General features: G+C 71.3%; 35 protein-coding genes. 18 read left to right on the top strand and 17 right to left on the bottom strand.

From position 1 onward, the window contains the following. Positions 1–76: 76 nt before the first annotated feature. Entirely contained in the window at positions 77–550 is a 474-nt protein-coding gene (locus ABD269_RS30330) for a MarR family winged helix-turn-helix transcriptional regulator (protein ID WP_301892325.1), read from the bottom strand. A 206-nt stretch (positions 551–756) separates the two neighbouring features. Here ABD269_RS30330 and ABD269_RS30325 point away from each other — a divergent pair, with 206 nt between their 5' ends. Beyond that, positions 757–1,623, top strand: a complete 867-nt coding sequence (locus ABD269_RS30325; RefSeq protein WP_344123092.1) for a lysozyme — start codon at positions 757–759, stop codon at positions 1,621–1,623. 73 nt (positions 1,624–1,696) lie between these two features. Here ABD269_RS30325 and ABD269_RS30320 read toward each other — a convergent pair whose 3' ends face one another. The 5 genes from ABD269_RS30320 to ABD269_RS30300 form a co-directional block, all read right to left on the bottom strand. Beyond that, positions 1,697–4,453, bottom strand: a complete 2,757-nt coding sequence (locus ABD269_RS30320) for a M4 family metallopeptidase (protein ID WP_344123090.1) — start codon at positions 4,451–4,453, stop codon at positions 1,697–1,699. 201 nt (positions 4,454–4,654) lie between these two features. Then, a complete protein-coding gene (locus ABD269_RS30315) occupies positions 4,655–5,113 on the bottom strand; it encodes a (2Fe-2S)-binding protein (RefSeq protein WP_301892328.1) in 459 nt (152 codons plus the stop codon). An 18-nt stretch (positions 5,114–5,131) separates the two neighbouring features. Beyond that, positions 5,132–7,318, bottom strand: coding sequence for a xanthine dehydrogenase family protein molybdopterin-binding subunit (locus tag ABD269_RS30310; protein ID WP_344123087.1), 2,187 nt, complete (start codon positions 7,316–7,318; stop codon positions 5,132–5,134). Between the two features lie 698 nt (positions 7,319–8,016). Next, the gene (locus ABD269_RS30305) at positions 8,017–8,217 is read right to left on the bottom strand and encodes a hypothetical protein (protein WP_344123085.1); all 201 of its coding nucleotides are present in this window, start codon (positions 8,215–8,217) and stop codon (positions 8,017–8,019) included. A gap of 41 nt (positions 8,218–8,258) precedes the next feature. After that, the gene (locus tag ABD269_RS30300; RefSeq protein WP_344123083.1) at positions 8,259–8,516 is read right to left on the bottom strand and encodes a hypothetical protein; all 258 of its coding nucleotides are present in this window, start codon (positions 8,514–8,516) and stop codon (positions 8,259–8,261) included. A gap of 239 nt (positions 8,517–8,755) precedes the next feature. On the opposite strand from ABD269_RS30300, the gene ABD269_RS30295 reads away from it, so the two are divergent. The 9 genes from ABD269_RS30295 (at position 8,756) to ABD269_RS30255 (ending at position 19,642) form a co-directional block, all read left to right on the top strand. Beyond that, positions 8,756–9,607 (top strand): helix-turn-helix domain-containing protein, encoded by an 852-nt coding sequence (locus tag ABD269_RS30295; RefSeq protein ID WP_344123081.1) that lies wholly within the window; start codon positions 8,756–8,758, stop codon positions 9,605–9,607. A 28-nt stretch (positions 9,608–9,635) separates the two neighbouring features. After that, on the top strand, positions 9,636–9,968 hold the full coding sequence (locus ABD269_RS30290; protein ID WP_344123079.1) for a DUF397 domain-containing protein: 333 nt from the start codon (positions 9,636–9,638) through the stop codon (positions 9,966–9,968). A gap of 28 nt (positions 9,969–9,996) precedes the next feature. Next, positions 9,997–10,527: a DUF6879 family protein gene (locus ABD269_RS30285; protein WP_344123077.1), complete on the top strand. Its 531-nt coding sequence runs from the start codon at positions 9,997–9,999 to the stop codon at positions 10,525–10,527. Positions 10,528–11,043: 516 nt separating this feature from the next. Next, positions 11,044–11,691 carry a lipoprotein gene (locus tag ABD269_RS30280; RefSeq protein ID WP_344123075.1) on the top strand — a complete coding sequence of 216 codons (648 nt, stop codon included), beginning with the start codon at positions 11,044–11,046 and terminating at the stop codon, positions 11,689–11,691. 669 nt (positions 11,692–12,360) lie between these two features. Continuing rightward, the gene (locus tag ABD269_RS30275) at positions 12,361–15,801 is read left to right on the top strand and encodes a hypothetical protein (protein ID WP_344123073.1); all 3,441 of its coding nucleotides are present in this window, start codon (positions 12,361–12,363) and stop codon (positions 15,799–15,801) included. Continuing rightward, positions 15,798–16,157 carry a DUF6086 family protein gene (locus ABD269_RS30270; protein ID WP_344123071.1) on the top strand — a complete coding sequence of 120 codons (360 nt, stop codon included), beginning with the start codon at positions 15,798–15,800 and terminating at the stop codon, positions 16,155–16,157. The genes ABD269_RS30275 and ABD269_RS30270 overlap by 4 nt, the downstream gene beginning before the upstream one ends. Before the next feature lie 930 nt (positions 16,158–17,087). Next, positions 17,088–18,737, top strand: coding sequence for a DUF6923 family protein (locus tag ABD269_RS30265; RefSeq protein ID WP_344123069.1), 1,650 nt, complete (start codon positions 17,088–17,090; stop codon positions 18,735–18,737). Between the two features lie 317 nt (positions 18,738–19,054). Beyond that, complete coding sequence (locus tag ABD269_RS30260; protein WP_344123067.1) at positions 19,055–19,435, top strand: VOC family protein; 381 nt, start codon at positions 19,055–19,057, stop codon at positions 19,433–19,435. Positions 19,436–19,453: 18 nt separating this feature from the next. Next, positions 19,454–19,642 (top strand): VOC family protein, encoded by a 189-nt coding sequence (locus ABD269_RS30255; RefSeq protein ID WP_344123065.1) that lies wholly within the window; start codon positions 19,454–19,456, stop codon positions 19,640–19,642. Positions 19,643–20,123: 481 nt separating this feature from the next. Here the strand turns inward: ABD269_RS30255 and ABD269_RS30245 are convergent, their stop codons facing one another. Next, complete coding sequence (locus ABD269_RS30245; RefSeq protein WP_344123063.1) at positions 20,124–20,984, bottom strand: helix-turn-helix transcriptional regulator; 861 nt, start codon at positions 20,982–20,984, stop codon at positions 20,124–20,126. 171 nt (positions 20,985–21,155) lie between these two features. Here ABD269_RS30245 and ABD269_RS30240 point away from each other — a divergent pair, with 171 nt between their 5' ends. After that, positions 21,156–21,746, top strand: a complete 591-nt coding sequence (locus tag ABD269_RS30240; RefSeq protein ID WP_344123061.1) for a peptidase inhibitor family I36 protein — start codon at positions 21,156–21,158, stop codon at positions 21,744–21,746. 63 nt (positions 21,747–21,809) lie between these two features. Here ABD269_RS30240 and lon read toward each other — a convergent pair whose 3' ends face one another. Both lon and ABD269_RS30230 read right to left on the bottom strand, forming a co-directional pair. Next, a complete protein-coding gene (gene lon / locus ABD269_RS30235) occupies positions 21,810–24,203 on the bottom strand; it encodes an endopeptidase La (protein ID WP_344123059.1) in 2,394 nt (797 codons plus the stop codon). Positions 24,204–24,409: 206 nt separating this feature from the next. Then, positions 24,410–25,168 carry a rhomboid-like protein gene (locus tag ABD269_RS30230; protein WP_344123057.1) on the bottom strand — a complete coding sequence of 253 codons (759 nt, stop codon included), beginning with the start codon at positions 25,166–25,168 and terminating at the stop codon, positions 24,410–24,412. A 198-nt stretch (positions 25,169–25,366) separates the two neighbouring features. Here ABD269_RS30230 and ABD269_RS30225 point away from each other — a divergent pair, with 198 nt between their 5' ends. The 4 genes from ABD269_RS30225 (at position 25,367) to ABD269_RS30210 (ending at position 32,116) form a co-directional block, all read left to right on the top strand. Beyond that, complete coding sequence (locus tag ABD269_RS30225) at positions 25,367–26,056, top strand: spermidine synthase family protein (protein ID WP_344123055.1); 690 nt, start codon at positions 25,367–25,369, stop codon at positions 26,054–26,056. A 91-nt stretch (positions 26,057–26,147) separates the two neighbouring features. Continuing rightward, positions 26,148–26,885 (top strand): response regulator transcription factor, encoded by a 738-nt coding sequence (locus ABD269_RS30220; RefSeq protein ID WP_116213862.1) that lies wholly within the window; start codon positions 26,148–26,150, stop codon positions 26,883–26,885. Continuing rightward, entirely contained in the window at positions 26,882–28,084 is a 1,203-nt protein-coding gene (locus ABD269_RS30215) for a HAMP domain-containing sensor histidine kinase (protein WP_301892359.1), read from the top strand. Before ABD269_RS30220 ends, ABD269_RS30215 begins: the two co-directional genes overlap by 4 nt. A gap of 240 nt (positions 28,085–28,324) precedes the next feature. Further along, a complete protein-coding gene (locus ABD269_RS30210; protein WP_344123052.1) occupies positions 28,325–32,116 on the top strand; it encodes a multifunctional oxoglutarate decarboxylase/oxoglutarate dehydrogenase thiamine pyrophosphate-binding subunit/dihydrolipoyllysine-residue succinyltransferase subunit in 3,792 nt (1,263 codons plus the stop codon). An 88-nt stretch (positions 32,117–32,204) separates the two neighbouring features. On the opposite strand, the gene fxsT is transcribed toward ABD269_RS30210, so the two are convergent. The 7 genes from fxsT to ABD269_RS30175 all read right to left on the bottom strand — a co-directional run bounded on the left by fxsT (position 32,205) and on the right by ABD269_RS30175 (position 43,720). Further along, entirely contained in the window at positions 32,205–35,231 is a 3,027-nt protein-coding gene (gene fxsT / locus ABD269_RS30205) for an FxSxx-COOH system tetratricopeptide repeat protein (RefSeq protein ID WP_344123050.1), read from the bottom strand. A gap of 60 nt (positions 35,232–35,291) precedes the next feature. Further along, positions 35,292–36,623, bottom strand: a complete 1,332-nt coding sequence (locus ABD269_RS30200; protein ID WP_344123048.1) for an aKG-HExxH-type peptide beta-hydroxylase — start codon at positions 36,621–36,623, stop codon at positions 35,292–35,294. Positions 36,624–36,667: 44 nt separating this feature from the next. Next, on the bottom strand, positions 36,668–36,895 hold the full coding sequence (locus ABD269_RS30195; protein ID WP_344123046.1) for a hypothetical protein: 228 nt from the start codon (positions 36,893–36,895) through the stop codon (positions 36,668–36,670). Between the two features lie 102 nt (positions 36,896–36,997). Beyond that, positions 36,998–40,042: an SAV_2336 N-terminal domain-related protein gene (locus ABD269_RS30190; RefSeq protein ID WP_344123044.1), complete on the bottom strand. Its 3,045-nt coding sequence runs from the start codon at positions 40,040–40,042 to the stop codon at positions 36,998–37,000. 6 nt (positions 40,043–40,048) lie between these two features. Then, entirely contained in the window at positions 40,049–41,056 is a 1,008-nt protein-coding gene (locus ABD269_RS30185) for an AAA family ATPase (RefSeq protein ID WP_344123042.1), read from the bottom strand. A 148-nt stretch (positions 41,057–41,204) separates the two neighbouring features. Continuing rightward, positions 41,205–43,289: a VMAP-C domain-containing protein gene (locus ABD269_RS30180; protein WP_344123040.1), complete on the bottom strand. Its 2,085-nt coding sequence runs from the start codon at positions 43,287–43,289 to the stop codon at positions 41,205–41,207. Positions 43,290–43,321: 32 nt separating this feature from the next. Then, positions 43,322–43,720: a CU044_2847 family protein gene (locus ABD269_RS30175; RefSeq protein WP_344123038.1), complete on the bottom strand. Its 399-nt coding sequence runs from the start codon at positions 43,718–43,720 to the stop codon at positions 43,322–43,324. 181 nt (positions 43,721–43,901) lie between these two features. Between ABD269_RS30175 and ABD269_RS30170 the strand changes: the two genes are divergently transcribed. After that, positions 43,902–44,087 (top strand): DUF6104 family protein, encoded by a 186-nt coding sequence (locus ABD269_RS30170; RefSeq protein WP_301892376.1) that lies wholly within the window; start codon positions 43,902–43,904, stop codon positions 44,085–44,087. Positions 44,088–44,140: 53 nt separating this feature from the next. Here ABD269_RS30170 and ABD269_RS30165 read toward each other — a convergent pair whose 3' ends face one another. After that, on the bottom strand, positions 44,141–44,953 hold the full coding sequence (locus ABD269_RS30165) for a hypothetical protein (protein ID WP_344123035.1): 813 nt from the start codon (positions 44,951–44,953) through the stop codon (positions 44,141–44,143). 141 nt (positions 44,954–45,094) lie between these two features. On the opposite strand from ABD269_RS30165, the gene ABD269_RS30160 reads away from it, so the two are divergent. Beyond that, the gene (locus ABD269_RS30160; RefSeq protein WP_344123033.1) at positions 45,095–45,967 is read left to right on the top strand and encodes a DUF4097 family beta strand repeat-containing protein; all 873 of its coding nucleotides are present in this window, start codon (positions 45,095–45,097) and stop codon (positions 45,965–45,967) included. Next, positions 45,967–46,908: a PadR family transcriptional regulator gene (locus tag ABD269_RS30155; RefSeq protein WP_344123031.1), complete on the top strand. Its 942-nt coding sequence runs from the start codon at positions 45,967–45,969 to the stop codon at positions 46,906–46,908. Before ABD269_RS30160 ends, ABD269_RS30155 begins: the two co-directional genes overlap by 1 nt. Positions 46,909–47,024 lie beyond the last annotated feature (116 nt).

The following is a 47,024-nucleotide window of genomic DNA, read 5'->3' as shown; positions in this document are numbered from 1 at the left end:
TTTCCAGCCCGTCCGGCGTTTGAGGACAGCGCGCGAAGCGTGCTTCGGGGTCCGGGGCGGAGCCCCGGAGCAGGGGCTAACCTTCCGCGCTCACATTCAGCTGTCGAAGCAAGCGCGCCAGTTCCGCGATCTCCAGCGGATCCCAGTCCGCGAGCTTGCGTACGTACTGCGCCCGCCGAGCATCCCGCACCCGCGTGAAGCGCGCGCGGCCCTCCTCGGTGATGCGGACCAGGGACGCGCGGCCGTCCGCCGGGTCGGGGGTGCGGGTGACGAGGCCGAGGTCGCCGAGGGCGCGCAGCTGCCGGCTCATGGTCGCCTTGCCGACGCCGAAGTACGCGGCGAGGTCCGTCGCGCGCTGCTCCCCCGCGTCCTCCAGCCGGACGAGGAGGCCGTAGGCGGCCGCCTCCAGTTCGGGGTGGACGGCGCGGGCCATCTCGCCGGAAGAGGCGCGGGCGCGGCGGAGGAAGACGGCCAGCTCCCGCTCCAGCGCGAGGTACGCCTGGTCCACACCGCTGCTGTCCTCGGGACGCGGGGGAGTCGTCTGGTGCACGTCAGGGCCCTCTCCGGCTTTTCCGGCTGCTGAAAATCAACGTCGGCCACGGCACATAGCCGCAGCTCCACCAGTATTTCGCAGGATCGGACCAACAACAGCACCGCGTCCCCCCATACCCGACGCGTCCGTGCTCGATATTTTGGGTATGACATGGTCACACCAATGTCGCGTCTCCCCCCACCCTGTCTCCCCCGGAGTCCGCCATGCCCGCGCTCAGACCAGCTGCGGCCCGCCGCGAGCCCCCCACGGCCGTCGGCGCCCGCGTGCCCCTCCTGTCCTTACTTGTCGCCTTGTTGGCCCTGATCGTCGCCCTGCCCGGCACCGCGCACGCCTCCCCCACGGCGAGCGGCAAGCGGCCCACCCACCCCGAGCGGGACTGGCTCGGCTCCACCGTCCGCGGCCACGAGCACCCCACGGGCGTCATGCCGCCCCCCTCGCTCACCGCCTCCGTCGAGGGCGTCGACGTCAGCAGCCACAACGGCAACGTCTCCTGGTCCACCCTCTGGAACAGCGGCAACCGCTTCGCGTACGTCAAGGCCACCGAGGGCACGAGCTACACCAACCCGTACTTCGCCCAGCAGTACAACGGCTCCTACGGCGCCGGAATGATCCGCGGCGCGTACCACTTCGCCCTGCCCGACAACTCCAGCGGCGCCGACCAGGCGACATACTTCGCCACGCACGGCGGCGGCTGGTCCGGTGACGGCAGGACGCTGCCGGGGGTGCTCGACATCGAGTACAACCCCTACGGCTCGGTCTGTTACGGCATGGGCGCGGGCGCGCTGACCGACTGGATCGCGGACTTCCTCCGTACGTACCGGGCGCGCACCGGCCGGGACGCGGTGATCTACACCGCGACGGGCTGGTGGAAGCAGTGCACCGGCAACTACGGCGGCTTCGGCTCCGCCAACCCGCTCTGGGCACCGCGCTACGGCTCCTCCGTCGGCGAGCTCCCGGCGGGGTGGGGCTTCCACACCTTCTGGCAGTACACCGACACGGGCCCGACCGTCGGTGACCACAACCGCTTCAACGGCGCCTACAGCCGCCTCCAGGCGCTCGCCGACGGCTGAGGCACACCGGAAAAGACGCCGGGCCCCCCGCACATCGGCGCCGGGGGCCCGGTTCATTGCCTCAACTCACAGGTCAGCCGCAGGAGCCCGCCGGGCGGGTGCGGGTGACCAGGTCGGCGTAGCCGGTGGTGCCGTCGAGCCACACCACCTGCCTGCCCCCGGCCGCCGCGGCCGACGACTGCTCACCGCGGTTGCAGGAGACCCGGGCCCGCGTGGGGTCGGTCGAACCGTCCGTCGCGAACTGGAAGAGCTTCGGCAGCGCCTCGTTCTTCACGGCGCTCTCCGGCGGCAGGGAGGTGACCGTCACGGCGCTCTCCGAGGCCGTCAGGTCGAGGGGGAAGTACGTCTGGTCCCCCTTCGACTTGTTGATGTCGGTCACGCCCGTCCCGTCGAAGTTCGCGCGGCGCACCGCGGACGAGCCCTTGCCCTGGGCGTCGAAGTCGTACGCCAGCCAGAAGACGTTCTTGCCGTTGATGCCGGTCTGCCCGATGGCCGACGGCGTGTCGACCTGGCCCATCACCGTCTTCCTGCCGGTCTTCAGGTCAAGCACCTCGGTGGTGGAGCGGAAGCCGCCGCCTTCGGGAGCGATCCTCGCGTAGGCGATCCGGCCGCCGCTGATCGACGCCGTGGCCGTGTCGGTCCCGGCGCGCCGGTCGTCCACCCAGGTCGGGGTCTTGTCACCGGTCCGCAGATAGCCGACGTGGCGGTCACCGAGGGCGATCTGCTCCTCGACGACCACGGTGTCGCCCTCGACGCGCACCGCGTTGATCCCGGCGCTGGTGTAGAGCTTCTTGACCGGGCCGCCCGCGAGCGGCCGGGACAGCACGTCCATGCCGTTCTTGCCGACCGCCACCCAGGCCACCGTTTTGCCGTCCGTGGCCGGGTAGGCGTGGTAGCGCCCGTCGTTGGGGCTGATCAGCTTCTTCTCGCCGGTGCCGTCGGTGCGGCCCGCCCAGACCGAGTACGGCTCGGAGCCGTCGTCGTTGGAGCGCGACGCGGCCCACCAGCCGCCGCCCGCGCCCACCCCGGTGCCCGCGGTGTTGACCTTGCCGGAGAGCAGGTCGGTGTCGACGCCGAGGGCCTGCTCCCAGTTGGGGACGATGCCGTGGGCGTTGAACGAGCGCGTGACGGTGCCCAGTTCCTTCGCTGAGACGCCGAGCGCCTTCGCGGCGGCGATCACCGCGTCGCGGCCCTCGGTGAAGCCGTCGAGCGGGGTCATGTACTCGGTGAGCGCCTTGTAGGCGATCTTGTCGGCCAGGGTGCGGCCGAGGTCCTGGCGGATGTTCCACAGCGCGCCCGAGAAGATGGTGGAGTTCAGGTGCACTCCGCCGTTGTCGGTGCCGAAGCCGACGCCCAGGAAGTTCTTGGAGGTCGTCTTGCCGTCGTTGAGGTCGCGGAACGCGCACTCGCGCGGCGACTTCTTGCGACAGAGGTTCCCGCCGAGCAGGCCCGCGTCGGGGTCGTCCATGGAGATGCCGGCGGCGTCCACGGCGATGGCGTTGCCGAAGTAGTCGGCGAGCGCCTCGTTGAGGGCGCCGGACTGGCCCGCGTAGACGAGGTTGGCGGAGTTCTCGACGACGCCGTGCGTCATCTCGTGGCCGACCACGTCGAGGTCGGCGGAGAGGGTCTTGTACTCGTCGTCGCCCCCGCCGTACACCATCTTGGTGCCGTCCCAGAAGGCGTTGATGTACGCCTTGCCCCTGTCGGTGACGCCGACCAGGGAGTTGATGGCCATGCCGCGGCCGTCCAGGCTGTTCCGGCCGTGGACCTTCTTGTAGTAGTCGTAGACCTTGCCCGCCGCCCAGTGGGCGTCGACGGCGCCGGCCTCGGTGGCGTCCTTGCCGAAGTTCGGGCCGGGCGAGCCGAACTCCTTGATGCCGGAGGGCCAGCCGCCGGACGTCTCGCTGACGTCCTTGCCGCGCGCGTCCCAGGTGGAGATCAGGTTCTGGGTGGAGTCCCACATCCGGGAGTAGTCGGTCATGACGTACTCGTTGCGGGCGGTGTCCTTGAACAGGCCGAGTTCGACGGTGGTGCCGTCGTACTTCACGCCGGAGCCCGCGATGCCGGGGCTGACGCCGTCGGCCTTGCCGGGGCTCCTGCCCACGGCGGACTTCGCGGAGGCCTCGGCGAGGGCCTTGCCCTTGATGTCGGCTCCGAACGTCTTGATGCCGCTGTACTGCAGCACCGGGAAGCCGGACTTGGCGTCGATGTAGACCTCGCGCAGCACGGGCTTGCCGTCGGCCGGGTCGGTGCCGCGCACGGTGATGTGGTGCGTGAGGACGCCGGGGCCCTTGGGCACGACCACCAGGCCGTGCGCGGCGCCGGTCAGCGAGGGCGCCGCCCCGGGCTTGCCGACCCGCTTGCCGCCGAGGTCGCGCAGGGTCGCCTCGACGGCCCTGCGCACCGCGAGCTCCTCGCCGACCTCGGCCTTGGTGTCGGCCTTCAGGCCGGTGAAGTACTTCCCGGAGGTGCCGGTGACGACGCGCTTGCCGTCCTTCTTCTCCATCCGTACGACGTACTGCCCGCCGAGGACGTCCACCCCTTGGTACTTCTGCTGGAGCCGGACGATCTCGTCCCGCCCCGATCCCACGGTCTGCACGGGCCGCAGATCGCGCCCCGGGGCGGCGATGTGATAGCGGTCCTGCTTGTCGGCGAGGTGCTCGCGCGCGGCGTCGGCCGCGCTGCCGCTCGCCCGCACGCCTTCGCGGATGCCGTCGACCAGGGAGGGGGTGGAGGTTCCCTTCCCCGGAATCACCTCGGCGGCCGCCGCGCCACCCGCGGCGACGGCCTGCCCCGGCACCACGGACACGACAAGGGCGGCAGCACCCATCAGCGCCGCCGCCCCAGCTATGCCGCTCTTCGCGGCAGGTCTTCCTGAACGCGCTCTGGATTTGGGCAAGGTTGTTCCCCCTCATACCTTCCGGAACATGTGCGGTCGTGGCACATGCAACCGGTGGGGTGGGGGTTGATCAATGATGCGCGAAATTTGACGGTCGGCTTTCGGCCTTGCCCCGTTACGACCGGATCGCGGTCACCCCATCTTCTCCGCCGCGCTCCGGATCGCCTCGCGGATGCGGAAGTACGTGCCGCAGCGGCAGACGTTGGCGATCTCGTCGAGGTCGGCGTCCGTGGGGTTCTTGGTGCGCTTCAGCAGGGCGACCGCCGCCATGATCTGGCCGGGCTGGCAGTAGCCGCACTGGGCGACGTCCTGCTCCAGCCACGCCTCCTGGACCGGGTGCAGGCGCTCGCCGTCGGCCAGGCCCTCGATGGTGGTGACCTCGCGGCCCTCGACGGTGGAGACGGGCACGACGCAGGGCCGTACGGCCTCGCCGTCCAGGTGGCTGGTGCACGCCTTGCAGACGTCGATGCCGCAGCCGTACTTGGGCCCGCGGATCCCCAGGTGATCGCGCAGCGCCCAGAGGAGGGGCAGGTCGTCGGGGGCGTCCACGGTGACGGCCTGGCCGTTGACGGTGAAACGGTGGGTGGGCATGGGGGCTCCTGTGGGGGCTCAGCGGGGGAAGGGGGTGAAGTCCACGTCGAAGTTGACCGGAAAGCGCCGCGGGCGCGTACCCGTGGCACGGGCGTACGCGTTCGCGATCGCCCCCACCGCCGCGGGCACCCCCAACTCCCCCGCCCCGCCCGGCTCTCCGGACGCCGGCATCACGAACACCCGCACATCCGTCGGCACGTCCCGCTGCCGCGCGTAGTGGAACTGCGAGTAGCTGCCCTCCAGCGGCAGCCCCTTGTCGAGGTGCAGCCCCGCCCGCAGGGTCGTCGAGATCGCGTCCGTCAGCCCGCCCAGCAGCTGCGCCTCCAGCCCCCGCGGGTTGACCGCCCTCCCGACGTCGGCCACGATCACCGCCTTGGTGACCCGGGGGCGCCGGGGGTCGGTCGCGTCGATCTCGACCAGGCAAGCCGTACGGGACTTGTACTCCTCGTGGAAGCCGATCCCCTGCGCGTGCCCGGCGGGCATCGGCCGCCCCCAGTCGCCCTCGCGCGCCGCCCTGTCGAGGACGGCCCGCTGGGCGGGGCTCTTGAGGGACGCGCGCCGGAAGGCGACCGGGTCCTGCCCGAGCCGCTCCGCGAGTTCGTCGACGACGATCTCCTCGGCGCCGCGGGTGTTCGCCGAGTACACGGACCGCCAGGAGGCGGTGGGCATCCGCAGCGGCACCTCCGTCAGGTGCTGGGTGGTGAGGCCGAAGCCGTACGGCGACTTCACCGTCGTATGGAAGAGCGTCTGCGCGAACGTCGCGTTGCCGATGCTCCCGGGCAGCCGCGCCGCGGTCGCGGTGAGGATCTCGCCGAGCCCGTGCCGGAAGTCGGTCTCCACCGCGGCCACCCGGTGCTCGAAGCTCAGCACCCTGCCGAGCGCGTACGTGGCCCGCAGCCGGTGGTGGGTGGCGGGCCGCATCCGGCCGTGCCGCATGTCGTCGATGCGGGACCACATCAGCCGTACGGGCCGCCCGGCCGCCTTCGACACCTGCGCCGCCTCCAGCGCCGCGTCGAAGAACAGCCGCCGCCCGAACGAGCCGCCCGCCTGCACCACATGGACGGTGACCTTGTCGACGGGCAGGCCGAGTTCCTTGGCGATGGTCTGCTGGGCGATGATCGGCGCCTTCAGTCCGGACCAGATCGTGGCCCGGTCCGGCCGGACGTCCGCGACCGCGGAGTTAGTCTCCATCGGCGCGTGGCTGACGAACGCGAAGTCGAACTCCGCGTCCAGGTGCGCGGTCAGCGGCGGCAGTTCGACCAGCGGGGCCGCCGCGTCGCGGAGCCGGGCGCGCACGTCGTCGTCGGAGAGGCCGTCGACGGTGCCCGGCCCCCAGCTCACGTCGAGCACGTTCTTCGCGTCGAGCGCCTGCCCGAACGTCTCGGCGACGACGGCCACGCCCGTGGGGATCACGTAGGTGCCGAGGACCCCGGGCATGGCCCGTACGGCGGCCTCGTTCCGTACGGCCTTCACCGTGCCGCCCACGGTCGGCGGACGGCGCACCATGCACGGCTTCGCGCCGGGGATGTCCAGGTCCAGGGTGTACTGCTGCTTGCCCGTGACCATCGCGCGGGCGTCGATGCGCGAGGCCGGCGTGCCGACGAGCGTGTGCGCGGACTCCGGCTTGGGCGTGGCGGTCAGCGCCCCGAGGTCGCGCGCGGCGGCCGCGACCGCGAGCGTGCCGTACGGCGCGGTACGGCCGTCCGGCGCGTGCACGGCCCCGTCCCGGGTCGTGAGCGCCCCCGCCGCGAGGCCCCACTGGCGGGCGGCGGCCCGTACGAGCCGCGAGCGTGCGGCGGCCGCGGTCTGCCGGACGGGGTCGTAGAGCGAGCGGACGGAGTTGGAACTGCCCGTGAACTGACTGAACATCAACTCAGGCCGCGCATCCTCCAGTTGGACCCGCACCCGCCCGAGCGGCATGTCCAGCTCCTCGGCCACCAGCATCGCAACCGCCGTCGTCAGCCCCTGCCCGACCTCTTCCCTCGGCAGCCGGAAGGTCACGCCCCCGTCCTCGCCGACGGTCAGCACGAGCATGTGCGCGGTGGGCGCCCCGGCCAGGATCAGGATGTCGCCGAGGTCGACGATGTCGGCAATGGCCGCCTGGGCAGGCGCCTGAGCAGTGGCCACGGCGAGCGTCGGGGCGGCGATGAGGTAGGTGAGGAAGCGGCGTCTGCTGGGCGCGGTGGGCGCAGCCGGCTCCGTCATGGGGACTCCTGTCGTGGGGGCGGCCGCTTGATCATTTACCGACGGGTAGCACGGGAGCAAGGGCGGGGTCCGCGCAGCGGCGGTTTTTCCCCGTTGGCCGAGGGGTGCCCTGACAGGAGGACGCACGTAGCCTCGCAGACATGGACGATTTACTGCCGCCCCTGGCAATCTTCGGCGGCCTGGCCGCGGTCCTGTGCGGCTTTGCGTGGCTGGCGCTCCACGTGCGGCGCCGGGGCACGGCGGGCACGGGCGTCACGGCGGCGCTGGCGGCTTGGGAGGAGGCGTATCGGGCGACCTCCCATGAGTCCTACTTGGAGATCCAGGCGCAGGCGGAGCGGCGGTCCCCCGTGGTGTCGCCGGATGGCCACTGGCGACCGGGCGTGCGCGATGCGAGTCGGAAGAGCGCTCCTACTGGGCGCGTGCGCGTGCGCCTTCGGCGCATGGGGCGGCGGCGGTGGTGGCGAGGCTGATCGGGGCGCGGCGCGTATGGCCACGCCCCGGAGGGTTCATCGATGGCAGGTCAGACTTCCGTCACGCATGCGCCTCCCAGATGTGGACGCCCATGGCCTCGGTCATTCTCGCCGCCGCCGGACGGTCGCCGTCCGCAAGCGCTTGCGCCCTCTTGCGCTTGATGTCCCGGCACTCCTGACACCGACGAGGGGGCGGGATCTCGGTTCGGGGTTCGACGCTCGCCTCGCTCATGCCATGCCCCGCTCTCGCCTGCTCCGGTCGTTGACCTCGGTCACCTTCGCCCGCAGCTCGTCACTGGCGATGGCCGGACGGACGTCGCAGGGGAACGCCTCCCACTCCCGCCCACCGGCGGGTGGCCGCAACGCCAACCGCCCACCGGTGGTGGCCATCACTTCACCGATGCGGTTCCGTCGGACGTCGACGACCAACGAGCCGATTTTCGGTGCGCGTTCGGTTCCCTCGGCGGCCGTCATCGACTCACGTCCGCGCGGCGCGGCTGCCGGGGGCGGAAGTCGATTCCGTGGGCAGTGATCCAGATGAAATGGGGGTTGTCGTCGATGCCGGTAGGTGTATCAGCGAGGGGCGGCTCGGGCGCGTTCGCCACATGGACGGCACGGCAGGCGCAGGTGCCGCGGCCAGGGGTGCGCGGCGCAAACCACACCCTCACCCGTTCGAGCAAGTAGGAGATAAAGTTCGCCATGTTGACCTGTCCCTTCAGGTTGGCCACGCCCCGGGGCCGGTCGCACGGCTGCCGGGGTCTCTTGCTCCTGCATACGGCAGGAATTTGGGCACAGGGGTGCCCAGTGGCAAGCCCGCCAAGATCACCGAAAGCGATCGAGCGGACCACTCTCCGTAGCATCTACCGCATGCAGCGCGTCGCGCAACCCAATCGCACGGAACATGTTCCAAGGTCTTTTGCCCCCTGTAGCCTGTCTGGACTTCCGTGCAGGTGAAGGGGGTTGAGACGTGTCCGAACCACGCCCGACTGTGCGTCGTCGCCGTCTGGCCACAGTGCTCGTCAAACTGAGAGAAGAGGCGGGCAAGTCACCGGAGGATGCCGCCGAGCGCATCGGGTGCCATCGTTCGAAGATCAGCCGGGTCGAGAACGCGCGACTCGGCATCTCCCTCGGCGAAGTGCGGGATCTGCTCCGCTTCTACGGCGTCGACGATCCGGAGTACGCGGAAGAAGTGGTCAATCTCGCCCGACGGAGCAACGAACGAGGCTGGACGAAGCAGCTCGGCCTCAGGCTCCCGTCATACGTGGACTACATCGACTACGAAGAGACCGCCGACTACATCCGCTCGTTCGAACCGATGGTTGTCTCCGGTCTCCTGCAGACCTCCGACTACGCGCGGGCTCTTCTCAAGGCAGCGCCAAGCATGCTCTCAAATGAACGCATCACTGAGCTGGTTCAAGTACGCATGCGCCGACAGAGAATCCTCGACCGTGACGCCCCACCGCGCGTGTGCGTGATCCAAGGGGAGGCGGCTCTACGAGCCCAGGTGGGTGGCCGGAGCATTATGGCGGCGCAGCTCCAGCACCTGGAAGAAGTCTCGGAGCGCCCCAACATCGACGTACAGGTGCTGCCGTTCAGCGCCGGCGCTCACGCCGGAGTCCTGGGCACCTTCGTGCTGTTCAGCTTCCCCACCCCGGCGTTCTCCGACATCGTGTGCCTGGAGCACAGGACGGGAACTCTCTACATGGAGACCCCGGAGGACACGAGCGCGTACACGCTCACATTCGACTCGTTGCGATCAACCGCCTTGAGTCCTGCCGACAGCCTCGACCTGATCAACCGGGTCAAGCAAGAGCTGTAACGCAAACAACACTTGAGAGGTAGCAAGAATGCTGGCCCACGACCTTCGCGACGCCCGCTGGCGGAAGAGTACGTACAGCGGCAACTCGGGCGAATGCATCGAGATAGCCGACGGTCACACCAGCCTCGTCCCTGTCCGCGACTCCAAGACACCGCACGGTCCCGCCCTACTGGTCCACGCCAGAGCATGGGCCGAGTTCATAGCAGGCATAAAGGCCGGAGCCTTCCGGCCGTACGCGGATCCCCGGCAGCACCACGTCAGCCCCGGCTCGGGCACCCGGCCGGGGCTGACGCTTGCCAGTCTCGCCGAGCCCATAGTCACGCAATCGAGCGCAAGCAGCTGGACGCCGGTCCCCTCCTGACCGCTAGAGATACTGAGGAAGGCGAGCAATGCCGCAGAACGTGCCGGACTTCCCGACGCTGCTCAGGAGCGCGCACAGGACGGCAGTCCATCTGGAGATGCGTGACAGCTACGGCGTCGCCGGCGAGGCCGAGGAGTTCGAGCAGTGGAAGCGCACCGGCGAGGTGGATCTCGACCCGGAGTCCGAGGGCTGGTCCGGCTGGGTACCGCTGGTACGCGAGACCATCGCCCGGGGTGTGGTCATGCGCCGGGCGCGCATCGTCTCGGAGCCGGTGAGCGAGTACATCAGGTACGAACACGCCACAACCTCGGTGAACCTCGCCGCAGGTGAGCAGGTCCGGTGGCTGCCCCGACGGAAGGCGCTCGACGTAGCGCTCCCCGGAGCCGACTTCTGGCTGTTCGACGACCGTCTCGTTCGGTTCAACATCTTCACTGGTGACGGGGACTGGGCCGATCCCCGGTTCGAGATCACCGACAACCCAGCTGTGGTTCAACTCTGTTCCTCGGCATTCGAGTCAGTGTGGGAACGTGGCGTCCCGCACGAGAAGTACGCCGTCTGAACGCACCGCGGCGGCCGCGACCACGTTCGCGAGCAACTCCCGTCTCCGGGCCGAATCCTGGCCGTCCTCCCGAGTCATATCCGTAGTGCTTACGACCTCGCGCGTGGCTGGGCGTTGCCCGCAGCATGCGCGGAGGACAGGCAACCGTCGGCATCTCCCATCTGGTACCGGCTCGGTCTCAGACCCGCTCTTTCTCGCCACCGAACGCTCCCAGGCGGACCCAAGGACGGCCGCAGCGCGCGGACCGCCCGCCAGAGATCGGTGACCCAGGTGAGCAACAAGTGCGCAAGGTGGCAGTTTTTGACACATCGATGGCCAGATTACTGCTGTGCAGATCGCGGTCACATGTGTGCAACTCGCAAAAGTGACGCCGGGAGACTGGCCAGCAAATAGTCCGCTGCAATGCCACATTCGGCCTTTTCCTTGATCAATTACTGTAGGTAAATACTTGACCATCACCAGCCTGTGACGTTAATTTTGCGCAGCTTGTTCGATCATCGGCTCTAGGGGTGGGGCATGAGGGCTCGGGGTGCAGCGTGGGCTGCGGTATGCGTTGCATTCGCATTCGGTGCACTGAGCGGATGCACATCCTCATCAGAGGCCTCGAAGCCGACCGCACCCTCCAAGGCCGGAGCATCCGGCGACCTCTGGGGCGACAGGTCAGGAACCGCCGACGGGCAAGAGGCTCTCGGCGGGAAGGGATCTCCGTGTCAACTCCCAGTGACGTTCCGTCTTGCTCAGTCCTGGAAGCCGAACTCGGTGGACTCCAGTCCAGCGTCAGGCGGACCGGTGCGGCAAGGGCCGGTCCAGCTCGTGTGTGAGATCGACGCAAAGCCGGCCGGGAGCGTCGGGTTCATGCGCGTATGGAGCGACACCTCTTCCGCGATGGACGCCCGTAAGGCCCTGGAATCCTTCGTGGCTGCAGAGCCACGAGCCAAGGAACCCGAGTACAGGGAAACCAAAGCCGGCACTCTCCCCGCCACCGAAGTTACCTACCTCAACGACGCTCCAGGCCTGACCGAAGCCAAGCGAGAACGAGCCCTTGCCGTGAAAACACCACAAGGAGTGGTCGTTCTGTATCTCGGGGGCCTTGATACCGCCGAGCACGAGCGCATGCTGCCCGCTTACCAACTCGCCAAGAAGAGCATGGCTCCGGCGAACTGAGCAGTCATGCAGATCGCAAAAAAGCTCAAGTGGTCAACGTTTCGCAACATTCCCCCCACAGAGACTTCCGGAATCCCCGGCGAACAGCCCTGCACCCAAGCGGCGCGTATCGCCGAAACACTGGAACAGGCCGCCACCTGACTCTAATTAGACCTTCAGGTGGGTCTGAAATCACTCCGCAAACGTCTTGGAGGGACACTCATGCGTGAACTACGGAAGAGACGAAAGAAACGCTCAGCCAGCATGGTGAGACCGAGGAGAGCCCTGTCTTCTTCCTTACAGTGGCTGACGCTCGCAACAGTAGCGTCACTGACGCTGACAGTCACTGCCCAAGCCGCCCCTGCTGCCCTGGTAAGCGCCCAAAGCCCCCGTCATGACGGAAACAATGACGATGCGTGGTTTGGAAGATCGCTCCTGGGAACCCAAGCGCGAGAGGACCGGTGCCTGCTCGGGATCGTTTCGAACGCCAGAGGCCCCGAAGCCAAGCTGGCGGCCCAAAAGGTTTGGGACGGTCCCGACGATGACCTGCACGATGCGGTGCATAAGAGTCATTTTGGCCTTGGCCCAGTAGGCGAGGCAGCTCAGCGGGATAGCGACTCTCAGGCTGCTCTGACGCGCAGTTGGCGCGACAGGCGTGACGCGTGGGAGCGGAGCATCCATCCCTTCGCAATGGATTATTGGGGAGAGGAGGATCTCTTCCACCCGCCGGAGTTTGGCGAGGCGATAGCCCGCTACCTCAACGACCCCATAGGCATTCAAGTTCCTGCGTACAATCCGACGCCGCAGCCGACTCGGGAGGCAAAGAAACTCGTCGGGGATATCATCAAGTCGTTCGATAGCGACGGGCAGCAGAAGGCGCAGTGGTTCGCTCCTGAGAGCGCAGACGACCACCGCCGGTTCATCGAATATGGCGGGTACCTCAAATCGCCGCCCGCGGAAGGGTCGGTGGAATTTCGCACCGAGGTTGAATCTCTCAAAGCCCGCTGGGCACAGTGTGACCACAAAAACCCGCTGGACCCGGACAAGACAACCTTCGATTCGGTGATCGAAAGAGCCCTGGGAGAATGGAAAGCCGAACTCTCAGCGCAGGCCCCATATCGGGCCAGTATCGTATCAGCAGAAGCCGAAGCAACCAAGAGCCTGCAAACCGCTACTGACGAGATGGTCACGCTAGTCGGCGACGCGTGGATGATGGACGCGCTTCTCACTTGGAAGAAATTCTGGCTAGAGAGAAAGAAGAGCGATCCCAGCACAGGGCCTAAGGATAAAAATCTTTGGGCCTCGGTCGATGCGCGGATGTCGGCCATGCAGGTCGCCGCTTCCATCCGTGTTGCGAACGCTGAGAAAGCCGCCGGAGCGGCAAAAGCAGCGGTCGGCAGGGTGAACGACGCGCAGGCGGAGGCCGGAAAGATAGCCGACGCCGCTGGTGCCCCGCAGGGGCGCGGCCTCGCCTACGCCCAGCAGTCTGCTCAGGTCGCCAAAGCGACCGCGGCTGCGACGGAAGCAGCTGCAAAAGCAGCCAAGACCGCCTCGAATGCCTTGAGCGCAACGGGCGGCGACACCAGGACGCTCGCCGCACTGGCCGAGACCCAGACTCACGCACTCCAAGCCGAGTATCACCGCGCGGCCGCCGTTGAAGCAGCCGCTCAAGCCAAGGCCGCCGCCAAGGGTGCTGCCAAGCAAGCCGAGGACGCGCACTCCCAGGCTGGTAGGGCCACGGCGGCCAAGGCCAGGGCAGAGGCTGCAGAGGAGACGGCGCGCAAGGCAGCCGATGACGCGCGGGAGAAGCGGGTCACCGCAGAGCAGGAACAGAAGAACGCTGCCAAGTACCGCTCGGAGGCGGACGCCCAGCGGGCGAAGGCCGCTGAGGCCGACAAGCGGGCACAGGAACAGAAGGAGCGTGCAGCGTCCGCACTCAACGGTGCCCAAGCCGCGGGAAAGACCGCGTCCGAGAAGTCCGACGCCGCCGAGGAGGCCGAGAACAGGGCTGCTCTGGCGCGTGACGCGGCGGTCGCGGCAGAACGGAGGAAGGACAGTACCGCGTCGCGGGCCAAGGCCTTGGAAGCCATCGCTGCAGCCGCTGACGGAACAGCAGATGCGAAGGATGCCAGAAGCGCTGCCGACGACGCCAAGTCCGAGGCTGCACAGGCCGCCGATGCATCCGCCAAGGCGCGTTCGGCGGCTGATGATGCCTCCGCGGCCGCGATCGGGGCACGCGAAGCCGCGACCAAGGCCGGAGGTTCGGCGAAGCGGGCCCGTGCGGCGGCTGACGGGGCGGCAGCGGATGCCGCTGTGACCGGCGCAGCCGTACTCACCGCCCACGCTGCGGCCGCCGAAGCCATCGAAGCTTCCGAACACGCGGCGGGCAACGTCCGAGAAGCTGAGAAGCTGGCCAAGAAAGCAGCGGAAGCCGCCGGCACCGCCCGTAAGGAAGCCACCGCCTCACGCGCCGAGGCAGGCAAAGCCCAGGCATCCAGCGCCGAAGCGACTGGCCATGCCTATGCGACCGCGTCAGCCGCAGCGGCCGCCCGCGACTCCGCCGCCGAAGTGATCAAGCCGGCCAACATAGCCATCGGTCTCGGCAGTCCGTACCGGGAATTCGACAGTTCGGCAGGTCTGGCCGTTCTCATCGGACAGACCTCCAAAACCCTCTCCCAGCAGCAAGCCGCAGCAGCCAAGGCCAAGGCGGACGAGGCGGCACGCGCCGCCAAGGAAGCGAGAGAGCTCGCCGCCAAGGCCGACAAAGACGCCAAGGTCGCGGCCGAGGCAATAGCGAACGCGGCTGAGGACGCCGGGAAGGCAGCACAGTCCCTCACAGATGCCCGGACCTACGCCGCCCAGGCCGCCGACGCCGCAACAGCGGCACAGAAAGCCGACACCAACACCCAGAACTACGACGTGCAGGCCAGAACAGACGCTCTGACCGCTGACGCAGCCGCAGGTGGCGCAGAAGCCGATGCCGCCGCAGCACGCCGCAGCGCCACCGACGCCGAGAAGGACGCCGGCAGCGCCAGGAAGGCTGCGGACAGCGCGGACAAGGACGCCATCTCAGCAGGTGAGGTGGCCGGCCGTGCGGACCGCAATGCCACGGCAGCGGAGACAGCAGCCGCGAACGCTCGTAACGATGCGAAGGAGGCTGATGAAGCGGCCTCCCGTGCAGAGGCAGAGGAGCGTGCCCGGGAAGAAGCTGCACGTAAAGCCGCGATGGATGCCGGGAACCGCGGCACCACTGGGGACTCGGGTGCGCCACCGACTGCTGACGACGAGGCAATTCTGCTCAAGGCCTGTGGCCAAACTTGCGTAGACGACTTCCGCGCAGCCCGCGCCGCCATGGATGCCGACATCATCGACTGGATCAAGGCCAACGGAGCCAACGTCCTGCTTGAGGTAGTTGGCGTAAATGATGTCAGGCGCTGTCTTGCGAAGGGCGACTTCGAGAGCTGCATCTGGGCCGTGATCAGCGTCGCCGGCTGGGCAGCCGTCATCATGAAGATTGGCCCCGTGAGCAAGGCTGTTGTGATAATCGGCAGCCGTATCGGGCAGTTCTTCCAGAAGGCCTCTTGGGGCAAACGGACCGTGGAACGGCTCCGTAAGGTCATCGACGCTGCGAAGAAGGAGCCGCAGCCCAAGCCAGACCCCAAGCCTGACACATGCCTGAGGCTGACGAAGTCTCGGTCAGTAACTGCATCTGCTCAATCAGGTGGATGCGACGTGACCTTCACCGACAAGAAGCGACCGTTTCTGGGGTCGGACGGCAAGTACCACTTGAAGGAAGGGGACGGCGAGGTCAATATCGACGTACCCACCGACGTCAGTCGCACCATCACGGACATCGACCGTATCCAGGACGGCGTCCTGTGGGAGGAGAAGACTGCGACCTTCCCCCGCATCGATGATGTCGACAAGTGGGTCGACAAGCAGGTGGAGAAGAAGCTCCGCAGCTACATCGAAGCACGCCAATACATCAAGGGATACGAGGACGCTCCGATCGGGCTCGCCTTCACCGAGTCAGGCGTGAACCCAGCCCTTCGTGGCCCCGTGGAGCAACGGGTACGCGAACTCCGGGCCGAATTCCCGAACATCGAAATCCGTCTAAGGTGGCCGTCATGAGCTACATGTTCGAACTCGGAGATGAAACCATCTGGAGCCCCACAAATCGGGTAGGGCAGCTCTACATTGGGATGCTTCGAGCCACAGCAGATGTACTGGAGCAGCCCACGGGGCTCGACGCGGTGAGCGAGGACCTCTACGACATCGACTTGTCCGCGTTCAGCAGCCTCGTTCGACGGATGCTGAGTGTCCGGACCGAGAGCGTTCACCCTTACATGTGGCGTCTCCTGGACGGCGTTCTTCCCATCTGTGTCGCCATGGTGGAACGGGCTGGAGGCACCGTCATCGCTACGACCGAGGAGGAAGCTGCCTACCTGGCAGAGGTTCACGCGATGGACCTGCCGATGGCGGCCTGATGTCGTAGCTCACCGTCGGGCCACCTCCCTCTGGAAAGTGCCCTCATCTGGCTAGGCTCGCGCACCATGGCTCGGCCCCCTCCGGGGTCGATGCCGTCCACCGGCGTGAGGGGTCGGGACGTGGAGGGATGACGCGGGTCGTAAAGCGAAGCAGCCCCGCGTTACCCCGGAGCGTTCCGGCCCGGCCCATCACATCCAAACAGGACAGGGACCCGGCGCGGTTGGCGTTACTCGTCGCCTCGGCCGCCGAGCAGCTGGGGCGGGGCGGTGACCTGTCCCACGGGTTCTACCTGGGGCAGCCGATATTCCTGTCGCTGGCCCTGGTGACGTGCTCCCCGAATCGAGCGGAGTCTGAGCTGAGCTGCCCTCTCGGTTAGGGCGTGCCCGATGAGACGTGCGGTCGTGAGTGGTCGAACGGCTCGACTGAGAACCGATGCAGCCGGAGCGTGTGGTCAGCAGTACGGCCAGGACGACGGCGGTGGTAGCGGGGTACTGAGGTTCGAAGGGGCATCACATGCCGGCGGTGCTCGTGGCATCTGGAGTGTCTGTACCCCGAACATCGTCTCCTGGCAACAGGCGCAGTTCCGCCAGGACTTGGCCGTCCGCCTCCAAATCGGGCCGATCGGCAGTGAGCAGGCATGCGGCGGGCAGGGCTCCCACGCTTCCGCAGTGCAGCGCTGGACCGACCGGACCGTCAACAGCTTCCCTCGGCGCCGGGCCCGGGTTCCCGACCGTGCGTATGTGCCCCCTATGGCGTCACTCGCGGCGCACTTACATGATCCTGCCTCCCTGATCGCGTGGCGAATTCCCCCTCTTGTGACCCGAAGACGGCTGAGGAGACTTGGGTGGGTTCGCACCGTTCGCGTATCGCGCGGAATTCCACCATTGCACCCGGATGGCATTCCGCCGCGCCCAAAAAGGGGGACCGACATGGCTCGAAAGTACGTATATCTCGCAGTGGGCAGGCAGCAAACACGGCTCTACCGGTTCGACCCGGTCGACTGGGATATCGCCCTGGTCGACAAGGTCCCGGCGTACAAGGGCTATTACGCCGCGATGGGCGAGCGGGACGGCAAGCTGTACGCGATGAGCGGCCAGGATCTCGTGACCGTCAATCCCGAGGGGGGCGCGCCCAGCGCACAGCACGTAGCCGGGTTGAGGGTGACGGGGACCTGGTTCTGCGGAGATGTGAAGCCCGACGGATCGACGCTCATCGTCTGCGCCGGCCCGGCCGACCCCGCGTACGAGATCAACCTGGGCAGCAAAGCGGCGACCGCCCTCAATCCGGCTGGTGCGGGACGCTGGGACGACTGGTCGTACCACCCCAACGACGGCCGCCTGTACGCGGTGGAGGGCGACAACGGCGACCTGCTCCACATGGACTTCTCCCGGTCCCCGGCCAAGGTCGTACTGAAGAGGGCGGTCTTCCCGCCCGCGGAACAGAGCTCCAGCGGTGGCCGGAAGTCGTATTCCGCCGTGTTCTTCGATGAGAGCGGCAATTTCTACGCCATCGACTCCAAGGGCAACGCGAACGTCCTGGACCTCACGGCATCGACCAAGAGCAAGCCGGCCACCAAAGAGTCCATCGGCACATCGCGCAGGCTGAGCGATACACCGCTGCCTGTGGGTGACTTGGAGGTGTTGAATGCGGCGGGAATGGTCGACAAGATCCCGGTTGTCGCCCCACCGGTGATCACGGAACCGCGGGACAAGGCGCCGGGCACGCCGCGTCAGGTCATCCGGGGGACGGTGGCCGAAGGGGTGGACAAGGTCGAGCTGTTCGAGGAGGTCAGCGGATCCCGGATTCCGCTCGGCTCCGCGGTATTGCAAGGAAGCAGCTGGACGTACACCCCGACCAAAAACTGGTCCGTGGGCAACCACACCATCCTCGCGGTGGCCCATAAGGGAAAGAGGGATTCCCTTCCCGCGACCGTGCGCTTCTCGCTCGCCGCGCTCGCACCTCCGGTGATCACGGCGCCGCTGGACGGTGCGACGGTCGACCTGCGGCAGGTCATCCGGGGCACGGTGGCCGAAGGGGTCGACGCAGTCACTCTCTCCGAGGGAGGCAGCGAGCTCGACACCCCCCGGTTGAGCGGGACCGCATGGACGTACACCCCGATCGAGGACTGGGCCGAACGCGCGCACACCGTTCAGGCCGTCGCCCGCCGGGGATCCGAAGTTTCCGCGCCTGCGACGGTGCGCTTCACCGCCACCGACCCGAACCTGAAGGTCGACCAGAAATTCGGGAGCCACTGGAAGAAGGTATGGGACAAGGATCCGCAGATCTATTCCTTCACTCTGACCGTGCGAGCCAAGCGAACCAGGATCACCACATGGACGGTCATGTTCCAGGTGCCGCCGAACACCACGGTGGATCCGGACTGGGCGCGGACATTCGCCTTTGAGGTGGTCGAGCGCGGGGACAAGGGCACGGTGAAACTCCGGAACTCCGACTCGAAAAAGACCATCGACCCGGGCTCACCCCTGCCCCTCGGCATCCAGGTTCTCTTCCCCGGCGAGGACAAGACTCACGAATTCCTGGAGAACCTCTCCGGCCGCGAAGGCACTGGCGGCAAGTAACCGGGCCCGCCCGGTCGGCGCCCCGTGATCGCCCGCCGGAACCGGCGCCGCCGAACAGCGGGCCGGTTCCGGTGGCGGGCCGTAACTCGCCCCATGCCCAGGCCACTTCGGGGAGACATCGCGGGCCGCTGCGCAGCCGGGCGGCCAGGGCGTGGCCGAGGAGGTCGCCGCGCCGAAGCCGAGCATCACCTTCACCGCGCCGTCGGGCACCAGCCTTGCCCTGCTGCCCGGACAGGGTCGCCCCTGAAATTATCTCGCCCGTTCCCGTCTCGTCCGGTACGGTCACGGCAGTTCCCAGGCTGAGAGCAGGTTTCGTCATGGCATATCGTATCAGTGAACTCGTACTCGGTTGTCGCGACCCCGAGGTGCTGGCGCGGTTCTGGTGCGAGGTTCTGGACTTCGTCGTGCTCGACCGCGAGGGCGCCGAGATGGTGGAGATCGGGCCGCGCGAAGGGTTCGGTGGTCCGCAGCCGACGATCATCCTCAGTCGCAGGGATGAGCCGGAGCCGGGGAAAACCCGGCTGCACATCGATGTCAACGCCACCGACCGCGATCAGGACGCCGAGCTCGAACGCCTTCTGGGGCTCGGTGCGCGCCCGGCCGACATCGGCCAGACGGGGGAAGAGCAGTGGCATGTCCTGGCCGACCCCGAAGGCAATGAGTTCTGCCTGCTCAAGGCCCGCCTCAACCCGCTCTGATGCGACTGGTCCCGGAGCGTGTCCGATTCGTTCAAGAAGCCGCGCACCGGCCCCGCCTACGTTTCCGGCATGGGTATTCGCATCGAAGTTTTCGAGCTGGTCGTCGCCGACATGGCGCGCTCACTGGCCTTCTACCGTGACCTCGGCCTCGGCATTCTCCTGGACCCCGACGGGAATCCGGTCGATCTGTTCAGCGCGCCGGTCTGAACTCGCTCAACGGCACGCCTGCCAGCGCCTTCACCTCCCTGCTGAGGTGGGCCTGGTCGGCGTAGCCCACCGCGAACGCGATCTCGGAGAAAGGCTTGCCACGGCGGGCCAGTTCGACGGCCGGTTCATCCGCAGCACGCGCGAGAGCGTCCTCAGCACGATCGGGTCGGGCTCGCCTGCCCTGCCCCTGGCCAGTCCGCTGAGGAACAGGCCGGGTGCCGCGGTCTCCTCGACGGATCGCCCGGCCGGGCTGGGGGTGGCGGGAGGGGGCGGGACGCGCAGGGGGAGTGCGGGACGTAAAGCGAAGCAGTCCCTCCCCCAGCTACCGCTGGGAGGTGCCCCCACCCCCGGAGCGGCACGGCCCCGCACCCGACAACGAAGGCCAGCCAAAACCAGCCCGGCCGGCGCTTGAGGACGCCCGCCGCAGGCGTCGACAAGCCGCACCCGGCAACGAACCCGCACCCAGCAGAAGGCACACCCCTCAGCGCGCCAGCAAAATGCTCGTGACCTGCTCCGGAAGAAAGTCCAGCGGATCATCCGGCGTCCCCGACGCGCGGCCGTCGTGAAAACGACCCGGCGTGCAGCCGATCATCGTGCCGAACGTATGCGAGAAGTGGGCCTGGTCATGGAAGCCCGCCCCCGTCGCCGCCCGCGTCCAGGACATGCCCGACCGCTTCAACCGCAGAGCCGCCTGGAGGCGCAGCACCTGTGCGGCGCCCTTGGGCGTGGGGCCGAGCTGTTCGCGGAAGCGGCGTTCGAGGTGGCGGCGGCTCCAGCCCGTACCGGCGGCGAGGTCGTCGATGCGGATCCGGCCGTCCGTGCGCCGTAACTCGCGCCAGGCCCAGGCCACTTCGGGGAGGCATTGCGGGCCGGTGCGCAGCCGGGTGGCCAGGGCGTGGTCGAGCAGGGCGAAGCGGGTGGGCCAGTCGGGGCATTCGGCGAGCCGTTCGGTGAGGTGTCCGAGGCCGTGACCGAGGAGGTCGCCGGGGTCGAGCGTGAGGTGGGCCCACTCGGCCATGGGGACGGCGAAGAGGCGGTAGGCCGCCGGAGGGGACAGCAGGACCGTGACGCCGTGCAGCAGTCCGCGGTGCACACCGATGGTCGCGGTGGTGCGCAGGCCGTTGACGAGGGAGGTGGCCGTGGTCACGGCGCGCGGTTCGACCGCGTCGACCATGTCGAGCGGGGCGCCGAAGCCGAGCATCACCTTCACCACGCCGTCGGGCACCACGAGCCGGCGGCGCGGGCCGCGGACCCCGAAGTGGAAGCCGCGGTAGCCCAGGACGGATCCGCGCAGCTCGGCGGCGGCCGGTGCGCTGCGGACCAGTTGCTGTATCGCGGCCACGGCTCCCCCACCCGGCGCGTGCCTATGACATCCGCTTCACCGTACGTCCGTACGGGCCGGAACCGAGGCGGGAAATCGGTCGCTTTCCTACAATCCACGCCGCCGCCCGGCCGCCAGACTCGGGCTCGCGGGCATGGACATGCCCGCGACTTACGAGGGGGAGGAAACACCGTGACCACCCACCACATCAGAACGAAAAGCCTGCTCGCCGTACCCGCGTGCATGGCGCTCGCGCTCACCGCGGGGCTCGGGGCGGCGCACGCCACCGCGGCCGAGGGCGGCCGCTACGCGGCGCAGGCGGAGCACGCCGGGCTGACCGGCGCGCAGTCCGTCGCGCTCCAGAAGGACGTGGACCGCTACGTCGCCCAGACGGGCGGCAAGCAGGTCTCGGCCAACAGGGTCGATGTGCGGGGCGGCTTCGTGCTCGTCGCCGTACCGGGCGAGAAATACGCCCGCGACCTGCGCACCACCACGCATCCGACGAGCGCGGCCGACTGCAATTACCTCAACTTCTGCGGCTGGCCGAAGGCGAACTACGAGGGCACGGTGTGGCAGCACTCCAGCTGCAACATCTACTGGGAGATCCCGAACGGCTGGAACAGCGGCGGCTCGTGGTGGAACAACCAGTCCGAGGGCACCGTGGCCAGGATGTACAACAAGAGCAAACACCTCGTCTACTCGACGCCACCGGCCCAGGTGGGCAACGGCTCGTACGACGCGCACGGCAACTGGCACCCGGTCTGGTACGTGAAGGTCTGCTGACCCCGGCATGAGGAGAGGCTCCCGCACGGGGGCAGGAGCCTCTCCTCGTGTTGCCGGTGGGCGCTACGCCGCCATCGCCACCTGTGACGACGCCGGCTGGAGGGCCAGTTCCAGGACCTGGCGGACGTCGGCCACCGGGTGGACTTCGAGCTTGGAGAGGATCTCCTGCGGGACGTCGTCCAGGTCGGGTTCGTTGCGCTTGGGGATGACGACCGTGGTGACCCCGGCGCGGTGGGCCGCCAGCAGTTTCTGCTTCACGCCGCCTACGGGGAGCACGCGGCCGGTCAGTGAGACCTCGCCGGTCATCGCCACGTCGGGGCGGACCTGGCGGCCGGACAGCAGGGAGGCCAGCGCGGTCGTCATCGTCACGCCCGCGCTCGGGCCGTCCTTGGGGACCGCGCCCGCGGGGACGTGGAGGTGGACGCCGCGCTCCTTGAAGTCGCCGACCGGGAGCTCCAGTTCGGCGCCGTGGGAGCGGAGGAAGGAGAGCGCGATCTGCGCGGACTCCTTCATCACGTCGCCCAGTTGGCCGGTCAGGGTCAGGCCCGCGCCGCCGGTCTCCGGGTCGGCCAGCGACGCCTCGACGAAGAGCACGTCGCCGCCCGCCCCGGTCACCGCGAGGCCGGTCGCCACGCCGGGCACGGCCGTGCGCCGCTCGGCCGGGTCCTGCGCGGACTCCGGCGTGTGGTGCGGGCGGCCGATCAGGGCGCGCAGGTCGTCCGCGCCGAGGGTCACCGGCAGCTCGCGCTCGCCGAGTTCGTGCTGGGCGGCCACCTTGCGCAGCAGCCGGGCGAGGGCGCGCTCCAGGGTGCGTACGCCCGCCTCGCGGGTGTACTCGCCGGCCAGCGTGCGCAGCGCCCCGTCCTCCAGGGTCACCTCGTCGGCCGCCAGGCCCGCGCGCTCCAGCTGCCGGGGCAGCAGGTGGTCGCGGGCGATGACGACCTTCTCGTCCTCGGTGTAGCCGTCGAGGCGGACGAGCTCCATGCGGTCCAGGAGGGCCTCCGGGATGGAGTCAAGGACATTGGCCGTGGCGAGGAAGACGACGTCCGAGAGGTCGAGTTCGACCTCCAGGTAGTGATCGCGGAAGGTGTGGTTCTGCGCCGGGTCCAGGACCTCCAGGAGGGCCGCCGCCGGGTCGCCGCGGAAGTCCGAGCCGACCTTGTCGATCTCGTCCAGGAGGACGACCGGGTTCATCGAGCCCGCTTCCTTGACCGCCCGCACGATCCGGCCGGGCAGCGCGCCTACGTACGTGCGCCGGTGGCCGCGGATCTCCGCCTCGTCGCGCACGCCGCCCAGGGCGACGCGGACGAACTTGCGGCCCATCGCGCGGGCGACGCTCTCCCCCAGCGAGGTCTTCCCGACGCCGGGCGGACCGACGAGCGCGAGCACCGCGCCCCCGCGCCGCCCGCCGATCACGCCCAGCCCCCGGTCGGCGCGCCGCTTGCGCACCGCCAGGTATTCGGTGATCCGCTCCTTCACGTCCTCCAGGCCCGCGTGGTCCGCGTCGAGGACGGCCTTGGCGCCGGGGATGTCGTACGCGTCCTCGGTGCGCTCGTTCCAGGGGAGCTCCAGGACCGTGTCGAGCCAGGTGCGGATCCAGCCGCCCTCGGGGCTCTGGTCGGAGGCCCGCTCCAGCTTCTCGACCTCCTTGAGCGCGGCCTCGCGGACCTTTTCCGGCAGGTCGGCGGCCTCGACGCGGGCGCGGTAGTCGTCCGGCTCGCTCTCGGGGTCGCCATTGAGCTCGGCGAGCTCCTTGCGGACGGCCTCCAGCTGGCGGCGGAGCAGGAACTCGCGCTGCTGCTTGTCGACGCCCTCCTGCACGTCCTTGGCGATCGACTCGGCGACGTCCTGCTCGGCGAGGTGCTCACCGAGCCAGCCCACGGCGAGCTTCAGCCGGGCCACCGGGTCGGCGGTCTCCAGCAGCTCGACGCGCTGGGCGACGGTGAGGAACGGGGAGTAGCCGGAGTTGTCGGCGAGCTGGGCCACGTCGTCGATCTGCTGGACGCGGTCCACGACCTGCCAGGCGCCGCGCTTGCGCAGCCAGCTGGTGGCGAGCGCCTTGTACTCCTTCATCAGCTCGGTGACCGCGCCGGGCAGGGGGTCGGGGGTGATCTCCTCGATCCGGGTGCCCTCGACCCACAGCGCGGCGCCGGGCCCCGTCGTACCGGCCCCGATCCGGACGCGCCCCAGCCCTCGGATGAGCGCGCCGGGGTCGCCGTCGGAGAGCCGGCCGACCTGCTCCACGCGGCCGAGCGTGCCGGTGCCCGCGTACGAACCCTCGACGCGCGGCACGAGCAGCACCTGCGGCTTGCCGTCTCCGGCGGCGGCCTGCGCGGCTTCCACGGCGGCGCGCACTTCGCCGTCGGAGAGGTCGAGGGGGACGACCATGCCGGGCAGCACGACCTCGTCTTCCAGGGGCAGGACGGGCAGGGTGAGCGGTGTGGACGTGAAAGCCATGATCTCCCCTTCGGCAGGCAAGTTGAGCTATGTCGACTCAATGCGTGGCGCTCCGCGGGTGTTCCCGGGTACGTGTTCGCTCTGAGCGATCGGCTGGGCGCCGGGCCGTTGCCGCTTGCGGCGGGAGCACGCTTCGCGCGCTGTCCTCAAACTCCCCCAGCTACCGCTGGGAGGTGCCCCCACGGGCTGGAATTGCGCACCCCGGGTCAGGCCTCGGGCGGGCGGCGGGTGTCGCGGATGAAAGGGCCACAGGCCATCCCGGTGAGCAGCGCTATGGGATGGCCCCAGCTCGCCAGGGGGTCCGCGAAGTCGATCAAGTCCTGCGCGCACATGAGCGCCGCGAAGCCGAGCAGCGTCCAGCCCGCCGGCCGGCGCAGCAGGCCGGACAGCGCGCCGATGCAGGCCATCACGCCGAAGCTGATGCCGTAGTCCAGCCGGTGCAGTGACGCCTCCGGGAGGCGGCCGGCCGCCACCGCGCCGGCCACGGGGAGCTCGGTGGCGAGGGTGGCCAGGACGTGGCCGAGGAGGAAGACGCCGGCCGCGCGGGCGGGGCCGATGCGGCGTTCGAGGGCGCTGAGGACGAGGGCGAAGAAGAGCCCGTACAGGGAGTAGAGGCCGCCCGCCACCCACAGGGCGCTGGCGACGAGGACGACGAGGGGCTGATCCGCGAGGTGGGCGGCGTCGGTGCTGGAGTCGCGCAGGAGCTGGTTGACGGTGGCCTCGTCGCCGAGGTCGGCGTAGAGCGCGGTGCCGAGCAGCACGAGTCCGTAGACGAAGGTGAACGGCGTGCCGGTCGGTGTCGGCAGCACGCGCCGCGCCCACGCGAGCGGGGAGATCCGCCGCCGCGTCCGGGGCGGCGGGGCGGGCACGCCCTCGACCGGCTCGCGCTGGGCCGGCAGAGGGCCGGGCATGCCGCCCGGAGCGGCGTCCTCGGTCGTCCGCTCCCCGGGGTCAACCACAGTCACTCGGCCAGGCCCCTTTCCGGCGGCTGCGCGACGGATCGCGGGCGGTCGTGCCCTATGCCTCACGCTCCGCCCTCACTGTGAACATTAAGGTCCCAGTGGCCCGGCAAATCAACCTCTGCCCGTGACTCCCGTCACGGGCCTCAACCGAAGATCCGTCCGCTGCGTCCGCCGGGCTCCCCGACCTACGGAGGCCTCGCCATGACCGACCAGGATGTCCGTTACGAGTCGCCCGTCACCGTGGACCGCCGCGAGGGCCCCCACGGCGAGGTCGTACTGCGCCGGAGGGGTGGGATCTACGAGATCATCGCGAACGGCTGCTTCCTGATGGACACCTCGGACGGGCGCTCGGAGCGCCTCCTGGTCGACGCGGCGCTGGCCGCCCTGCCCGCCGGGCGGCGGGATCCGGCGGTGCTGATCGGCGGCCTGGGCGTCGGCTTCTCGCTGGCGCGGGCGGCCGGGGAGCCGCGCTGGGGGCGGATCGCCGTGGTGGAGCGCGAGGCGGCGGTGATCGGCTGGCACCGGGGCGGACCGCTGGCCGCGTTCTCGGGCCCGGCGCTCGCGGACCCGCGTACGGAGATCGTGCACGCGGACCTGGTCGCGTACGTACAGACGGCGCCGGTCACGTACGACGCGCTGTGTCTGGACATCGACAACGGCCCCGGCTGGACCGTCACCGAGGACAACGGCGGCCTCTACTCCCCCGCCGGGCTGCGGGCCTGCCACGACCGGCTGGCGCCCGGCGGCGTGCTGGCCGTGTGGTCGGCGCGGCCGTCGGAGGCGTTCGAAGAGGCGCTCCGGAATGCCGGGTTCGAAGGGGTAAGAACCGAAGAGATCGCCGTTGCCCGGGGCGTCCCGGACGTAGTCCACCTCGCGCTCCGTGCCGCGTAGCCGTCCCCTGCCACCTGCCCGTACTCTGCTTGCCACAGCCGCAGGACTGTGTGGAGATGCAGGCCAACGGAAGACGCTAGGGGCGGGGCGCATGGAGCAGACACACATCGGCCCGAACGGTGCCGCAGCCTCCGCCGGGGCACAGCGCCGGGTGCTCGTCGTCGAGGACGACCGGACCATCGTCGACGCCATCGCGGCCCGGCTGCGGGCCGAGGGTTTCCAGGTGCGGACCGCGGGCGACGGCCCGGCCGCCGTGGACGCGGCCGAGGCCTGGCAGCCTGACCTGCTGGTCCTGGACGTGATGCTGCCGGGCTTCGACGGCCTGGAGGTCTGCCGCCGGGTGCAGGCGCAGCGGCCGGTGCCCGTGCTGATGCTCACCGCGCGCGACGACGAGACCGACATGCTGGTCGGCCTGGGCGTGGGCGCGGACGACTACATGACCAAGCCGTTCTCGATGCGGGAGCTGGCGGCGCGGGTGCACGTGCTGCTGCGCCGGGTGGAGCGGGCGGCGCTCGCCGCGCACACGCCGCGCACCGGCATCCTGCGCCTGGGCGAGCTGGAGATCGACCACGCGCAGCGGCGGGTGCGGGTGCGCGGCACGGACGTGCACCTGACGCCGACCGAGTTCGACCTGCTGGTCTGTCTGGCGAACACCCCGCGCGCCGTCCTCTCCCGCGAGCAGCTGCTCGCGGAGGTGTGGGACTGGGCGGACGCCTCCGGGACCCGGACCGTGGACAGCCACATCAAGGCGCTCCGCCGGAAGATCGGCGCCGAGCGGATCCGTACGGTCCACGGGGTCGGCTACGCGCTGGAGACCCCGGCGGCATGAGCGGCGGGACCGGCTGCGGGCCGGGCGGCACCGGCGGGGCGGGGGCCGCCGCCCGCGCCGCCGGGATCCGCGGCGCGGACGGCGGCGGTGCCACCGGCGCGCAGGACCGCCCCGTGGCCCCGGCGGGGCTGGGCGGCCGGGTCTGGGAGGCCCTGCGGCCGCTGGACCCCTACCGCTCGGTGAAGGCGGCGCTGGGCGCGCTGGTCATCGGGTCGGTGGTGATAACGACCTTCCTGGTCTTCGTGGCGCTGCACTCGGCGACCGAGCTCCGGGTGATCACCGTCTTCTCGATCATCGCCTCGCTGCTGATAACGCAGTTCGTGGCGCACGGGCTGACCGCGCCGCTGGACGAGATGACCGAGGTCACCCGGGCGATGGCGCAGGGGGACTACACACGGCGGGTGGGGGCCGGGCGGCGGGACGAGTTCGGGGACCTGGCCACGGCCTTCAACCGGATGGCGGCCGACCTGGAGGCGGTGGACACCCACCGCAAGGAGCTGGTCGCCAATGTCTCGCACGAGCTGCGCACCCCCATCGCGGGCCTGCGGGCGGTGCTGGAGAACGTGGTGGACGGGGTCTCGGCCGCCGATCCGGAGACCATGCGCACGGCGCTGCGCCAGACCGAGCGGCTGGGCCGCCTGGTGGAGCAGCTGCTGGATCTCTCCCGGCTGGACAACGGGGTCGTGCCGCTGCACGCGCGGCGCTTCGAGGTGTGGCCGTATCTGGCGGGCGTGCTGAAGGAGGCGGGGATGGCCAGCGGCTCGGGCTCCTCCCCGCACGCGCGCAAGGACGTCCATCTGCACCTGGACGTGTCGCCGCCGGAGCTCACGGCTCACGCCGACGCGGAGCGGCTGCACCAGGTGGTGGCGAATCTGGTGGACAACGCGGTCAAGCACAGCCCCCCGCACGGCCGGGTCACGGTGCGGGCGCGCCGGGGCGAGGGCGCCCAGTCGCTGGACCTGGAGGTGCTGGACGAGGGGCCGGGCATCCCGGAGGCGGAGCGGCACCGCGTCTTCGAGCGTTTCAACCGCGGTGGCTCGGGTCAGCAGGGGCCGGGCAGCGACGGCGGTACGGGCCTGGGTCTGGCGATCGCGCGCTGGGCGGTGGATCTGCACGGGGGAAGCATCGGCGTGGCCGAATCACCTCAGGGGTGCCGCATTCAGGTCACCCTTCCGGGCGGGCCTCGCGATCAAGGTTGACGTAGGGTCGGTGACGGAAGCACACATTCGAGGGAGTGTGGGGCACGCTCAAGCGAACCCTGAATCTCTCCGGAGCTGCGGAACCCCGTGTGTTTCCCGCCAAGTCATGCCTCGAAACCCCTCCGGGAATGTGACTTGCGCGACGACTGGCCCGGGTGGCCTGCATCATCGGTACAGACAGGCGTAGCCTTTATTTCCGCTGTCCATCACCTTGTGAAGCGGAAGAGGGCGGTTGCCGCCGTGTCGCCACAGTCCCCCAACACCTCGAGCGTCTCGACCGACCAGGACGGGCAGGGCAAGAGCCCTGCCGACGTCTTCGGTCCCAATGAGTGGCTCGTCGACGAGATCTACCAGCAGTACCTCCAGGACCCGAACTCGGTCGACCGAGCCTGGTGGGACTTCTTCGCCGACTACAAGCCGGGCCAGACGGCGGCTGCACCGCCGCCAGGTCTGACCGGGAATGCCCCGGCCGCTGCCGCTCCGGCAGCGCCGCCCGCGGCGCCGAAGGCCGCCGCGCCCGCAGCGCCGCAGCCCGCAGTCGCGCCTCCGGCCGCCCCGGTGGCCCAGCCCGCCGTGGCGAAGCCCGTGGCCGCGCCCGCGGCGAAGGCTCCGGCTGCCAAGCCGGCCGCCGCCGCCAAGGCCGCCGAGCCGGCCGAGCCCGCCAAGGGCCCGGAGTACGTGCCGCTGCGCGGCCCCGCCGCCGCTGTGGTCAAGAACATGAACGCCTCGCTGGAGCTGCCGACGGCCACGTCCGTCCGCGCGGTCCCGGTGAAGCTGCTGTTCGACAACCGCATCGTCATCAACAACCACCTGAAGCGCGCCCGCGGCGGCAAGGTCTCCTTCACGCACCTCATCGGCTTCGCCATGGTGCAGGCGCTGAAGCTGATGCCGTCGATGAACTACTCCTACACGGAGAAGGACGGCAAGCCGAACCTCGTCAAGCCCGAGCACGTCAACCTCGGTCTGGCGATCGACCTGGTGAAGCCGAACGGCGACCGCCAGCTCGTGGTCGCGGCCATCAAGAAGGCCGAGACGCTCAACTTCTTCGAGTTCTGGCAGGCGTACGAGGACATCGTCCGCCGCGCCCGCGTCGGCAAGCTGACGATGGACGACTTCACCGGGGTCACCGCCTCGCTGACGAACCCCGGCGGCATCGGCACCGTGCACTCCGTGCCGCGCCTGATGCCCGGCCAGGGCGTCATCATCGGCGTCGGCGCCATGGACTACCCGGCCGAGTTCCAGGGCACCTCGCAGGACGCCCTGAACAAGCTGGGCATCTCCAAGGTCATGACCCTGACCTCGACGTACGACCACCGGGTGATCCAGGGCGCCGCCTCCGGCGAGTTCCTGCGGATCATGAACCAGCTGCTGCTGGGCGAGAACGGCTTCTTCGACGACATCTTCGAGGCGCTGCGCATCCCCTACGAGCCGATCCGCTGGCTCAAGGACATCGACGCCTCGCACGACGACGACGTCACCAAGGCCGCCCGGGTCTTCGAGCTGATCCACTCCTACCGGGTCCGCGGCCACGTCATGGCCGACACCGACCCGCTGGAGTACCGCCAGCGCAAGCACCCCGACCTCGACATCACCGAGCACGGCCTCACCCTGTGGGACCTGGAGCGGGCGTTCGCGGTCGGTGGCTTCGCGGGCAAGTCCCTGATGAAGCTGCGCGACATCCTGGGCGTGCTGCGCGACTCGTACTGCCGCACCACCGGCATCGAGTTCATGCACATCCAGGACCCCAAGCAGCGCAAGTGGATCCAGGACCGGGTCGAGCGCGGGCACTCCAAGCCGGAGCGCGAGGAGCAGCTGCGCATCCTGCGCCGGCTGAACGCCGCCGAGGCGTTCGAGACCTTCCTGCAGACGAAGTACGTCGGCCAGAAGCGGTTCTCCCTGGAGGGCGGCGAGTCCGTCATCCCGCTGCTGGACGCGGTGCTGGACGCGGCCGCCGAGTCGCGCCTGGACGAGGTCGTCATCGGCATGGCCCACCGTGGCCGCCTGAACGTGCTCGCGAACATCGTCGGCAAGTCGTACGCGCAGATCTTCCGCGAGTTCGAGGGCAACCTCGACCCGAAGTCGATGCACGGCTCCGGCGACGTGAAGTACCACCTGGGCGCGGAGGGCACCTTCACGGGCCTGGACGGCGAGCAGATCAAGGTCTCGCTGGCCGCCAACCCCTCGCACCTGGAGACCGTCGACCCGGTCGTCGAGGGCATCGCGCGGGCCAAGCAGGACATCATCGGCAAGGCGGGCACGGACTTCACCGTCCTCCCCGTCCAGCTGCACGGCGACGCGGCCTTCGCGGGCCAGGGCGTCGTCGCGGAGACGCTGAACATGTCGCAGCTGCGCGGCTACCGCACCGGCGGCACCGTGCACATCGTCATCAACAACCAGGTCGGCTTCACCGCGCCGCCGGAGTCCTCGCGCTCGTCGATGTACTGCACCGACGTCGCCCGGATGATCGAGGCGCCGATCTTCCATGTGAACGGTGACGACCCGGAGGCCGTGGTCCGCGTCGCGCGGCTCGCCTTCGAGTTCCGCCAGGCGTTCAACAAGGACGTCGTCATCGACCTGATCTGCTACCGCCGCCGGGGCCACAACGAGTCGGACAACCCCTCGTTCACCCAGCCGCTGATGTACGACCTGATCGACAAGAAGCGCTCGGTGCGCAAGCTCTACACCGAGTCCCTCATCGGTCGCGGCGACATCACCCTCGAAGAGGCCGAGCAGGCCCTGCAGGACTACCAGGGCCAGCTGGAGAAGGTCTTCGTCGAGGTCCGGGACGCCGACGCGGCCCCGGCCGAGGCTCCGGCCCCGGCCCCGCTGGACGGCTTCCCGGTCGCGGTGAACACCGCGATCTCCCAGGAGGTCGTCAAGCGGATCGCCGAGTCCCAGGTCACCACGCCGGAGAACGTCACCGTGCACCCGCGCCTGGTGCCGCAGCTCCAGCGCCGCGCCGCCAGCATCGAGGACGGCACGATCGACTGGGGCATGGGCGAGACCCTCGCCTTCGGCTCGCTGCTGATGGAGGGCACCCCGGTCCGGCTCGCCGGCCAGGACTCCCGCCGCGGCACCTTCGGCCAGCGCCACGCGGTGCTGGTGGACCGGGAGACCGGCGAGGACTACACCCCGCTGCTCTACCTCTCCGAGGACCAGGCCCGCTTCAACATCTACGACTCGCTGCTCAGCGAGTACGCGGCGATGGGCTTCGAGTACGGCTACTCGCTGGCCCGCCCGGACGCGCTGGTGCTGTGGGAGGCCCAGTTCGGTGACTTCGTCAACGGTGCGCAGAGCATCACCGACGAGTTCATCTCCTCCTCGGAGCAGAAGTGGGGCCAGACCTCCGGCGTCACGCTGCTGCTGCCGCACGGCTACGAGGGCCAGGGCCCGGACCACTCCTCGGCCCGGATCGAGCGCTTCCTCCAGCTCTGCGCGCAGAACAACATGACGGTCGCCATGCCGACGCTGCCGTCGAACTACTTCCACCTGCTGCGCTGGCAGGTCCACAACCCGCACCACAAGCCGCTGATCGTCTTCACCCCGAAGTCGATGCTGCGTCTGAAGGCCGCGGCGTCGAAGGTGGAGGAGTTCACCAGCGGTGCGTTCCGTCCGCTGATCGGTGACGACACGGTGCGCACCGAGGACGTCCGCAAGGTCGTTTTCTGCGCCGGCAAGGTCTACTACGACCTGGTCGCCGAGCGGACCAAGCGGGGTGCGAACGACACGGCGATCGTCCGTATCGAGCGGCTCTACCCGCTGCCCGGCGAGGAGCTCCAGGCCGAGTTCGCCAAGTACTCGGCGGCGGAGAAGTTCGTGTGGGCCCAGGAGGAGCCGGCGAACCAGGGTGCGTGGCCGTTCATCGCGCTGAACCTGATCGACCACCTGGACCTGGCCGTCGGTGCCGACATCCCGGCCCGTGAGCGACTGCGCCGGATCTCCCGGCCGCACTCCTCCTCCCCGGCGGTCGGCTCGGCCAAGCGCCACCAGGCGGAGCAGCAGGCACTGGTCGCCGAGGTCTTCGACATCTGATCCCGGCGCGCCCGCGCAATGCATCAAGGACAGGGCCCCCACCGCTGCGGCGGTGGGGGCCCTGTGCCGTCCCCGGCCGGGGCGGCGGTCAGCCCAGGTAGGGCTCGAAGTCCCAGTAGGGGCGGGTGCGCTGGCGGGCGGAGAGGGCGTGCGGGTGCTGGGCGCCCAGGGTGCGGGTGAGCCGCTGGAGGGCGTCCTGCTCGACCTTGGACGCCTCCTCGTGCTCGCGCAGCGCCCTGAGGTCGGCGGCGAGGGCGACCTCGCAGGACAGGGTCAGGGGGTGGTCCTCGCCGAGGACGTGCCGGGCCCGGCGGAGGGTGTCGCGGCTGAGCTCCAGGGCGGCGTCGAGGCGGCCGTTGAAGTTGCGCCCGGCGGCGGCGTTGAGAGCGCAGCCCAGCACCCAGGGGTGCTCGGGGCCGAGGGTCGCGGACAGCCCGGCGTAGGCGGACTCGAACATGGTGAGCGCCTCGGCCCGCTCCCCGGACGCCTGGAGGACGAGCCCGGTGTTGGTGAGCATGCCGGTGGTGACGGGGTGGGCGGGTCCGAGGAGGGCGCGGAAGCCGGCCTCGCCCTCGGCGATGAGGTCGCGGGCGTGGCCGAGGTCGCCGTGCTCGCGGGCGTGGTTGCCGTAGTCGACGACGAGGCCGATGGTGGCGTAGTGGCCGCGCCCGTGCACCTGCTCCATCTGTTCGAGGAGGCTGGCCATGGCGGCGCCCACGTCCTGGAAGCCGCCCGCGCGCCGCTCGCACAGGACGAGGTTGTGGTGGGCGCGCAGGGTCTGCGGGTGCTGGGGGCCGAGGACCTGGAGGTGCATCCGCATGCCGAGCTCCTGGCGAGCCAGCGCGTCGCGATAGCGGCCCATCAGCCGCAGGTCGCGGGCGCAGGAGATGCCGGAGACGAGGGTGGCGGCGTGCCGGGTGCGCAGCAGGGACTCGCGCCTGCGGAGGTTCTCCAGGTCGGTGTCGTACGCCTCGGCGTAGCGGCCCAGCAGTCTGAGGCAGACGCCCAGGTTGTGGTGGGCGTTGAGGGTGAAGTAGTCGTCGGGGCCGAGGAGTTCCCGGGCGGTGTTCAGGACCTCGCGCTGGAGCTGGAGGGCTTCGGTGTACTGGCCGAGGTAGCGCTGGTCGGCGGCGAGGCAGCTGGTCGCGGTCATCAGGACGGTGCCGCCGCCGGGCCGGGGGCCGGCGGGGGTGCTCGCGCGCAGCCGCTCCAGCATGTCCCGGTCGATCTCGTAGGCGGCGCGGAAGACGCCGTACGACCGGAGGATGTTGCCCTGGCGGACGGTGAGGTCGAGCATGCGGGGGTGCTCGGGCGGGAAGAGCTCGGTCCAGCGGGCGCGGACCTGCTCGGCGAGCTCGATGCCGGTGCGGAACTCCCCGCTGCGGTGGCAGTAGTGCAGGCAGTTGAGGACGGTCTCCTGGACCCGCTCGTCGTGGCTGCCGAGGGCGCCGGAGGGCTCCAGGTGCGGGAGGAGCTCGGCGTAGCGCGGCCAGAGCCGGGTGTCCTGCGGGTTGCCGGGGTCGGCGGCGGCGAGCATCCGGCGGACGATGCGGCGGTGTTCGGCCCGCTCCTCGGGTGAGGTGAGGCGGGCGACGATGTCGTGGACGAGCCGGTGCATGCGCACGGACTCCTGCTCGGGGCCCGGCTCGCCGGGGACGGTGCCGCGGATGTCGCGGGTGAAGACCGAGTAGTTGACGAGGGAGTCCAACGCCCGGGTCCAGCTGGGCAGGTCGGTGGCGAGCCAGCTGAGGCTCTCGGGCAGCTCGGCGGGCGGGAGGTGGCGGACGAGGCCGATGGGGATCCGGCCGGGGGCGAAGGAGGTGCACAGGGTGAGGAGTTCGACGGCGTGCGGCTGGGTCTCGCGGAGCCGGTTGATCAGTATCGACCAGGAGGTGAGGGAGGAGCGGGGCACTCCGTCGAAGTCGCCCTGGTCGGCGAGGCCGGAGAGCTCGCCGTCGCGGACCATGCGGAGGTAGTCGGCGACCTCCATGTCGGACTCGCCGAGCCAGGCGGCCGCCTGGACGAGGGCGAGGGGGATGTCGCCGAGCTCGGCGGCGACCTCGGTGGCCTCGTCGGCGGTGATGCGGGGCGCGCGGCGCATCAAGTAGCCGGTGGACTCGTGGCGCTGGAAGCCGGGGACCTCCAGCGGGGTCGCGCCCTGGGTGGTCCAGCTGCGGTTGCGGGAGGTGATCAGCACATGGCCGGGGCCCTCGGGGAGGAGCTCCCCGGCGCCGTCGATGTCGTCCCAGCCGTCGAAGATCAGCAGCCAGCGGCCGTAGGGGTCGCCGCGGCGCAGGGCCTCGCGGACGGCGCGGATGCGCTCGCCGGGCTCGGAGCCGCTGCCGAGGCCCAGCTCGGCGGCGAGTTCGCCGAGGCGCTCGCGCTGGGTGCCGCGCATGTCGGAGTTGACCCACCAGATGACGTCGTAGTCGGAGCTGAAGCGGTGGGCGTACTCGGCGGCGAGCTGGGTCTTGCCGATGCCGGACATGCCGAGCAGCGCGCAGACGGCGGTGCCCTGCTCGGCGTCGGTCAGCTGCTCCTGGAGCTGGTTGAGGAGGTCGTCGCGGCCGGTGAACCGGGCATCGCGGCGCGGCACCTCGCCCCACACGGCCGGCGGGTCGCCCGGGTAGCGGGAGCCGGGGCCGGCGGGAATGCTGCGGCGCGGCGGGCCGGGCGGCAGGCCGAGCCGTCCCAGGAGGCGGCGCTCGGCCTCCTGGGAGCCGATGCCGTAGAGGTCGACGGGCTCCAGCACGGCGGTGGCGGGCAGCAGGGCGCGGTTGGTGAGGCTGACGGCGGCGAACCGCTCGGAGTTGGCGGCGACGATGCCGCGCAGCGCCTCGCTCCACTCGCCGTCGCGGCGCGGGCCCAGCTGGAAGAACCAGTCGCTCAGGACGAGCAGCAGCCGTCCCGAGGCCATCAGCAGGTCGCCGAGGGCGCTCTCCAGGGGGACCTCCCTGCGGGGGTCCCAGCGGTGCAGGGTGACCCGGTGGCCGTGGCTCTCCAGCCGGTGGCCGATCCAGGTGGCCCAGGGCCGGTGGAAGCCGGCGAACACCACGACGAAGTGCTCGCCCGCGGGGCCCGGCCGACTCCGCGCACCACCGGTTGGCTCGCTCATGCGCACGTCCCCTCATTGCTACGCGCCGCGGCGGCCGGGTGGGCCGACACGGCACCAAGATTACCGTATGTCACCGAATGGTGACGGTTCGCCGATGGCCTCGGTTGGCCCGGCGGCCTGCCCCAGGCCCGCGTGGTGCTGTCGCATGCCTGTCGTGAACTCGACGCCCGCGGGGGTGAGTTCATTGGATTCAAGCAGGATGGGCAGGGCTTCCGCGACCTGTCGGCGGTAGGAATCATGACGGGCGCGCGCGGCGGACCGGGCGCCGGGCGGCAGCCCTGCGCGCCCCGCGACGCGACCCCAGAAGTCGGCCAGCGCCAGATGCGCGTAGGTGCCCTGGAGGACACCCGCGAGCGGGCGCGGGTCGGTGCGCCAGGCGACGCGGTGGACGGCGTACGGACCGGCGTGGTGCAGCGGCAACAGGTCGTGGAGGACCGCCAGTTTGCCGTGCTGGGTCTCGTGGACGAGCACGGCTGCGAGGTCGGCGGCGGTGTCCGGCAGCGTGGCGAGGACGGCGCCGGGCGCCGCCCGGAAGGTCGCGCTCACCCCGCGCGCCCCCTGGCCGTACGGGCCGGTGCGGGCGAGCGGGACCAGGCAGCGCAGGAGGGCCGTGGTCTCCGCGGCGCGCTGCGGGTCGATGGCACGCAGCAGGGCGAGGGCGGAGCGCCACCGCCGGAGCCAGGGTTCGGCGCCGGTCGCGGAGCGGGGCGCGGGAGGCAGCGCGGCGCGGCCGATGCCCTCGGGCGGGGCGCGGTAGGGGTCGAGGTCGTCCAGGAGTGCGGTGGTGCCGGGCAGTCGGCGCAGGCCGCGCCAGCCGGGGCCGGTGCCGTGGATCCGGCCGCCGGTGCGCAGCAGGACCGCCCCGGCGCCCCTCCCCCCGGGCCTCAGGTGCACGGTGTGCGCGCGGGCGGTGAGCCGCACGGCGGGGGCGGGGGTCGCGAGGACGCCGATGCCGGGCAGGGCGAGCAGGCCGTCCCGGGGGCCGAGGGTGAGGGTGAAGGGGGTGCCCGCGCGGAGCGCGGCCGCGGCGGCCACGGAGCCGAAGTGGTCCAGGCGACAGGTCAGTTCGATGCCGGTGGGGGCCGCCAGGGTGCGGGCCAGCCAGGTGCCGACGGTGGGGTAGTCCAGGGTGTCGTGGACGGCGGCGGGGTCGTGGCCCTCGGCGCGCTCCAGCAGCCGCCAGTGCTCCTCGAAGCGCGCGCGGACGGCGGCGGGCACGCTCTCCGCGCTCCGGTCCAGCGCGGCCAGCAGGGACTTGAGGAGGATCAGGCGGCGGCTGCGCCGGCCGCGGAGCAGGAGGTCGAGGTCGGCGGGGGCGGAGCGGGTGCGGGCGAGGCGCGCCAGGGCCGCCGGCGCGGGCACCCCGTTCGCTTCGACGTGCCGCACGGTCATCCCGGCTTCCCCACTCCCCCATGTCGTCCGGATCCGGTCCCGCTTCAACGCCTTTCGGGCACCCGCCTTCCGGTCGCGTCCGAGCCGTCCGAGTACCAGGTCCCCTCGAATTCGCCCGGGTCGAGCAGGACTTCCTCGACGGCGATACCGAGGGCGGTGTCTTCGGTGTGGCGCAGGGTCCGCAGGTCGATGCCGGTGAGGTCGGGCACCGTCGGCACCCGTTCCGCGGCGTCCGCCGAGACGGCCGCCGCGGTGCGCTTGAGCTTCGGCACTCTGTGCTCCTCCCTGCCGCCCTCCACCGGCCCGTGGCCCCCGCGGCTGCACGGTTCTTCCCGGGGGCCGTCGGGCGGAAACCCGTTCGGGTGGCGTTCCGGTCACGGTCCTGTCAGGCGCGCCACGCTCTCCCGTGTCTCCTGGACCTCGGCCCAGGGGACCTCGGCGAGCCGGGCGGTGAGGTCGCTCCACTCCCGCGCGGCCTCGCGGTAGGCGGCGAGGGCCGCCCGTGGCTGTCCCATGCGTTCGAGCACCTCGCCGTGGCGGTGGGCGGCGCGTGCGGCGAGCACCGAGCCGGGCACGCCGCCGCCTGCGCGCCGGGCCTCGCCCACCGCCGAGGCGAAGGCGGCGGCCACGCTGTCGAGGGATGCGGGGCCGCTGCGGTCGTGCAGGGTGAGCCGGGTCGTGCCCAGCTCCAGCCAGGCCTCGGCGCGGGTGCGGGCGTCGGGGGCGTGGCGGGCGGCCTGTTCCAGCAGGTGTTCGCTCTCGTAGAGGTCGGGCAGGAAAATCTGCCGGTCGAAGCGGAGGGCGAGCGCGCGCCCGAGGAGCAGTTGGAGGCGGGGCCGCCCCGGGTCCCGGCCGGGGCTGATCGCGAAGGCCTCCCGGAGCACGGGCTCGGCCCGCGCGAGCGCCTCGGAGGCGGGGTCGAGGCGTGCGCGGCGCAGCAGCGACTCGCCCCATTCGGTGAGGAGCGCGCAACGCCAGGGGCTGTAGGGGCCGGTGAGGTCGACGGCCGCGGTGTAGGCGTCGTCGGCCCCGGCCCAGGACTCCGCGGCTGTGCGGGCCCGGGCCAGCTCGGTGAGGCGGCGCAGGCGCAGCGGGTCGTCGGCGGCGAGGTGTCCGGCGCGGTCGAGGACGGCGAGGGTCTCCTCGGTGGGCGCGGCGGAGAGCCGCAGCGCGGTGGCGAGGTCGAGGAGGGCGGCGCACAGCTGGGGTTCGGGGGCGTCCTCGTCTTCCAGGAGGCCGCAGGCGGCCCGGAGTTCGGCGGCTGCCCCGGTGGCGTACGGGCGGGGGTCGGGCGCGGCCTGGGCGAGGGCGAGGAGGACGCGGCCGAGGCGCAGCGTGCGGGTGGGGTCGTCGGCGGGGAGGGCGCGCAGGGCGCGTTCGGCGGCGAGCAGGTGGGCGGTGTCCCCGTCGTCCTGCCAGCGGGCGTGGTGGGCGGAGGCGAGTTCGAGCGCGGAGTCGGTGTGCGGGGTACTGCCGGGCTCGGCGTGGTCGTGGGCCTCGGTGAGCAGGGCGACCGCCTCCGTCAGGGTCGCGGTGCGGGCGGTGGGGTCGCGGCGTACGGCCTCGGTGCCGGCGAGGGCCCGGAGGATGCCGCCGAGCACGAGGCGGCCGCGGATGCCCTCGGGGGCGCCCGCGGGGCGGCGGGCGTAGGGCGTGGCGTGCTCGCGGGCCTCGTGGAGGAGGGTGGGGTCGGCCTGGAGGTGCCAGAGCCGCAGCAGGCGCTCCGCCTCGCCGAGTTCACCCCTCTCGCCGGCGTCGGCGGGCAGGGGCTGGTACCAGCGCACCACGCGGGCGGGGACCTTCGCGAAGAGCTCGGGCTCGGTGCCCGCGCCGTCCTCGTCGGCGTCCGGCCGTTGTCCGTCGAGCGGTTCGGCGGTGCGGTGGGAGAGCTGGGCGACGGCGAGCGCGGAGAAGTTGCGGGCGCCCTTGCCGAAGTGCCGTTCGACGAATTCGGAGCAGTGTTTGAGGACGAGGGCGGCGGCGCCCTGGTCGAGGGAGTGCAGCAGCAGCTCCCGTACGCCGTCGACGAATTCGTAGGAGTGCCCGATGCCGGGCTCCGGGCCGGGCAGTTGCCACAGCAGGCCGCCGAGCAGCACCTCGGCCAGTTCCATGGGGCCGGTGTCGGGCAGCATGGCGCGCTGCACCACCTGCATCACGGGCAGGGCCAGCGGCACGGCGGCGAGGTGCACGGCCAGGCGCAGTGCGCCCGGGGAGGCGCCGGCGCGGAAGGCCCTGAGCAGTTCGTCGGCGGTCGGCTCGGGGCCCGTGCCGGGGGTGGGGCCGGGGAGCGCGGGGTGGTGCGGGAGTACCCAGCCCGCGGCGCCGCGGACAGTGGTGCGGCCGGGCCCGGAGAGCAGCCGGGCCCAGGTGCCGAGTGCCTCGCGGGTGGGCAGCAGCACGGGGACGGGCAGGGCACCGGGCGCGGGCCGGGGGCCGTAGCCCTCGGGGTCGAAGGCGAGCCTGCCGCCGGAGGCGGGGTCGCGGGTCAGCAGCCCGGCGTCGGCGGGCAGGGCGGTGCGCGGCCACAGGCGGGGCGGCAGGGGCTGGACGACGGCGAGCGGCGAGGCGGGCGACCAGTGGTGGAGGAGCCGTTGGGCCCGGCCCTCCTGCCACAGCGGTCCCACGCAGTCGCTGATGACGAGGGTGAGGCGGCGGCCGGTGGGGTCGCGGAACTGGTCGGCGGGGCGCGGGTGGTGGGCGCTGCCGGGCCCCCGGCCGGGGACGGCGGAGGTGCCGATCAGGGGGGTGCCGTCGGCGGCCCGGTGCAGATAGCGCACCTGGACGTCGCTGAAGACGCCCAACTGGGCGCAGGTCTGGCGCAGTTCCTCCAGCATCCGCTCCCAGACGACCATGGAGGGGGAGACGTCCATGAGCAGCTGGATGGCGGCGGCCCGGCGCCCGCCCCTGCGGTAGAGGGGGTCGAGTACCCCGGTGCGGGCCGCCTGGTCGGCGGTGGCGTCCTCGTCGAGGGGGCCGCGCGGGGGCGTCGCGAGCGGGCGGTAGCCGCGCAGGGGCCGCAGGGCCCGCTGGAGGTCGAGGAGGCCGGGCAGCGACGCGGCCATGGGCACCCGTACGGGGAAGGCGTCGGCACCGTCCCGGGCCCGCCGGCCCGGGTGCCGGCCGCTCTCCGCGTACAGCGCCACGGGGCCGGAGCGCTCGGCGTGCCGTACGGGCCGGCGGTCCGTACCGGGCGCCGGGGGCGCGTCGGCCGCGGGTGCGGTGGTCTCCGCGGCCCGCGGCCCGCTGCGGGCCGGCGCGTCGCCGGGCCGCGGCCCGGGTTCACTGCCAGGGGGGCTGGCCGGGGTGACCCACTGGGCCAGCCAGACCGCGTCGGCTATCTCCTCGGGCGTGAGGTCCCAGGGCACGGCCCGCAGGCGGGCGATCAGTTGCCCCAGCCGTGGGTCGGGGGGCGCCGTCATACCTCATCACCTCGGACGGTCCAGTGGCTGCATCAGCATGTCGGCGAGCCGGTCGCGCGTGACCCGTTCGGCACGGGGGGTGTGCTGGGTGAGGAAGAGGGCGTTGAGGAGCTGGTCGGCGGCGATGACCTCGCCGGGCTCCCGGTCGAGGAAGCGCTGGATGAGCTCGCCGCCCTCGCCGACCGCCTCGTCGCCGAGGTGGGCTCTGACCATCGCGGTGAGCTGCTCCTCGCCCGGCGGTTCGAGGTCGAGCTGGATGCAGCGGCGCAACAGGGCGGCGGGGAAGTCGCGTTCGCCGTTGGAGGTCAGCACGATCAGCGGGAAGGTGGTGCAGCGCACCCGGCCGCCGCTGATCACGGCCCGCCCGCCGTCGTCGGTGAGCACCTCCACCTCGGGCTCGCGGTCGGCGATGCGCTCCAGCTCCGGGAGCGTGAACTCGCCCTCCTCCAGGGCATTGAGCAGGTCGTTGGGCAGGTCGAGGTCGCCCTTGTCGAGCTCGTCGACGAGCAGCACCCGCGGCCGGGCGGCGGGCAGCAGGGCGGTGCCGAGGGGGCCGAGGCGGACGTACGACCCGATGGACCGGCGCCCGCCGTCGTCCGCGCCCCCGGCCCGCTCCAGCTGGACGTCCTGGAGGCGGGCGATCGCGTCGTAGCGGTAGAGGCCGTCGTGGAGAGCGGAGCGGCTCACGATGGGCCAGCGGAGCACCCGGCCGAGGCCGAGCTCGTGGGCGACGGCGTGGGCGAGGGTGGACTTGCCGGTGCCGGGGTTGCCGGTGACCAGGAGCGGGCGGCGGAGGTAGAGGGCGGCGTTGACGGCCTCCACCTCGTCGGGGCGCGGGTGGTGGTTCTCCACCAGCCGGCGCAGCACGCCGAGCCTGCGGGCGGCGCTCGGGTCGCTGTCGGCGCCCGTGTCGGGGCCGGAGGAGGCGAAGTCGCGCCAGGGCGGGGGCGGCGGCAGGTGCCGTATCCCGTCGTGCGGCAGGCCCGCTCCCCGGTAGATGCGCCAGTCGTTCACGCCGGTCTCCTCACAGCTGGTGGTGTCACCCTGCGGCCTGCTGTGCCGGGCGCCCCGCCCGGCCCCGGTCCCCGCTCGAAGGTACCGTCACGGCCCCGGGCCGCCGGGGCCCGGCACAGTCTCCTGTCACGTGCTTGACGCCCCGTCATCACGGCGGTCCGGGGCGGGGTGCGGGCGCGTACAGCGGGAGTTCGGGCAGCGGCGGGTGGTCCGGCGAGTCGAAGAGCAGGGCAATCGACCGCGCCCAGAGGACCTCGGGGTCGGGGTACTCGGGGTCGCCGTTGCGGATGCGGAGGCTGCGGATGCGCCGGTGCAGCCCGTCCGCGGTCTTGGCCTCGCACACGAGTTCAGACACATGACGATGAAATTCGGCGCAATCCGTATGTCCGATGGCGCATCTGCGCCAGATCACGACCGCGTGTCCGGCGGCCAGCGCGGCCTCCATCGCGGCGGCCCCCGGCCCGGACGCGACCGGCCCGCAGTAGACGGGCACGGCGCTGTCCTCGGCGCCGGACAGCCGGTCGTAGACGGCGTGGCCGCTCTCCCGCCCGGGCCCGTCGTGCCCCCGCAGCGGTGCCTCGCGGCGCAGCGGCACGGCGGTCAGCGGGCCGCGCGCGGTGCCGCTCCAGCGGCGCCGCCACTCGGGGCTCGCGGGGTGGTCGCGCCGCCGCCGGTCGCGCAGCACGACGACGCGGCGCTGGCCCAGCGGCAGGGTGTCGGGGTCCAGGAAGGTCTCGGGGGCGCCGGGCGGGCAGAGCCGCCAGGCGTCCAGGGGCTCGTCCAGGAGTTCGCGCGGCACGATGGCCTCGACGGCGGCCAGGTGCTCGCCCACGTCGCCCTGGCGCACGGCCGCGGCGATCGGCTCGCGCAGGGCCTCGCACAACTCTGCCCGGATGACGCCCTGTTCGTCCTCGCGCAGCGTGACGAGGTCGTCCTCGCGGAGCAGCCTGACGCGCCAGGTGTACTTGTCGCCGTAGAGGAGGGGGTCTATCTCCACGAGCACGTCGGCGCGGGCGCGGGCGTCCGGCACGTCCGGCTCGACCTTGCGGCGCTCGGGCTTGCGCAGCTCGACGGTGCCGGGCGCCGGGTGCTCGCGGGGCTCCTGCGGGTCGTCGGCGCCGCCGTGCAGGATCTGGCCGATCTCCTCCCGTATGACGGGCTGGATCGGCTCCTCGCGCCCGGTCAGCCAGCCGCTCAGCTCGCGCAGCGGCGCCTCGTCGGCGGGCAGTCCGGCGCGGCTGACGGCGGCGGCGACGCGCGCCGCGTAGAGCAGCACGGCCTCCAGCTCCAGGTCCCGCTCGGGCGCGCGGCCCTCGTCGTCCCGGAGGTCGTAGAGCAGGCCCACGCCCTCCCGCCAGGTGCGCGGGTCGTGCTCGATGCCTGGCTGGTACGGGGCCTGGATCATCCGGCGCTTGACCTCGTCGACGAGCGCCATGACCTCGCCGGGCGTGCCGGGCGGCGACAGCTCGGCGAGCCGCGCGAAGAGGTGCGTGCGCAGGACCGGTGTGAAGCCGCCCGCCCCGGCGGGCCGCAGGGCGTGCTGGAAACCGGTCCAGCTGCCGCCCGTGCCGACCGTGCGGTAGCGGCGCAGGTGGTGCAGGTCGTGGGCGCGGATCAGCGCGTGCAGCCGGTCCCTGCCGGGCCGTTCGTTGGCCATCCGGCGCAGCGCGGTGACGGGGACCGCGAGCCCGGCGGTGTCCTGACCGCGCCCCTTGCACACCCCGACGACGGCGCCGCGCGCCACATCCACGACGGGCCCGCCCGAGCACCCGGCGACGGGTATCTCGCCCCGCAGGAGCATGGCGCTGCCCTCGGGCCCGTCGGTGCCGCTGGCCGTGCCGGTGCCGGAGCGCAGGGCCAGGTCGCCGGTCTCCGTCGACCACCCGTGCAGGCTGATCCGGGCGGGCACGACGGCCGAACGGTCGCTGAGCCACAGGCACTCGGCGTCCTGGCCGCCGTCCACCTCGACCAGGGCCAGGTCGGGCAGCTTCCAGCTGCGGGGCGGGCGGTCGGGGTCGTCGGGCGGTGGCAGCACGAGGGCGACGCGGCCCTCGGTGGTGTGCTCGCGCGAGTCGGTGATGTCGATGGCCGCAGCGCCGCTCAGCACGTCACCACCCCCGTTCGCCACCACATGGGCGCAGGTCAGCACCCAGCCGGGGGCGACGAAGAACCCGCTGCCCCAGAACCGGGCACCGCTCGGGTCATACCCGCCGCCCGGCGCGGAAATGCGCACGACGGACCGGCGTACGGTCCCGTCCAGGGCGCTCAAGGAGCACTGGGGGTAGCGGGCGGCTCCGCGGTCGCGGGCGGTGGCTCCCCGCGCTCCGACCAGGTGAGCGAGACGGTGATCGACGCCTTGCCCTCCCCGTCGGCGAGGAGGCTGATGACGTGGCCCGCCTTCGCGGACAGCTCGATGCCGAACTCGACCGTGACCTCCTGCGGCGCGACGGCCGCGAGCGCCGGGCGCAGGGAGCCGACGACGCCCCGTACGACATCGGTCAGACCGCCCGCGAGCCCCGCGACGCGCCGGGCGGCGCCCCCGGCGCTCGAGTCCTCGTACCCCCCGGCGCGGTCGCCGGGCCGGTCCAGTTCCTGCGCCTCGCTGATCCGCGCCCAGACGACCGTGCCGTCGTCCAGGCGGACCTGAGTGATCCCGTCGGCCACGCGCCGCCCCCGATCCCCGCATCGTGTTGCAGCAGGCTAGCCCTCGGGCGGGACGGGCGCGAGAGGCCGTGGCCAAGGCCCCGCCTATCCTGGGCAGGAATGCAGTTATGCCCCTGGCAGGCGCCGGGCACTCCTGCTGTCGACCTCTTGTTGACCCCGACTATCCCTGACGGAGAGCACGTTGTACTTCACCGACCGCGGCATCGAGGAGCTCGAGAACCGGCGTGGCGAGGAGGAGGTCTCCCTCGGCTGGGTCGCCGAGCGCCTCCGCGAGTTCGTCGACCTCAACCCGGACTTCGAGGTCCCGGTGGAGCGCCTGGCGACGTGGCTGGCCCGCCTGGACGACGAGGACGACGACGACCTGTAGGGCCGTCCCGCCGGTGACCATGAGGCCCCGGGGTCCCGGGGCCTCCTCATGGCTCAGACCCGCTCGCGCCACCAGTCGTACGCGAGCGTGAGCGCCCCGTCCAGCGCCAGCACCCCGCCCGCCGTCGCCCAGCCGCGGCGCCCGGACCGGCGCGCCCAGCAGGCCAGCGACAGCCCCGCCACCACCTCCGTGGCGCCCAGCGCCCGCGCCCGGGGCCCGCGCGTCCACGTCCCGAAGAACCCGCGCTCGGCCGCGTCGAGCCCGGACCGCACCGCCTCCCGCCACCCCGGCCAGTCGACCGCCTCCGCGACGGGGGCCGCGGCCGCGCGCAGCCGGGCGGCGCTCACCCCCGGCGCGAGGCCGGACGGCAGCGTGAGGCCCGTACGGGAGAGCACCGCGATCAGGCCGAGCACCCGCGCGGCGGCGTCCGCGTCGGAGTCGGGCCGGGTGAGCTCGTCGAGCGCGGCCCCGTCGAGCACCGGGTCGAGGCCGACCCGGGCGCGCAGGGAGGCCATGGCGCTCTCCTCGCCGATCGGGGTGCCGTCGGCGGCCCAGGTGTAGCCGACCGTACGGCGGAAGCCCGCCGCCACCACGAAGCCCGCGTCGCCCGCGTCCCACCACAGCCCGACCACCGGCCAGGTCTCGGCCACGGCCAGCGCGTGCGCCCAGCCCGCCGCGGCGGCGGCCGGGTCGGTGTCCTCGGAGCGCCAGGAGTCCTCGCCGGGGATCAGCGCGCTCCAGCCTTCGCCCGCGGGGGCGAGGAGCAGTGGTTCGTTCAGGAGCTGCGCGGAGGGACGGACGCGGTCGGGCTCGGCCCGGCAGAGCAGCAGAACCCCGGCCGCGCGGCTGTGATCAGTTGCGGACATGCGACAACGCTATGCCACGGGGAAGGCACTTGACTTCACGAGACCGCGATATATCGTGTTTGGCAGAGACGCGATAGGTTGCGTTCAGCTCCATGTCGCGACAGTCGCGACGGTCGAGTCATGACATCAAGGAGGCCCGGCATGCCGGCCCAGTCGAAGTGGTCACTGTCCACGCCGCAGAAAGTCACCTTCGAGGAGCCGGTCACGGCTCTCGCCGTCCGGATCATCGGCGGCACGGTCAATGTCGTGGGCGACGCCACCGGGCCCGCCCGGCTGGAGCTCTCCGAGATCGACGGCCGGCCGCTGACCGTCACCCTCGACGAAGGCGCCCTCACCGTCGCCTACGACGACCTCCCCTGGAAGAACCTCACGACGTGGTTCTCCCGCAAGAGCTGGCACCGCACCGCCACCGTCACCCTCACCGTGCCGACCGGCACCGACGTCGAGGTCGGCGTCGCCGGGGCGAGCGCCGTCGTCTCCAATGTCACCGGGCGCACGGCCGTCCGCAGCGTCAGCGGCGACGTCACCCTCGTCGGCATCACCGGACCGGTCCGGGCCGAGACCGTCTCCGGGCTGCTGGAGGCCCAAGGGATCGGCGGCGACCTGCAGTTCAAGTCCGTCTCCGGCGACCTCACCCTCGTCGAGAGCTCGGGCGGCACGGTCAGGGCCGACTCCATCAGCGGCGACGTGGTCGTCGACCTCTCCCCCGCCGTCCCCGGCCCCTCCCTCGTGCTCGGCACCGTCTCCGGCGACGTCGCCATCCGCCTCCCGAACACCGTGGACGCCGAGGTGGACGCCAACACCACCAGCGGCGCGCTCTCCTGCGGCTTCGGGGAGCTGCACGTCAGCAGCCAGTTCGGCGCCAAGAAGATCACCGGCAGGCTCGGCGCGGGCCGCGGCAGCCTCAAGGTCACCAGCGTCTCCGGCGCGGTCGCACTGCTGCGCCGCCCGGAGACCGACGACTGGACCCAGGCCGGCCCCACCGACAGCACCCCCCAGGGAAAGGTCCTCTGATGCCCCCCGTCTTCGCCCACGGCAGGCTGCGGCTCTATCTGCTCAAGCTCCTCGACGAGTCGCCCCGCCACGGCTACGAGATCATCCGGCTGCTGGAGGAGCGCTTCCAGGGGCTGTACGCGCCCTCGGCCGGCACCGTCTACCCGCGCCTCGCCAAGCTGGAGGCCGAGGGCCTGGTCACCCACTCCACCGAGGGCGGCCGCAAGGTCTACTCCCTCACCCCCTCCGGCCGGGCCGAACTCGCCGACCGCCAGGGCGAGCTGGCCGAGCTGGAACTCGACATCCGCGAGTCCGTCTCCACGCTCGCCGCCGACATCCGCGAGGACGTCCGCGGCGCGGCGGGCGACCTGCGGCGCGAGATGCTCGAAGCGGCCCGCCGCAGCCGCACCACCGGCAAGGAACCCGTCGATTTCCTCGGCGGCGCGTTCGGTGACACCGAGGCGTGGCGACAGGCCAAGGAGGAGTTCCGGCACGCGAAGGAGGAGTGGAAGGAGCAGGCCCGCCGGGCGAAGGAGGAGAGCCGCCGCGCCCGCCAGGACGCGCAGCAGGCCCGCCGCCAGGCGAAGCAGGCGCAGGACCACGCGCGCGAGGAGGTCCGCCGCATCTCCCAGCGCGTGCAGGAGGAGGTCCAGGAGCACGTCCGCCACGGCGACTGGCCCAAGGGCATCGCCGAGGGCATCACCGCCCTCACCCAGGAACTGGGCAACCTCACCGGGGGCCGCCCGGCGCCGCCCGCGCCGCCGGAGTGGGCGGCATCCTCAGACGCGCTCTCCAAGGACCCGGCCCGCGACCTGGACCGCCTCCTCGACCGCTTCCGCGACGACATCCGCGACGCGGCGCGCGATCATGGGGTGACGGTGGATCAACTGGCCGCTTCCCGCGAGGCTTTGGCGGAGGCGGCGGCGCGCATCACGTCGGTACTGACGCCACCGCGGCCCTGAGGGGCGTTTTTTGTTCCCCAGCCCCGCCCCTTCCCGAAACTGGGGGCTCCGCCCCCAGACCCCCGGGGGTGCGCAATTCAGCCCGTCCGGCGTTTGAGGACAGCGCGCGAAGCGTG

Source organism: Streptomyces blastmyceticus, from assembly GCF_039521185.1.
Taxonomy (GTDB): Bacteria; Actinomycetota; Actinomycetes; order Streptomycetales; family Streptomycetaceae; genus Streptomyces; species Streptomyces blastmyceticus.
Note: the sequence above shows the minus strand (reverse complement) of the source record. Positions and strands in the feature narration are given on the sequence as shown.

Bases quoted from the DNA above. Each gene is read 5' to 3' on its own strand.
- ABD269_RS30325 (WP_344123092.1), top strand. From the start codon at position 757: ATGCCCGCGCTCAGACCAGCTGCGGCCCGCCGCGAGCCCCCCACGGCC.
- ABD269_RS30320 (WP_344123090.1), bottom strand. From the start codon at position 4,453: ATGGGTGCTGCCGCCCTTGTCGTGTCCGTGGTGCCGGGGCAGGCCGTC.
- ABD269_RS30315 (WP_301892328.1), bottom strand. From the start codon at position 5,113: ATGCCCACCCACCGTTTCACCGTCAACGGCCAGGCCGTCACCGTGGAC.
- ABD269_RS30310 (WP_344123087.1), bottom strand. From the start codon at position 7,318: ATGACGGAGCCGGCTGCGCCCACCGCGCCCAGCAGACGCCGCTTCCTC.
- ABD269_RS30290 (WP_344123079.1), top strand. From the start codon at position 9,636: ATGCTGGCCCACGACCTTCGCGACGCCCGCTGGCGGAAGAGTACGTAC.
- ABD269_RS30285 (WP_344123077.1), top strand. From the start codon at position 9,997: ATGCCGCAGAACGTGCCGGACTTCCCGACGCTGCTCAGGAGCGCGCAC.
- ABD269_RS30280 (WP_344123075.1), top strand. From the start codon at position 11,044: ATGAGGGCTCGGGGTGCAGCGTGGGCTGCGGTATGCGTTGCATTCGCA.
- ABD269_RS30275 (WP_344123073.1), top strand. From the start codon at position 12,361: ATGGATTATTGGGGAGAGGAGGATCTCTTCCACCCGCCGGAGTTTGGC.
- ABD269_RS30270 (WP_344123071.1), top strand. From the start codon at position 15,798: ATGAGCTACATGTTCGAACTCGGAGATGAAACCATCTGGAGCCCCACA.
- ABD269_RS30265 (WP_344123069.1), top strand. From the start codon at position 17,088: ATGGCTCGAAAGTACGTATATCTCGCAGTGGGCAGGCAGCAAACACGG.
- ABD269_RS30260 (WP_344123067.1), top strand. From the start codon at position 19,055: ATGGCATATCGTATCAGTGAACTCGTACTCGGTTGTCGCGACCCCGAG.
- lon (WP_344123059.1), bottom strand. From the start codon at position 24,203: ATGGCTTTCACGTCCACACCGCTCACCCTGCCCGTCCTGCCCCTGGAA.
- ABD269_RS30225 (WP_344123055.1), top strand. From the start codon at position 25,367: ATGACCGACCAGGATGTCCGTTACGAGTCGCCCGTCACCGTGGACCGC.
- ABD269_RS30220 (WP_116213862.1), top strand. From the start codon at position 26,148: ATGGAGCAGACACACATCGGCCCGAACGGTGCCGCAGCCTCCGCCGGG.
- ABD269_RS30215 (WP_301892359.1), top strand. From the start codon at position 26,882: ATGAGCGGCGGGACCGGCTGCGGGCCGGGCGGCACCGGCGGGGCGGGG.
- fxsT (WP_344123050.1), bottom strand. From the start codon at position 35,231: ATGAGCGAGCCAACCGGTGGTGCGCGGAGTCGGCCGGGCCCCGCGGGC.
- ABD269_RS30200 (WP_344123048.1), bottom strand. From the start codon at position 36,623: ATGACCGTGCGGCACGTCGAAGCGAACGGGGTGCCCGCGCCGGCGGCC.
- ABD269_RS30190 (WP_344123044.1), bottom strand. From the start codon at position 40,042: ATGACGGCGCCCCCCGACCCACGGCTGGGGCAACTGATCGCCCGCCTG.
- ABD269_RS30165 (WP_344123035.1), bottom strand. From the start codon at position 44,953: ATGTCCGCAACTGATCACAGCCGCGCGGCCGGGGTTCTGCTGCTCTGC.
- ABD269_RS30160 (WP_344123033.1), top strand. From the start codon at position 45,095: ATGCCGGCCCAGTCGAAGTGGTCACTGTCCACGCCGCAGAAAGTCACC.
- ABD269_RS30155 (WP_344123031.1), top strand. From the start codon at position 45,967: ATGCCCCCCGTCTTCGCCCACGGCAGGCTGCGGCTCTATCTGCTCAAG.